General features: G+C 38.8%; 50 protein-coding genes and 1 pseudogene. 32 read left to right on the forward strand and 19 right to left on the reverse strand.

What is annotated here, in order from left to right:
• Nucleotides 1-53: 53 nt before the first annotated feature.
• A complete protein-coding gene (locus tag ACIQXP_RS19765) occupies nt 54-3,026 on the reverse strand; it encodes a SusC/RagA family TonB-linked outer membrane protein (RefSeq protein WP_387507100.1) in 2,973 nt (990 codons plus the stop codon).
• Between the two features lie 912 nt (nt 3,027-3,938).
• Between ACIQXP_RS19765 and ACIQXP_RS19770 the strand changes: the two genes are divergently transcribed.
• Nucleotides 3,939-4,448: a helix-turn-helix domain-containing protein gene (locus tag ACIQXP_RS19770; protein WP_387507278.1), complete on the forward strand. Its 510-nt coding sequence runs from the start codon at nt 3,939-3,941 to the stop codon at nt 4,446-4,448.
• A gap of 283 nt (nt 4,449-4,731) precedes the next feature.
• Here the strand turns inward: ACIQXP_RS19770 and ACIQXP_RS19775 are convergent, their stop codons facing one another.
• The 6 genes from ACIQXP_RS19775 to ACIQXP_RS19800 all read right to left on the reverse strand — a co-directional run bounded on the left by ACIQXP_RS19775 (nt 4,732) and on the right by ACIQXP_RS19800 (nt 13,001).
• Nucleotides 4,732-6,024, reverse strand: coding sequence for a hypothetical protein (locus tag ACIQXP_RS19775; protein WP_387507103.1), 1,293 nt, complete (start codon nt 6,022-6,024; stop codon nt 4,732-4,734).
• 21 nt (nt 6,025-6,045) lie between these two features.
• The gene (locus ACIQXP_RS19780) at nt 6,046-7,905 is read right to left on the reverse strand and encodes an HsdM family class I SAM-dependent methyltransferase (protein WP_387507106.1); all 1,860 of its coding nucleotides are present in this window, start codon (nt 7,903-7,905) and stop codon (nt 6,046-6,048) included.
• A gap of 10 nt (nt 7,906-7,915) precedes the next feature.
• Entirely contained in the window at nt 7,916-8,491 is a 576-nt protein-coding gene (locus ACIQXP_RS19785; protein WP_387507109.1) for an HNH endonuclease family protein, read from the reverse strand.
• Entirely contained in the window at nt 8,481-9,158 is a 678-nt protein-coding gene (locus tag ACIQXP_RS19790) for a hypothetical protein (RefSeq protein WP_387507112.1), read from the reverse strand. Before ACIQXP_RS19790 ends, ACIQXP_RS19785 begins: the two co-directional genes overlap by 11 nt.
• A 1-nt stretch (nt 9,159) precedes the next feature.
• Nucleotides 9,160-11,769, reverse strand: coding sequence for a sensor histidine kinase (locus ACIQXP_RS19795; protein WP_387507114.1), 2,610 nt, complete (start codon nt 11,767-11,769; stop codon nt 9,160-9,162).
• 656 nt (nt 11,770-12,425) lie between these two features.
• Entirely contained in the window at nt 12,426-13,001 is a 576-nt protein-coding gene (locus ACIQXP_RS19800) for a porin family protein (RefSeq protein WP_387507117.1), read from the reverse strand.
• Nucleotides 13,002-13,221: 220 nt separating this feature from the next.
• On the opposite strand from ACIQXP_RS19800, the gene ACIQXP_RS19805 reads away from it, so the two are divergent.
• A complete protein-coding gene (locus ACIQXP_RS19805) occupies nt 13,222-14,382 on the forward strand; it encodes a lycopene cyclase family protein (RefSeq protein ID WP_387507119.1) in 1,161 nt (386 codons plus the stop codon).
• 198 nt (nt 14,383-14,580) lie between these two features.
• Here the strand turns inward: ACIQXP_RS19805 and ACIQXP_RS19810 are convergent, their stop codons facing one another.
• Entirely contained in the window at nt 14,581-14,910 is a 330-nt protein-coding gene (locus tag ACIQXP_RS19810) for a DMT family transporter (protein WP_387507122.1), read from the reverse strand.
• A gap of 128 nt (nt 14,911-15,038) precedes the next feature.
• Complete coding sequence (locus ACIQXP_RS19815) at nt 15,039-15,614, reverse strand: Crp/Fnr family transcriptional regulator (protein ID WP_391527799.1); 576 nt, start codon at nt 15,612-15,614, stop codon at nt 15,039-15,041.
• A gap of 234 nt (nt 15,615-15,848) precedes the next feature.
• Here ACIQXP_RS19815 and ACIQXP_RS19820 point away from each other — a divergent pair, with 234 nt between their 5' ends.
• The 9 genes from ACIQXP_RS19820 to ACIQXP_RS19860 all read left to right on the forward strand — a co-directional run bounded on the left by ACIQXP_RS19820 (nt 15,849) and on the right by ACIQXP_RS19860 (nt 27,684).
• A complete protein-coding gene (locus ACIQXP_RS19820) occupies nt 15,849-16,907 on the forward strand; it encodes an efflux RND transporter periplasmic adaptor subunit (protein ID WP_387507127.1) in 1,059 nt (352 codons plus the stop codon).
• A gap of 95 nt (nt 16,908-17,002) precedes the next feature.
• The gene (locus ACIQXP_RS19825) at nt 17,003-20,116 is read left to right on the forward strand and encodes an efflux RND transporter permease subunit (RefSeq protein ID WP_387507130.1); all 3,114 of its coding nucleotides are present in this window, start codon (nt 17,003-17,005) and stop codon (nt 20,114-20,116) included.
• Nucleotides 20,117-20,240: 124 nt separating this feature from the next.
• Nucleotides 20,241-21,458, forward strand: a complete 1,218-nt coding sequence (locus ACIQXP_RS19830) for a TolC family protein (protein WP_472977869.1) — start codon at nt 20,241-20,243, stop codon at nt 21,456-21,458.
• Between the two features lie 70 nt (nt 21,459-21,528).
• A complete protein-coding gene (locus ACIQXP_RS19835; RefSeq protein WP_387507135.1) occupies nt 21,529-22,200 on the forward strand; it encodes an outer membrane beta-barrel protein in 672 nt (223 codons plus the stop codon).
• A gap of 408 nt (nt 22,201-22,608) precedes the next feature.
• Nucleotides 22,609-23,649, forward strand: coding sequence for a sensor histidine kinase (locus tag ACIQXP_RS19840; RefSeq protein WP_387507137.1), 1,041 nt, complete (start codon nt 22,609-22,611; stop codon nt 23,647-23,649).
• Between the two features lie 18 nt (nt 23,650-23,667).
• The gene (locus ACIQXP_RS19845) at nt 23,668-24,450 is read left to right on the forward strand and encodes a LytR/AlgR family response regulator transcription factor (protein ID WP_387507140.1); all 783 of its coding nucleotides are present in this window, start codon (nt 23,668-23,670) and stop codon (nt 24,448-24,450) included.
• A gap of 39 nt (nt 24,451-24,489) precedes the next feature.
• Nucleotides 24,490-25,605, forward strand: coding sequence for a hypothetical protein (locus ACIQXP_RS19850; protein ID WP_387507142.1), 1,116 nt, complete (start codon nt 24,490-24,492; stop codon nt 25,603-25,605).
• 616 nt (nt 25,606-26,221) lie between these two features.
• Nucleotides 26,222-27,217: a hypothetical protein gene (locus tag ACIQXP_RS19855; RefSeq protein WP_387507145.1), complete on the forward strand. Its 996-nt coding sequence runs from the start codon at nt 26,222-26,224 to the stop codon at nt 27,215-27,217.
• Nucleotides 27,218-27,315: 98 nt separating this feature from the next.
• Nucleotides 27,316-27,684: a DUF2147 domain-containing protein gene (locus ACIQXP_RS19860; RefSeq protein ID WP_387507147.1), complete on the forward strand. Its 369-nt coding sequence runs from the start codon at nt 27,316-27,318 to the stop codon at nt 27,682-27,684.
• 587 nt (nt 27,685-28,271) lie between these two features.
• Here ACIQXP_RS19860 and ACIQXP_RS19865 read toward each other — a convergent pair.
• Entirely contained in the window at nt 28,272-28,763 is a 492-nt protein-coding gene (locus ACIQXP_RS19865) for a helix-turn-helix domain-containing protein (protein ID WP_387507149.1), read from the reverse strand.
• 23 nt (nt 28,764-28,786) lie between these two features.
• Here ACIQXP_RS19865 and ACIQXP_RS19870 point away from each other — a divergent pair, with 23 nt between their 5' ends.
• A complete protein-coding gene (locus ACIQXP_RS19870) occupies nt 28,787-29,377 on the forward strand; it encodes a helix-turn-helix domain-containing protein (RefSeq protein WP_387507151.1) in 591 nt (196 codons plus the stop codon).
• Between the two features lie 87 nt (nt 29,378-29,464).
• Here ACIQXP_RS19870 and ACIQXP_RS19875 read toward each other — a convergent pair whose 3' ends face one another.
• Complete coding sequence (locus ACIQXP_RS19875; RefSeq protein ID WP_391527798.1) at nt 29,465-29,875, reverse strand: helix-turn-helix domain-containing protein; 411 nt, start codon at nt 29,873-29,875, stop codon at nt 29,465-29,467.
• A 151-nt stretch (nt 29,876-30,026) separates the two neighbouring features.
• Between ACIQXP_RS19875 and ACIQXP_RS19880 the strand changes: the two genes are divergently transcribed.
• The 5 genes from ACIQXP_RS19880 to ACIQXP_RS19900 all read left to right on the forward strand — a co-directional run bounded on the left by ACIQXP_RS19880 (nt 30,027) and on the right by ACIQXP_RS19900 (nt 36,065).
• Nucleotides 30,027-30,716, forward strand: a complete 690-nt coding sequence (locus ACIQXP_RS19880) for a response regulator transcription factor (RefSeq protein WP_387507155.1) — start codon at nt 30,027-30,029, stop codon at nt 30,714-30,716.
• Entirely contained in the window at nt 30,700-32,067 is a 1,368-nt protein-coding gene (locus ACIQXP_RS19885) for an ATP-binding protein (protein ID WP_387507157.1), read from the forward strand. The genes ACIQXP_RS19880 and ACIQXP_RS19885 overlap by 17 nt, the downstream gene beginning before the upstream one ends.
• Nucleotides 32,068-32,275: 208 nt before the next feature.
• The gene (locus ACIQXP_RS19890) at nt 32,276-32,458 is read left to right on the forward strand and encodes a hypothetical protein (protein ID WP_387507160.1); all 183 of its coding nucleotides are present in this window, start codon (nt 32,276-32,278) and stop codon (nt 32,456-32,458) included.
• A gap of 128 nt (nt 32,459-32,586) precedes the next feature.
• Nucleotides 32,587-35,289, forward strand: a complete 2,703-nt coding sequence (gene mgtA, locus ACIQXP_RS19895; RefSeq protein ID WP_387507163.1) for a magnesium-translocating P-type ATPase — start codon at nt 32,587-32,589, stop codon at nt 35,287-35,289.
• Nucleotides 35,290-35,357: 68 nt separating this feature from the next.
• A complete protein-coding gene (locus ACIQXP_RS19900) occupies nt 35,358-36,065 on the forward strand; it encodes a hypothetical protein (protein WP_387507166.1) in 708 nt (235 codons plus the stop codon).
• Here ACIQXP_RS19900 and ACIQXP_RS19905 read toward each other — a convergent pair.
• Nucleotides 36,062-36,958 (reverse strand): magnesium transporter CorA family protein, encoded by an 897-nt coding sequence (locus tag ACIQXP_RS19905; RefSeq protein ID WP_387507168.1) that lies wholly within the window; start codon nt 36,956-36,958, stop codon nt 36,062-36,064. The two genes, ACIQXP_RS19900 and ACIQXP_RS19905, sit on opposite strands and share 4 nt — an antisense overlap.
• A 515-nt stretch (nt 36,959-37,473) precedes the next feature.
• Nucleotides 37,474-38,001, reverse strand: coding sequence for a helix-turn-helix domain-containing protein (locus ACIQXP_RS19910; protein ID WP_387507171.1), 528 nt, complete (start codon nt 37,999-38,001; stop codon nt 37,474-37,476).
• A gap of 147 nt (nt 38,002-38,148) precedes the next feature.
• Between ACIQXP_RS19910 and ACIQXP_RS19915 the strand changes: the two genes are divergently transcribed.
• Complete coding sequence (locus ACIQXP_RS19915) at nt 38,149-39,825, forward strand: ATP-dependent nuclease (RefSeq protein ID WP_387507174.1); 1,677 nt, start codon at nt 38,149-38,151, stop codon at nt 39,823-39,825.
• On the forward strand, nt 39,818-41,254 hold the full coding sequence (locus ACIQXP_RS19920; protein WP_387507176.1) for an AAA family ATPase: 1,437 nt from the start codon (nt 39,818-39,820) through the stop codon (nt 41,252-41,254). Before ACIQXP_RS19915 ends, ACIQXP_RS19920 begins: the two co-directional genes overlap by 8 nt.
• Before the next feature lie 61 nt (nt 41,255-41,315).
• Here the strand turns inward: ACIQXP_RS19920 and ACIQXP_RS19925 are convergent, their stop codons facing one another.
• Nucleotides 41,316-41,699, reverse strand: coding sequence for a helix-turn-helix domain-containing protein (locus ACIQXP_RS19925; protein WP_387507281.1), 384 nt, complete (start codon nt 41,697-41,699; stop codon nt 41,316-41,318).
• Between ACIQXP_RS19925 and ACIQXP_RS19930 the strand changes: the two are divergent.
• The 7 genes and pseudogenes from ACIQXP_RS19930 to ACIQXP_RS19960 form a co-directional block, all read left to right on the forward strand.
• Nucleotides 41,699-42,232: pseudogene (locus ACIQXP_RS19930) on the forward strand (magnesium chelatase subunit ChlI family protein); the annotation flags it as partial. The gene ACIQXP_RS19925 and the pseudogene ACIQXP_RS19930 overlap by 1 nt on opposite strands.
• A gap of 129 nt (nt 42,233-42,361) precedes the next feature.
• On the forward strand, nt 42,362-43,081 hold the full coding sequence (locus ACIQXP_RS19935; protein ID WP_293745026.1) for a hypothetical protein: 720 nt from the start codon (nt 42,362-42,364) through the stop codon (nt 43,079-43,081).
• Nucleotides 43,082-43,371: 290 nt separating this feature from the next.
• Entirely contained in the window at nt 43,372-43,737 is a 366-nt protein-coding gene (locus ACIQXP_RS19940) for an XAC2610-related protein (protein ID WP_387507284.1), read from the forward strand.
• Between the two features lie 10 nt (nt 43,738-43,747).
• On the forward strand, nt 43,748-44,404 hold the full coding sequence (locus ACIQXP_RS19945) for a SanA/YdcF family protein (RefSeq protein WP_387507178.1): 657 nt from the start codon (nt 43,748-43,750) through the stop codon (nt 44,402-44,404).
• A 287-nt stretch (nt 44,405-44,691) separates the two neighbouring features.
• Entirely contained in the window at nt 44,692-45,066 is a 375-nt protein-coding gene (locus ACIQXP_RS19950) for a hypothetical protein (RefSeq protein WP_293745023.1), read from the forward strand.
• A gap of 110 nt (nt 45,067-45,176) precedes the next feature.
• Nucleotides 45,177-45,746 carry a Crp/Fnr family transcriptional regulator gene (locus ACIQXP_RS19955; protein ID WP_387507181.1) on the forward strand — a complete coding sequence of 190 codons (570 nt, stop codon included), beginning with the start codon at nt 45,177-45,179 and terminating at the stop codon, nt 45,744-45,746.
• An 85-nt stretch (nt 45,747-45,831) separates the two neighbouring features.
• Complete coding sequence (locus ACIQXP_RS19960) at nt 45,832-46,512, forward strand: type 1 glutamine amidotransferase domain-containing protein (protein ID WP_387507183.1); 681 nt, start codon at nt 45,832-45,834, stop codon at nt 46,510-46,512.
• A gap of 53 nt (nt 46,513-46,565) precedes the next feature.
• Here ACIQXP_RS19960 and ACIQXP_RS19965 read toward each other — a convergent pair whose 3' ends face one another.
• Complete coding sequence (locus tag ACIQXP_RS19965) at nt 46,566-46,820, reverse strand: hypothetical protein (protein WP_293745020.1); 255 nt, start codon at nt 46,818-46,820, stop codon at nt 46,566-46,568.
• A gap of 94 nt (nt 46,821-46,914) precedes the next feature.
• On the opposite strand from ACIQXP_RS19965, the gene ACIQXP_RS19970 reads away from it, so the two are divergent.
• A complete protein-coding gene (locus ACIQXP_RS19970; RefSeq protein ID WP_293745019.1) occupies nt 46,915-47,265 on the forward strand; it encodes a hypothetical protein in 351 nt (116 codons plus the stop codon).
• A 192-nt stretch (nt 47,266-47,457) separates the two neighbouring features.
• Nucleotides 47,458-48,840 carry an MBL fold metallo-hydrolase RNA specificity domain-containing protein gene (locus tag ACIQXP_RS19975; protein ID WP_387507186.1) on the forward strand — a complete coding sequence of 461 codons (1,383 nt, stop codon included), beginning with the start codon at nt 47,458-47,460 and terminating at the stop codon, nt 48,838-48,840.
• Nucleotides 48,841-49,076: 236 nt separating this feature from the next.
• Here the strand turns inward: ACIQXP_RS19975 and ACIQXP_RS19980 are convergent, their stop codons facing one another.
• Together ACIQXP_RS19980 and proB are read right to left on the reverse strand one after the other, a co-directional pair.
• A complete protein-coding gene (locus ACIQXP_RS19980; RefSeq protein WP_387507189.1) occupies nt 49,077-50,324 on the reverse strand; it encodes a glutamate-5-semialdehyde dehydrogenase in 1,248 nt (415 codons plus the stop codon).
• 112 nt (nt 50,325-50,436) lie between these two features.
• On the reverse strand, nt 50,437-51,516 hold the full coding sequence (gene proB / locus ACIQXP_RS19985) for a glutamate 5-kinase (protein WP_387507191.1): 1,080 nt from the start codon (nt 51,514-51,516) through the stop codon (nt 50,437-50,439).
• Nucleotides 51,517-51,743: 227 nt separating this feature from the next.
• Between proB and ACIQXP_RS19990 the strand changes: the two genes are divergently transcribed.
• From ACIQXP_RS19990 to def, 4 genes are all read left to right on the forward strand, one after another.
• Nucleotides 51,744-53,894 (forward strand): S9 family peptidase, encoded by a 2,151-nt coding sequence (locus ACIQXP_RS19990; protein WP_387507193.1) that lies wholly within the window; start codon nt 51,744-51,746, stop codon nt 53,892-53,894.
• A gap of 128 nt (nt 53,895-54,022) precedes the next feature.
• Nucleotides 54,023-54,475, forward strand: a complete 453-nt coding sequence (locus ACIQXP_RS19995; protein ID WP_293745014.1) for a hypothetical protein — start codon at nt 54,023-54,025, stop codon at nt 54,473-54,475.
• A gap of 26 nt (nt 54,476-54,501) precedes the next feature.
• Nucleotides 54,502-55,734: a M16 family metallopeptidase gene (locus ACIQXP_RS20000; RefSeq protein WP_293745013.1), complete on the forward strand. Its 1,233-nt coding sequence runs from the start codon at nt 54,502-54,504 to the stop codon at nt 55,732-55,734.
• 144 nt (nt 55,735-55,878) lie between these two features.
• Nucleotides 55,879-56,439: a peptide deformylase gene (gene def / locus ACIQXP_RS20005; protein WP_090981307.1), complete on the forward strand. Its 561-nt coding sequence runs from the start codon at nt 55,879-55,881 to the stop codon at nt 56,437-56,439.
• A gap of 266 nt (nt 56,440-56,705) precedes the next feature.
• On the opposite strand, the gene ACIQXP_RS20010 is transcribed toward def, so the two are convergent.
• A complete protein-coding gene (locus ACIQXP_RS20010) occupies nt 56,706-57,341 on the reverse strand; it encodes a peptidase associated/transthyretin-like domain-containing protein (RefSeq protein ID WP_293745012.1) in 636 nt (211 codons plus the stop codon).
• A 53-nt stretch (nt 57,342-57,394) separates the two neighbouring features.
• Nucleotides 57,395-57,640, reverse strand: a complete 246-nt coding sequence (locus tag ACIQXP_RS20015; RefSeq protein WP_145858200.1) for a NifU family protein — start codon at nt 57,638-57,640, stop codon at nt 57,395-57,397.
• Nucleotides 57,641-57,671 lie beyond the last annotated feature (31 nt).

The following is a 57,671-nucleotide window of genomic DNA, read 5'->3' on the forward strand; positions in this document are numbered from 1 at the left end:
GGTCTCTTTGCTTTGGCGGACCTTATCAAATTAACTCGGCAAAGGGGGGCTTTTTAAAGTGGCGAAGAGGGGTCAATTTGAAGCGGTTTATCCACGTTGGGATAAACTACGGCTGGAACGTTAGTTATCAATTCATCTGTGGGTTTTTGCCAACGCCTGTCGTAATCTGGCTGCATATAAACTCCCGAAAAAAGTGAAGGGTTGTTCAATGATGGACGTCTAAAGTAATAACCTAATTTATAGCTAATGTTAAAAGACAGTTCAATGTTCTTATAAGACAAGGTGTTGCGCAAGCTTCCGAATATGGTTGGTACAGCGGAACCGAAAAAATGTAACTGACTGCGATCGCCCGAATTTCTGATAGTGGTGTAATCGGTACTAATATTCCCATTTACATAGCCTTGAGGGTTACCGGAAGCGTCCAATCCCGCCCAGGTATAGGCAAAAACAGCATTGATCGGATAATCCAGCACGGGAGATAAGCTGTTTGTAGTGCCCTTTACAATATTTGAGTTGGCCCCCTGAGCCACCTTATAGTCTGTGATCTTATCCTTTACATAATTAAAGATAAAGGCACTGTTCCACTTAAACATCCGATCTATATTTTTGCTGTTTAACTGAACATCAATCCCACTTGCATGGGTGTCGGCCGTATTTCCCGTAAAAAGTGATACGCCTGTTTGTGGGGCTATAGGACTTGAGGCAATCAGATCCGTACCATTCTTTAAATAATATTCTATGCTCCCTGAAATCCAGCTTTTGTCTGTGGAAAAGTACAGGCCAAAATTTGCGTTCTTTACCCTTTCCCACCTTAAATTGTCGTTTGGCGGATTTATGATGCCGTACGACTGAACACCATAAGGGTTATAGAACGAGGGAGAGGCTGTAAGGTAAGCCGATATTGAATTGTTAACATTGCCATTATAGCCAAAGGTAGCCTTGAACTGAAGGCTGGAAAGCCAGTTTATCTCAAAAAATCTCTCCTTATGTATATTCCACGCCAGACCCACGGACCATAGCGGAACCCCTTTTTGATTGGCTTTTACCCCGAACAAGTTTGATTCGTCCTTTCTATAACTACCTGAAGCGATATATCGGCCATCATAGATGTAGGATGCATTTCCAAACCATGAGATATATCTGTTGACCGTGCTTCCCTGGTTGTTGTTGGCTGAAATCCTTTCGCCCAAAGAAGTATTATAATAGTAGTTATATAGATTAATATAATCAACTATTGCGTTTGTTCCTGTTTCAGGACTATATCCATATACCGTGTAAGAATTTTGCTTGTTCCCGTCGTCACGAACCTCATAACCCGCTATAGCAGATACCTCATGTTTTTTACCCAGGAGCTTATTAAAATCAAATTGTGCTCTCCCATAATTTGATTGGCGCGAGACGAAAACAGGGTTGTAAATGCCTCCATAAGGAACTGGCCTATTTACAACACCGGTAATGTTATTAACGCCTGAAAAAGTATTGACTATGTTCCTTGTATAAAAGGAATCTTTATCGTGGCTGTTCTCAACTCTGGTATTGGCATTGTAATACTGATAGTTTAAAGAGAAAGAAAGCGGTGCAATGATCTTATAATTCAATCCGAGATTGAGACGATAATCTGTAAGTTGAGTAATCTGGGTAGACCCTTGGTTTCTCAATTCATCCAAAGGGCGGTATTTCCAATCAAGTAATCTGCCATTGCCAGCTGTGTCTACATAAGAGGCTCTTAACCCGCCAAACCTTACCGTGGCGAGGGAATTTCCATTTTCATCGGCCACCTGCTCATAGGGTACATACGGGTTGTAGTTGCTAGTAAACGTATTGTTTGATTTTGATCTGGAAAAGGTAATGTCAGTATTCAATCTTAAACGGTTATTTAAGAAACTGTAGTTGTTATTACCTTTAAGAGTGATCCTGTCATCAGATTGAGAGACCATATTGGGTACGCTCTTGTCATACCCTCCGGAGAAAAAGTAAGACTGGTTTTTTCCTCCACCCGATATATCTGCCGAATAGTGCTGTATCATGCTGTTGCGAAAAAAGTACCTGCCCCATTGATCCCTGCTGTCAATACTTCGTATGGCATCGATCTCGGCATTTCCCTTTGCAGCATAAGTTGGGTCGAGTTTTACCTTTTGCAGAATGGCAACTACAGGTGAGATGGCGGCAAAACCATTGTTAATTGTAGCATCGTAAGCCCCCTTATCGAAAAGGAATTTTTCTACATCAATATACTGACTGGAACTTAGCTGCGGCTGATAATATAGATCTGGTTTTTCCCCGATAGTTAGATTGGCATTGATCCCAATCTTTGGTGAAGTGTTTAAGCTACCTTTTTTTGTCGTGATTACGATTACACCATTTCCAGCTCTGACTCCCCATATAGACGCGGCAGCTGCATCTTTTAACACTGTAACATTTTCTATTACATCCGGATTTAAGGTGTTAAGGTCGCCTTCAAAAGGAAAGTTATCTACCACTATTAATGGTGTAGTATTAGAAAAGATGGTGCTTCTTCCCCGGACACTGATCCCAGTTGAATTTCCTGTACTGTTGTCAAATAGGAGTCCGTTTGTAATTCCCTTTAGTCTGCTCAAAATATTTGAGGATACTGCGCGATTTAAGGTTTTATTGTCAATTGTTGTAAAGGAACCTGTAGCTCTTTCCTTTGGAATATTTTGGTAGCCCGTACTAACAACTTTTACCTCTTCCAATCCATTATCTTCTGTAAGCATACTAACAGTGAGAAATTCGCCACTTTGTATATTTTGAATTTCACTTTTTTTATATCCAATACAGGTAATTATCAAGGTGGTTCCTAATTGGACTCTATTTAAATTAAAAAGTCCCTCGCTATCTGCTATCGTAACGATTTTAGAGGCTTTAACTTTTATGGTAGCGTTTGAAATTGGTAAGGCTTTTTCATTGGTGATTCTACCTTTAATTGTAATCGTTTTAACCTGTGCCTCTACCTTAAAAAAAAGGCAAAGCATGGCCATCACGATGTATATCGTTGATTTTTTCATTGTTGGTTAGTTTAATTGATTATTTAATGTATGGGATGACTTGTGCCCAAATCAGCTAAACTGGTGGCTTAATTATGTTTTCGTAGAGGGCGTTGTAGAATCGGTGCTGCTTAAAATTGAGGTAGTTGATAAAATTCTGTATAGAAGGAATAAATAGCCCCATTTCATGGAAAAAAAGCGGAAATATGTAAATGTGTTCTATATGGTCCTGGTTTAAGTTAGTATTCATATTTTTCCGTACATATTAATTTGAACATCTATTATGTAACGGGCTATAAGACCTTAAATGGGTAGGGCTTACACCCATTATCCGCCCCTGCCAGGAATGAAATAAGGAGTAAGCACCACACCCATTTTAGGTACGGGTCTACACTATTCCCTTAATTCTCGCATTCTTGGCAGGGGCGGTTAAGGAAATATAAAACCAATAGAGATGGATATTAGGGCGGATGAACACCGACTAATAGATGAATTAAATAGCATTTTATATTTTTTTCTTTCATCACTCGTTAGTATAACGAGCCTCGAAGTTGAGCAGGTGGTATGTAAAATAGGCAGGACTTTACATACCACCGCATCTTAGTTGACAGCCAAGAACGTGGATTTACAGTAAAGCCCATACCTATTTCAAGCACAAAGATATGTACTTAAAGTGATATGGGCATTAATCTTACTGCCTCGCTTCTTGGCTGTCAAACATTGTGCGACGAGACTCTTAGTTAAATGCCTTTTCCAAAAGGCAATTCAATATTATTTTTTAATTCATTAATTGCTATTAAAGGGTTGTGAAACAACATAAAACAAATATATGTAAAATAATTAATATGTCAAATTAGACCTATGAAATAAAAATAATACATTTTTTTTTACTGGATGAGTAAAGCGCAGTATATTGACAAAATAAATTTGAAAATGCTAAGAAGTAGGATACAACAGCTAATCATATCTAAAAATATTCCTATGGAAGCTTTATCTGATCGAACTAACTTTACACCAAAACAGATCTATAGAATTATCTATGGCAACGGGAACACATCCATTAGTAACATCTTTGCCATAGCTGAAGCTATGGAACTTCATATTATGGAATTATTTGTGATTGATTTTAAAATTCCGTCTTATGATATAGATATTGACTTCTATAGAAAAAAACCAAAAGTAAAGGCAGATAAAACAAAAGATAAACCAATTACGGCAGCAGCTGCAATTCGCATTCTTTCTAGCGATGGGTATTTTAAGAAAACAGATCGAATTAATGAGGAGAAAACTTTGAATAGAATAGTCAAAGATTGCAAATCTCGGTTTCGAGATGATTTTAAAACCAGTGAATTTTCAAGTGCTTTACTTTATTCGTTCAAGAAAGGATTATTAAAAAGATATAAGCAAAAAAATACAGACTCTTTTGTTTACTGTATATTATGATGAATGTGGCCACTCTATTTCGGGGCAAACTGTACCGTCCTGAATTTACTTGTCAAAGGGAGATAATTTAATTTGTCGAAGTGTATGGGTAGTTAATCCAGCTAAATTATTAAAAAACGAATGAATAATGATATTGTTCTTTCATTGACTAAGCTCAGTTTTTTATTGCCATTCGAAATCTCCTATTTGCTTGGCAATGAGCCATCGGTTGTTTTCAAATATGTAATAATTTTGATAGCAGGCCATGGCAAAGGCCATAGCATTATAATATAAAGTTCAAGTGCTACAATTGCCCGGCGGAAATTGGATTCCACAAGTCGTGCTCGCTTACTAATGAGTTCACCGATAATTGATAAAGTATGTTCGGATTTACACTAACGGTTGATTTTTGTAATTTAAAGTCTAGCCATTCTGGTATCATTACCTTTTTTCCGTAATCGTCCAAGTTTTCCTCGCCTTCTATAAAACCACAATAGTTAATCTCAGGCGAATTATAAATTGCTTCCGGAATACCACCACCTGAATTAATTAAATTCCGAGCATATTCAAACATTTCCTTCCCATTATGGATGTTGGAGGAAATGTGTATCAACCACAATGCATTGAAGATTTGTTGTTCCCAATCGTAATGATCTGATTTCTTTACAATTTCAAAAAGCTGGTCAGCAATATATACTTTGGCTTGCTCAACTTTTGAAAATAACACGAAGAGCAATCCAAAAAAAGCCCCAGACATCCCAAGAATGAAGAGATCATAATCCCTGGAAAGCCCAAAACTGGGGCCGATTTGTTTGATGTAAGTAGATTCTTCCTGCCAGATTTTGAATTTGGTGAAGTATTCAAACCTGTTGTTATCTTGGGCAACCGCCGCTAAAATGCCGAGATGTATCGGAACAAACCAGGTATTGCCTAAATAGGTATCGTATGCTTCCGCTTCATAAAGGGTAGTTTCTTTCGTTGCATTAATTGCAAGACGTCTCAAAAAATGTTCTTTTAATTCCGGATATACCAGGGAAAGCTGAGCATATGATGGAGTAATGATACCTGTTCCTTTTTCAAAGCCTAAATCTTCAATATGGCAAATAATGGTGCTTAAATCGATTTCATCCCATCTCTCCTTGATCCCAGCAATAAAAGGTATGACTTGAAGTCTATTAGTTAATCTACGGTGTTGAGACAAGATATCTTTAACGAGCGTTGTTTCTTCATCTAAGCTAAATCTGTAAATGCGGTAATTATAGGTTCCAAATATTCGTTCTAATTGTTGAATTTTGCCAGATTCCTGCCCGCCTGACAGCAATAAATGAAATAAAAACAATGGTTTCTCAAACGTCTGATTGTTTTCGCCAAATACTTTTAATGGGTTGGCGGGTATTGCATTGGTAGTTTTACTTTCAATTTCGAAGATAAATAGAGGATACTGCTGTCCTTGTTCATATAACCAGGCTACATCTACTGCGGAATTGTTTTCAGCATCAACGGGATATTCTTTTTCACAATGATATTCCAATATTTGACCGAGTGCGAATAATCGATCAATGATCTCAATCCCAAATTTAAGTTTATGCTCTGCCACTTTTTTCTAATAAATCTTTTCTTAGATCAGTTCCAAATGATCTATTTCGTATAATTCTTCTATAAATGCATTGGCATTGTCAAGGTTCAGTAAGGTAGCTCTTTGGACTTCATTTAATTGATAAACGCCAAAGTTCTTTAAATAGTTGCGACTCATAGATATATAACCCGACGCGTAATCTTTCGTCGTATTGCTGATATACTTGAAAAAAAGATCAGACTCCATAATCTTCTTGATGACAAGCAGATCTTCCAGATTATCAGAAACTATAGCCATACCATTATAAAATAATAAATCCATTTCATCGCATAGTACAAACGTTGGCCGGTCGCATATGTGTGGAAAGAAGAGTTTGTAAGCGTGGATATCCATCGACTGCCGCCTCCCATAAGCATACCAGGCTTCATAGTCCCGGTTACCTTTGTCTCTTCCTGATAATATTTGCCGCTTAGTATCCAAATAGGCAAGAGCCTGGGGGAAATTCGCCTGCATGGTATTTTCAGGTATAATAGCGGTGTGGCCATCATATGGAAAAATGATCTTTTCGCGTATACGATCTATATCATTTACAACCTTTAATTTATTTGCATTTATAATATCACGGCATATGCCAATTTCAATTTGATACTGTCTTCCGTTATCTTCTAGATAATAAAAATGCTCGTCTTCAAAAACTGGCTTAAATTTGTAGACATCGTTTTTTAATGTAGCGATACCATTTTTAGTGTTATAAACGTCTTTAAATTGAACGCCAACTTGCTCTACACCATTAATGAAATTCACAATCCGCATCTCGTTTACCAAATTCCATCCATCGTGATGATTTAAATCTTCATAATCAAAGTGCAGTAGATTTTTCAGGTTTACATCCCGCAGTTCACTACTCGCTAAACGCAAATAGTCAATTCCGCCGTTACTTTGTGTTAAAAAACAGATGCAGGTATATGTATTCCTATCTTGGAAGACTTGCTCACCCCCAAAATTTAAAAGGGTAATTTTAATATTATTTAAGGCAAAGTATTCCCTTAGGGCCCGTCCGTTGATACTTTTAATAAAGGTATTAACTGTAATATAACCTAAAATACCCGTTTCATTTAAGTTCTCGAGGCCGATTTGAAAAAAAGGAATATATAAATCAGGATGACCAGTTTTTGCCACATCCCAATTTTTCATCAGTTCTAAAGTGTTGGCATCCATATTTCTGGAACAAACATAAGGTGGGTTTCCGACGATGATATCGAAACCCCCGTTTGCTGCCACCCTCTCACAATTTTTTCTCCAATCGAATATCAAAGAGTCGCCTGTGAACAAGTTAAAATCAAATTCGATTTCATCTTCACCATTAATGATGGCATAGAGTGTCAGTAAGATTTTTGTTCGGTCAATGCTATAGCTCGCGATGTCTACACCGAATATATGTTGACTATAGAGAAGGCTAAAAGATTTATCAGTTAAAAGTTTTAGCTTCTGCGTTAGCGTTAGTAAAAAGCCACCACAACCACAGGAAATATCAGCAGTTTTTATCAGATCAATATCACCAACGTACGAAACAAGGCTTTCATCCACAATATAATCCCGGATATTTTGAGGAGTGTATACAGCGCCATTAATTATTTTTTCAGAAGGTGAAACAACAAACTCAAAAAGCTGGATCAACTGTTCGAAATCAAATTCAATAACTTCAGACTTGATTAATAAAGTAAAAGCGATAAGTCGCTCAAAATCTTCTGCATTTTTATCCGACAAAATATAAGATTTGATCAAATTATTATGCTGGACATTAATTTCATTGATTTTCAAAAATGATGATACTATCAATTTATCAACTTCTTCAGAGTCAACTATACTGCTATTAGCCAAGTACTTAAAGACATTTTTCATCCCACTACCGTTATTGGTTTTTCCTTAAGTAGTCGATATAGCTAGTCATTTCCATACTTAAATCACTATGCAAAACCTGCAATTCAGTTTTAATAGATAGATTTTTTGGGGTTTTGATGGCTGACTCAAGCTTTTTCATCCTTTCCAATATGCTGTCCAGCATCCATATAATTTGGTAGCGCCTCATAAAAAGCTTAAGCTTTTTATACATATAGTTTGCTGAAGTAGAAGTGGCAACAGGTTCAATATTACCACCGAGATCCCGATTGAAATGAGTGTTGAAATCTACATTACAAGGATCGATATAATCGGTTTCGTCATTAGATTTGAGAATGTTTACGTAAGAACAGCAGTATACCAGGTTTTGATAATCGATCTTTAGGTTTGGATTGGCAGGATAGTTTTTCCAAGGCACAAAATGGTCTATGTGAAAGTTATTAACGCCACCAAACCAAAAATCTGAACAATCGGTATACCCGCACCGATTGAAAAAATCGGTCGCTAAATATGGCTTGTAACTTCCATACTGTTGATAAACCTTTGTAAAAGTCCTTTTCGGATGATTCTCTCTAAATTTATTTGCCATCCCCTGTATCAATTTTTTTTAGTAAATCATCTACTTTCGAGAGTATCTGATCTAGTCTGTTGGTATTAGAAAGGGTTTTATATTCTTTGGGTATCGCGTGTTTCCTATCAATAGTGGATTCTAAAAATGTATCAAGCTCAATGATTTCGTTTTCATCAGCTAAGGTAGCTTTTCCACTTTTACGAAGATCCAGTAAGGCTAACAATTTATCTTCGGCTTCTTTGATACGACCTGTATAATGGTTGATTTGACTTTTAATACGCTCTAAAAATGTCGCTCTAGCCTTAGTTTTAGCCTCAACATCACCGTGTAATATATTTTTTATATAAACAATATTAACGTCGCTACTTTGATTAATGGCTTGATCATCAAATGAAGTTAAAATAAAGCAAGGAAAACCCTCCCTGATAGCCGTAAATTCATTTACTAGTCGCGACCCGTTATACGGAACATTGTGTTTAATATCCACTTTGCTCTCATTCAACATAAAATCAGTAATAATCGCATCAGGATTTATTTTGACAATTACCTGGATCATTTCTTCCAAATCATTCAACGGAAACTCGGTAATAATCTCAAATTCGGCTTTTAAAGCAGAGTCGTCAACGTAGTCTCTGAAATCATCAAAAACGTCCTTCTCCTCATCTATCATTAATACTTTATACATATTATCTCTTGTATTTAATTGGAAACGATATTCTTAAGCCAAAGCCATTTTCTGGAAATAAGAGTTTAGTCGTCCCGTCATTTTCGTCAACAATTGACTTAACAAGCCACATACCTAAGCCGGTACCGATTTCTTCACCTGTGTGCTCGTTTCGCTTAGTTGTAAACATGGCTTCAAAAATTATCTCAGGCTTTTCAATATCAGCCGATAAACCTGGACCATTATCGTAATAATCGATTACAATTTCTTTAGGGGTGGTGATGGCTTTAACGGTAATCAATCTGCCTCTATCGAACGTAGATATGTTAAAAGCATCTATTGAATTGATAAACAGATTGTTAAATATGCTGTCAAAATCAATTTCAAAAACCCTTAAATCAATTTCCTGAATATCAGAAATATCTAAATTGATCCCCCTGTATTCAAAAACTGTACTCCAGTCATTTTTGATATCACTGAAATATGTTTTTAAAAAAAGCTGCTTTCTTTTACGCTTATCTTTTCGGGCTGCGCCAAGTGAAAAATTCAGCCAATTTTGCATTTTAGCATCCTGCTTTTTAAACTTTTCAAGTTGCGCAAATGGGTTTCGCCTATCTTCGATACCGGCATATTCATCTTCAGCTATTCGCTCAAGTAATAGCTTCTTTAATTTATCTACCCTTGAACTAAGCACATCATTTAATTTACTCAAATCATGGCTAAAGGAAGCTAATACTATACCACTACTAGCCAAGCCACGTAATATTTTTTGTTCTTCTTTAAGTTTCTCAATTTCCTCCTCCTGTCTCTCTATTTCGCCTGCTAAAATTTCCTTTTCTTGATCCGATTGGGTTTCTTCCTCTGTTGGCGGTGGACTCTGATCTCCATTTGCATCTTTATTTGCAGCGCGGATTTTCTTATCCCTGCTGGAGGCTAATATTTTCTTTGCTAGTTTTTCGGCCGCTTTTTTGTCTCGCTCAGGACCAAACTTGACATCATCGTAAGCAGCCATCTCTCTCGCTATAGTTGCCCGATCATTTTCAAATAAATTAATAATCGCAGTTAACACTCTTTTCAATATTTGAAAAGTCTTATTTTCTTGTAATCCTTCACGACTTGACTTATCTTCAAAATTTACGTTTGTTAACCTTGAAATTTTGACAGCCCCCGCTACGTTTTCAGGCTCAACCCGCCAGCCCCCGTCTTCCTTTGCTATACCAGCAGGATTTGTAGCTTTTCGATTTCCCAAACTGAGCCAATCAAAAGCAACATCTTTCGTTTCACCATAAGGACGTACACGAAAATTATCCCTAAAAAGTTTTACGCCACCAAATTTATCTAACCATTCCCTTCGGAGATTTGATTGGAATCCCCGATAAAAAAAACGCTTAGTATCAGGAGTACTAGTCGCCCTTTTCAAAAAATAAAATGAAAAATCGAAAAGGCCAATATCTGCAAATACATTATCCTCATCTTGCGCTGCGAAACCTGGTATTAATTTAGAAAACGTTGTTGTCGTTTCCCAAAAACCATTTACAAAGTCCTGTTTAGTAAATGGCCGATGTTTCATCGCCTCTCGATTGAAAAATTCAGGGTCTATTGTGTCCACGTCGTATTCCCGCCGATATATTTTTATACTAACATTCTGCTTATCGTCTGCGACTGCATGGATCTTGTAATCAAAATCATCACAAATTGACCCCAATACCTCGCCATATTTTTCTGGAAGGAGTGAACTAAATACATAAATTTCAAACCCTCCACTTTCTTTTGGTGGTACTAAAACTTCCAGATCAGAATAAACCTGATCAACAAAATAATCCTCCCAGTTATCTCTCAAGTCTGTGATTTTCAATATGGTACCGTATCGAAAATCGCTTTCTGAATTTATTTTGGACAAATCAATCTCGGAGGCTTTATCAATAAGTATCTCCTTTAAAGACTGCGGAGTAATACCATACAGCTCTGCATTTACACTATCTATTGTTTTAAAATCACCTTCAAAATCTTCCCAATTTACCAGCCAATGATATCCTGTAAAATTCGTCAGTTCACCGTCCTCATCAGTGTCTGGTACATGGTTCTCAGGGTTAAAAACAGTGATCATCTCACATTTGCTACCTAATTTATCTAATGCAAACCTACCTATACCTTTAGCGCCAGCTTTAACACGTCCAGATTTTGTAAAAATGTTGGTGGCTTTATTATCTGTACCGATAGTCATCCAGTGATCTCTAATTATCTTTTGGGTCATACCCTCACCTGAATCGATCAGATATAATGTCGATAGCTTCGATATATGTTTCCGAAATTCAGCTTTTACGCCGTCACCTATGTCATTTCGGACTTTATATCCTTCGTCAATTTTTTGATAGACTCTTAGAAGTAGTTCCGTAGGGACTTCCAACAATTCAAGTTCTATAAAATGTTCCTCTGAGATTTCAGATTGAAAGCTGGAATGTTTATTGTCAAAAAATACAATACTAACCTTACTGTCCGCATCGTACCCATTTTTAACCAATTCAATAATAGCACCCTTCGATGTAGCAATATTTTCCCTACCTATCAGCCTTGCAGTCCTGGCAGATACTTTAAATGGTACTTTATTAGTGATTGGTTTATCTTCTTCCATTAACAATATGCCTGATACCGACAAATTCTAGCTATAATGCACAAATATATCGATAATAGGCTAGTAAATATAAGGCATAAACTTTAAACGTCAATATCCTAAAGAAGGTTGCGATTAAGCAAGTCAGCAATTCAAATGTTATTGCAAATACTAGTGCCTATTTAAAATGTCATAACTAAATTAATTTGACATTGATCCGGGCTTTGTTTTTTAACCACACTCTTCTGTAAATAAAAAGGCGATTTTTTTTATCTGTTAAAAACTTAGGTATTTCGGCAGACGTGGCCTCAACTCTTATAATTTTTTCCAATCGTTTTTGGCTTAGCCGATTAATTTACCTATTGCTTTTAATTTCTGAAGTCAAGATACTTCAACAACAAGGCGGCCTACTGATCGCCTTGTTGCTTCTGTTGTATGAATTTTTTATCCGAAAGCTTCACAAGCACCACATCCATTTACGGTAAGTCTCTCGTTGATGACAACAAAGCTGTTTGGGTAAATGAAGAACTATGAGATACATACGGGCTTTACAATTTAGGGAATGCCCCTGCAACCAAATATTACAATGTATAGCCATAGAAATATCGGTTAAAAAAAAGGCCGGAAGTTCACCTTCCAGCCATATCTTTAGCGAAATATCCTTGGATTTTACAGTCTTATTTTAGAGGGATTGCGTAACCAAGAGTGATATTTAGGCCCCTATTCCTTACCGTTCCCGCTCCCTTTGAGATATCGGTTAAGCCCAAAGCATATCTGGCATCGAGAATAAACTTTCCATAAGCCATAGGGATTGCTGCACCAACCCCGAACTGCAAACCTATATCAACTGTTTTAGGCTTACTGCCATACAATGCGCTAAATCTATTGCTGCCATTCAACTGGAAACCGAGAGATGGTCCAGCAGCAACATAAAGGATGTCAAACCTGTACTTTGCAAGTAATGGCATTTCAATATAATTGAAATTGTAGCTTGTGGTCACATTGTCGTTCTTGAACCTGATGCCTTTGCTAACAAAATTAAGTTCTGGTTGAAAAGAGAACTGGCTTCTCTGGGAGCGGATGTCAAACGCAACACCTCCGGAAAAACCTGTTTTACTCTTCTCGCCCGATAAGCTGCTAACTGACTGTGTTCCGATATTGATCCCTACTTTAGGAATTATGTCAACGTTTTGTGCTTTTAAGCTTGTTAGACTTGCGACTAAAATCGCCACTGATAAAATTGTTTTTTTCATGGTTATATTTATTAACAGTGCAATGATAGAAAGCAAAACAATGACATTTTCATAAAAACTTACCCAACAGCCAGAATTCACTGCCGAAATATAATATGGGAATACTGAGGTAATAAACACCAACTGGTTCTGCAAAAATTTCAGAAGTTTTTTTATATTGTTTGCTCTGATAAGGAAGAGAAGCTGTTTTTACTAACTTTGAGAAGAAATATTTGTTAAGATGAAAAAATGTGATATTGTCATTGCAGGATCGGGAATAGCTGGTCTGAGCTTACTCTACAGCGCAATGAAGTCTGGAATCTGGGCAGATAGGGATATTGTTGTAGTAGATCAGGAGAAAAAAGCCGAGAACGATAAAACAATATCATTCTGGAAACAGGACGTTATTTCATTCGATCATATTATCCATGCCCAGTGGACCCAGATTTCTTTTTTTAGTAATGCTGGGGAAAAGATATATCTTGAAGCGGGCCCCTATTCATATTGCAGCATCAGAAGTATTGATTTTTACCGCGAATGCCTGAGCTATCTTTCCCACTTTTCTAATATTACTTTTGTTACCGATGCCATTGAAAGCATCACTCAGATCGGAAATGTCTGCCATACTGCGACGGCGAATGCCCTATATCGCTCGGACCTTGTCTTCAATTCTTGTTTTGGCGGCCATCAGACAGTAAAAGGTGAACAATATTTTCTGCAGCATTTCAAGGGTGTAAGAATAAAGACAGATCAGCTTTCAATTCCTCAGCAAGAAGCCTATCTGATGGATTTCCGAACCTCACAGGAGAACGGAACAAGTTTTTTTTATACGCTCCCGTTGCCTAGCAGTGAACTTTTTGTTGAGTATACTGTTTTTTCCAAAAAGCTTCTAAAAGAGTCTGAATATGACGAGAAGATAAAAGAATATTTAGCAGAAGTCTTAGAAATTGGTGAATATCAGGTTCTGGAAACAGAGTTTGGGGTTATCCCGATGACTGACCATGATTTTGCACGAAGATCAGGCAATATAATCAATATAGGCACAGCGGGCGGCGACACTCGAGGCTCTACGGGTTATACTTTTACAAACCTCCAAAAAACTATAGAACATATTATTTTTTCTTACCAGGAATACGGACATCCATTTTTTAAGCATGAAAACCTCGGTTTAAAAGAACGATTATATGATTCGACACTTTTAAATGTCTTAGACAATGGTAGATATCCAGGACATCAGCTTTTCACAGATCTCTTCAAGGGGACCGAGGCCCATCACATTTTTAGGTTTCTAGATGCCGAATCAAAATTATGGCAGGATATAAAGATCATGAGAAGTCTAAGGACATGGCCATTGCTATATGCTTTCGTAAAGGCCTTGCCAAGAATGGTCCTCTGCCGCTAACTGTTTTCAATGGTGCTCTGCCGGAATATCAATTAACCAGTAGGTGCGGGTGGAAATAAAAGAGGGCGTGCAACACTAAAAAAAAGCGTGAAGCTAACCGATGACCTTAAATGTTTATTTAGACAGATGTCTGTATGCTAATTGCCGACAATATTTACTATGAAAGCAGGAATAGAGCTGCACCTACTTCCATATCTTTTAATGCACATTTGCTTTGGAGAAGAAGTTGAGCACCACAACACCGCTTACGATCAGCATAATACCGATTACCGAGGCCACATCAAACTTAGATTTAAAAACAACCACTGAGATCACCGCCGTAAGTACAATCCCCAAACCTCCCCAGATGGCATATGCCACTCCAAGCGGCATGTGCTTTAATGTCACGGACAGGAAATAGAAACAGGAGATATACGCAACTACAGTAATTGCAGATGGAACCAGTTTAGTAAACTGATTGGATGCATTCAGAAAGCTTGAACCGATCACCTCTGTAATGATCGCAAGAGTAAGGTATAGGTATTTCATTTGACTAATTTTTAGTGGTTAACGAATAAACTGCACGAGGGTTTTTATCGGTTCAAAGCTTTTGCAAACTTTGAAGGCGCGAGCAAAGCTATTGAAGAAAAAGCGCATAAAAAATTACCTTATGGTAATTAAAACCGCCAGCCTTTTGCACGGATCCGGCTAAGGCTTTGCGGGGTTACATTCAGATAGCCTGCAATATCCTTAAGTGGTACCCTTCTGATCAGTTCAGGATAATCGACCAGAAATTTTTTATACTGTGTGGTTTTTTCTTCATAAAAATAATCTGTAAAAAAAAAATTGTACTCCCTGATCTTGCCCTCCAGCATTTTTCTTGCCCAGCATGAAAGTTCCAACGAACTTGAAAATAACTCTTCCATAACAGTTCTAGGTGCCCTGTAAACAATGGTGTCCTCCAGTGCCTCGCAATATAACTCTGGGATTTCTGCAGGAATCAGTCCTGGAAAAGGTCCTAAAAGATCTCCTTCAAAGGAAAAAAAAATAGTATGGTTTTTTTTCCCTCTAACCATATATGTTCTGACCAGTCCTCTGTCTACAAAGATGGTGTAGCGCTCATTATGCTCTTTTCCGCCTATGATATCTTTTTTTTTATAGGACGCAGTTTCCATGATGTTCAGAAGCAGGTTTGATGAGGCTTCCGAAAGCCCATAGCGAGCTTTTAATCTGCTGAAGAAGTCTATTTGCATGTATCTAATATCTGAAAATTAAAGAAGAAAACAGCAATTAAACTATTTGGCGTCCACTTGCTTATTAAAGTATACATTTCAAAAGTTAAATGTAGATGCTAAGGTTTGACTACATATTTAAAAAGTAAGCCAGTAGGCTAATATTGTTGTTCAGCGGCAAATAATGGCAGTTGAGTTACTTAAAAAAAAATACAACTGTTTTCCGGATCATTTTTGTGCCAAATTAATTGCAAAATGGAACAGAAAACAATAGTAAAACATTCCGCAAAATATGTACTGACGGCCGTAGCCGCAATGTTATTTTTTACATCCTGTGGCAGTAATGAAACTGGAAACAAGGAAGCGGATATCAAGGTGCCAGTAAAAACAGAACGCGTCTCATCAACTTCATTAGAGAACAATGTATCTTTTAGTGGCAATATTGAAGGATCAACAACTGTCAAGCTGGGTTTTATGGTTCCAGGAAAGATCAACCAGATTTCGGCCAGTGTCGGTCAGGTCGTATCAAAGGGACAGCTGATAGCTTCACTTGATCCCACCAACTATGCCCTTGGCAAAAAGCTTGCTGATGTGCAGCTAGCCGAAGTTACAGATGAGTTCACGCGTCTGAATCTTTTGCACAGCCGAGGAAGTCTTAGCGAAAGCGATTTTTCAAAAATCAGTTCTGCCCTTCAGAAAGCACAGGTTCAGCAGAAACTGGAGATCAAAAACCTGAAGGATACCAGACTTACATCTCCAATTGGCGGGGTATTGCTGAGCAAGCAGGCCGAATTAGGTGAAATCATTGCAACTGGTACACAGCTATTCGTTGTCTCTGATATAAAAAAGGTAAAAGTGCTGGCCTTTGTGCCTGAAGGCGAACTTAAAGGATTGCGAATAGGGCAGAAAGCAAAAGTAAACATAAATGCACTCGGAAAGTCATTTGAGGGTAAAATCACCGAAGTAGGCGCTGTTGCTGATGCTGCATCCAGGGCATTCACGGTGAAAATAGAATTAGAGAACATAGGGATGAGCATACGCCCCGGTATGGTTGCTGAGGCAGAAATCGCTGCCGGAGGCCTAAAAGCAGGAATTCTACTGCCTGCAGAAAGCATTATAAACGATCTTGGAAACCAGAGTTTTGTGTATGTAATAGATAATACTAATCACAAAGCCTTTAAGCGTAGGGTCAGTCTTGGGAAGATGTATGCAAACAGAATAGAGATTATTTCAGGGATTTCTACAGGAGAGGAAGTTGTCATTTCAGGACAGACGAAACTTTCAGATGGTTCACCAGTCAAAATTGAAAAATAAATAATACCTGATGTAGGAAAAGGGTAGCGTGGGAATTCCGTGCTAGGCGGAATTTAATCTGGTCGCCCCGTTTACCGAAATAATATACCAAAAATATGAACTTTATAGAAGCAGCACTCAAATATAAGCATGTCACGCTTGCCGTTTTACTGATGCTATTCGCCGTGGGCGTCAACTCGTTGCTGAATATGCCACGCCGTGAAGATCCAAAGATTACCATCAGAACCGGTCTGGTTATTGCCTCATTTCCAGGCGCATCCTCTACACAGGTAGAGGAACAGGTAACAAGGAAGCTTGAACAGTACCTCTTTCAGTATGAAGAGGTAGATAAGAAGAAAACGTTCTCGACTTCAAAGGATGGTATTTCAGTAATCAATGTAGAACTGATCGAGACCATTAAACAACCTGATATCTTCTGGAACAAACTGAGGCATCAAATGTTGGTTGCCAAGCAGGTTGATCTCCCTGCTGGTGTGCAGGGCCCGATTGTTGACTCGGATTTTGGCGATACCGAAGCGATGGTGATTTCCTTGGAAAGCAAGGAAGCAAGCTATGATGAGCTGAAGGCGTATACCCAAAAGGTTGAGGAACAGATAAGGACCCTTAAACAGGCCTCGAAGGTTAAGCGAATAGGAGAACAGCGAGAAGAAATCACTGTATCCTCAAACTCTGGCAAGCTATCACAGTATGGAATCAGTTTGATGCAAGTGACTCAGGCACTTCAGGCCCAAAATAGTATAGATGCTACAGGCGAGCTAAAAACCGCCAGCAGCAAGACACCACTTTATACAAATGGTTATTTTCAGACCGTAAAAGATCTTGCAGGCCAGTTCGTAGGCACTTCCCAAAACGGCTCTCCAATAAAACTTGGGGATGTCGCCAGCCTCAAACGAGGTTATGCAGAGCCTGAAAGCATCATTACAGTAAACGGAAACAAGGCCATGCTTTTGTCCATACAGATGCATGAAGGAAACAATATTGTTGATTTTGGGAAAGATATCGAAAAGAAGATAAGTCAAGCAAAAAAACTCATCCCCTCTGAAATAAAGATTACCACATTGGTATCGCAGCCAACATTAGTCGATGAAAGCATATCGCATTTTATCAAAGAATTTTTTCTTGCTATCCTTGCAGTAATCGTAGTTGTTATCCTATTGCTTCCCTTGCGCATTGCATCGGTAGCTGCAATGGCTATCCCGATGACCGTTGCGCTGACATTTGCTATTTTAAATGCGCTTGGAATAGAACTCCATCAGGTATCCCTTGCCGGACTTATTCTGGTACTTGGTATGGTAGTAGACGATGCCATCGTAATTGCCGATAATTATGTGGAACTGCTTGACGAAGGAGTTGACCGTTGGACAGCCGCATGGAGAAGCGCACATGATCTTCTGATCCCTGTACTTGCAGCCACAGTTACCATCATCGCATCATTCATGCCTTTAATCCTTCTTAAAGGATCTACCGGAGAGTTTATATTTACCTTACCGATTACTGTTGCTGTTGCTCTTGTGGCATCCTATGCTGTTGCCCTGTTCCTGACACCGCTTCTCTGCTATACGTTTATCAAAAAGGGGCTTCACCAGCATGCCAAGGAAGGCGAAGAGGTCAAAAAAGAAAAAAAATCTGTCCTTACATATATGCAGGAGGGTTATAATATTGCTCTGGACTGGTGCGTGAGGCACCCTTTGCTAACTATTTTGACCAGTGTTGTTTTTATATTGCTTACCGGACTTGTCTACAAGCTCGGGGTTCGGGAGCTTTTTTTTCCTGCCGCAGAGCGAAATCAGTTCGTAGTTGAGCTGTGGATGCCCACCGGCACTAGGCTGGAGAAAACAAATGCTGCTATTTTAAGGGCAGAGCAGCTTATTAAGAGTGATAAACGCGTAATCTCTTATGCTACCTTTACCGGTACATCGGCGCCAAGGTTCTACTACAACTTTACCCCGGAAGTACCTACAAGCAATTATGCACTGATCCTGATCAATACTACTGATGCGCATACTACTCAGGAATTGGCTGGAGAACTTGCCGAAAAAGTAAAGGCGCTCAGTCCCGATGGAACATTTTTCGTTAAAGAAATGCAACAGGGTACAGACCTGAAGGCCCCCGTAGAAGTACGTATTATTGGAGAAGACGTTTTACAGTTAAAAGGCATTGCCACGCAGGTGGACCATATTATGAAAAATGCTAAAGGCAGCCGCCTGATCAGAAGTGACTTTGGCGAAGACTATTACGGCATACAGATCACACCCAAAGAAGAGGGAAGGCGGTTAGGATTTACCACGACCAGTATTGCTCAATCGGTCTATACCGGCTTTACTGGCGCACCCATATCCACTATCTATGAAGGAAATACCCCGATTAATATCCTATTTAGGCTGAATCCAGACTCCAGAAGGAGTACTGGAGACCTTGAAAACATTTATATTTCCTCAAGCCTTAACGATGCATCGGTGCCACTCAGGCAGATAGCAGACCTTAGCCCGCAATGGCAGAGTGGGAAGATCATGCATCGCAACGGTGTAAAAACACTAACAGTGCAGAGTGAGACCAAGCCACACGTCCTTCCTGCCGAACTTCTGGCAGAGATTAGACCTGCAGTCGATAAGATTAAACTGCCAAGTGGTTATAGTATAGAGTATGCCGGAGAGGAAGGAGGTAAAACGGATGTAGAGAATGATCTCTACACTGCCCTTGCGATCAGTATGGTACTTATATTTTTTATCCTCCTCTTCCAGTTCAAGAATCTTAAGGAAGTATTCATCATCATGGCCACCATACCATTGAGCATGTTCGGTGCTATACTTGGTCTGGCATTAACAGGGAATAATTTCAGTTTTACTGCCTTTATCGGACTGATATCGCTTTCCGGAATTGTGGTCAGAAATGCCATTATCCTGGTCGATTATACTAATATCCTGCTTAAGCATGGTATGGATATTAAGACTGCGGCTATAGAATCTGCTAAGCGGCGGCTGCGCCCGATTTTCCTCACCGCGATGGCGGCGGCAGTCGGAGTGCTTCCAATGATCATTTCCAAATCACCGATGTGGGCTCCTCTTGCCAGCGTACTAGCTTTTGGAGTTGTCTGGAGTATGATCATGGCACTGCTCACCGTACCGGTTATGTATATCGGGATGATCAAGGCAAATGATAAAAAAAATATTTTAAAGGACAAAAAAACTAATATAGCACATGAAGCATAATATCAAAACAGGCCTGTTGCTATTGGTGGTCTTAATATTTGGTTCTTCCGAATTATCGGCCCAGCAAAAATACTCACTCGTGCAGCTTGTTGAAGCTGCACGTAATAATAACCGCTTGCTTACTATGAAGGAATACGAGGTTCGCGAAAAAATAAGTAAGCTGAAAGAGGATGGGATAAAGCGATATCCTGCGCCTAAACTTGAGGGAAATTATCAATATAACTTTAACCTGCCCGACATCACCGTACCTGCAGGATCTCTAGGTACTGTAAACACAGGATCGGGAGGTGACCAGCTTCTGCCTGCACAGGCTAGCAGGTTTGCCGTTGGACAGAAAGGAACTTATAATGTGGGCGTTGACCTATATCAGCCTATCTCACAGCAGTTCAGGATAAAAACCGGACTCGATGTTGACAGGCTGGAGATAAAGATTGTCGAAAAAGAAAAGGAAAAAATATTGATTCAGCTACAACTCAGCATAGAGCAGCTTTATTATGGTGTCCTAATCCTGCAAAAGCAGCAAGAGGCAGGGGGGGCAAAGCTCGAACTTGCAAAGACCAGACTTTATGATGCTCAAGGGGCAGTCGCGGCCGGGAAGGAGATAGCCGTAAGTCTTTCAGGCCTTAGAGCATCCATAGCGGAACAGGAGCAGGATCTGCTAAAACTCAGTATACAGGAGCAGGACTATCTGGGAGAGCTTTCAAGGATTACCAATCTGGATGTTCTCTTGCTACATTTCCAGCAGTCTGAGCAGGATGATGATACATTGTCTAAAGACATTGATGCATATAAGGTTATAGCACTTGGCAATCCTGATATAGAGATGGCAAAGCTGAATATAGAAAAAGCTTCGCTGGGCGTAAAGGCAGCTAAGCAGAGCAATATTCCGGATTTCGGGCTGATAGGCGGCTACTATTTGCAGCAGGGAAATCCAATTCTGCCTACCAACAGCCCTTATCTGGGCATTAGCCTGAGGTGGAATATACAGGATATTTTTTCCAATAGACAGGTGCAAAACCAAAGGTTTTTCCAGTTAAAGCAGGCAGAAGAAAATATGGCTTACACCAAGCAGCAGGTTAATAGTGACTTGGAAAAGGGTTGGAGGAAGATCAAACAGACGGATGCAATGATTGGTACAGCAGAAAAACTGGTGGGATTCCGAAGAGCTGCATTAAAGGAACAAATGGATAGGCAGTCTGCAGGGCTTGATATAAAAACTGCTATGTTGGAAACAAGATCCCAGCTTGCTGAGGCAGAGGCAGGCCTTTATGCCGCAAAACTCTCCAGTGTTATAGCACGCTCTGAACTCAGGAGCCTGACTGGGCAGTTAAAAAACAGATAAAAGTGAAAGTCTTGATATAATGTCCTCTCGGCGTATAGGGGCAATAAGTACAAACATAAATGTAATGATCATGACAACCAACAGAAAGCACCAACAACAGGAAATAGGAAAACAAAGAATCCTGAACAATTTTTTTACCGTTCTTTTATTGATTGGGGCATCTGCAAGTGCAAAAGCCCAGGTCAGGAACGAACTTTCAGATCGTAAATGGTTGATAGAGTTTGGAGGTGCCGTTGGTCTCTTTACCCCTTTCCAGCAGGCCAAAGAGGATAAAATACTGATCGGTACCAGTTCCCTTACAGCGATACAGTTCAATTATAAAAAACAGTTTTTTGGAAGGCTTCAGGTTGGAGAGACCAGAATAGGATTCAAAAACAAAACCAGCTACGGAACGGTCAACTCAGATATTAATGTAGCTGCAAGTAACTTAAACGTAGGGGCTTTTGTTGGATATCATTATGGTCTGGGAAACTGGCAGCCTTTCGTAATCCTTGGTGCGGGCCCATCACTCATTGGTGTTCCTGTTACTTCGTTTGAACCCGAAACCAATACCGTGCAATATAAAACCGATACCCGTACCTATCTGCATGCTACCGGCGGCATCGGGGTAAATTATAGTTTATCCCGGTCGATCATGCTGCTTCTGGAATGCCAGGCAACCTCGCTTCCAGGACTTCCGAAAGAGCCAAGTACACATCTTGAGGGAATAAGTGCACTTATAAATGTCAAAATATCGCTATAATAAATCCTTTTTATAATGAAACTAATTTGCAGATATGTTTTGTTACTGGTAATGCCAAGCCTATTTTCTCTTAGCCTGTCCGCACAGGATTCGGTAGGCAGATCTCCAGCAAGGCTATGTTCGATTGATAGAACACCGAAGATATGCGCACTGCAACCGGCTATAGTCAAGACAAAAAAAAAGCATAGGACAGCCATGGGGCGATTTCTGGTATGGTTCAACCGAAATGTCCTGGAAGGAGAGATTTTGTATTATATAGGGGAAATTGACCATCAAGGCCACCAGGACATGCGGTTTGGGCGCTTGTCCTTGGCCGATGGTAGCAAATTGCCCTGATAACATCTTCAACACTGCAAAAGAGACGTTCATTGTTTATCTTTTTTAATAAAACTATACATATTTTAGTACATGCATAACAAGAATTATAAGTATTTCCGGATTTATGGATATCCCGGTTTTGGATTGCTCCTTTACCTCATTCTGGTATTGCTAAATCCTTTCGAAAGAACCTATAACAGTTGGAAACTCTATTTTCTGCTAGATTTTGTTTTTGAATTCACCATAACCATAGCTTATGCAGCCCTATTGTTTGAAGTCGGCATCCAGCTGACTAAACTGCTCAATAAATGGTATCCTTGGGAGACCCGTACAAAAAGGAGGTTTGGAATCCAGCTTTCCCTGCAGGTCACCATCATATATTTTGTGGTCAACGTTTTTTTTAAATTTAAGTTCCCGGCACGTTTTGGGTATGATGAACTTTTTCTAAGGCAGACCATTATTGTGGGGGCAATTTTCTCTTTGCTTATCACAGCTGTTTTTGCCGCTGAGTATTTTTTTTACAGGTGGAAGGATGCCGGGTTAAGGTCACTGGAACTGGAGCAGCTCACCACACAAGCACAGCTAGAGGCGCTAAAGCTGCAGCTTGACCCGCATTTTTTATTCAATAACCTAAGTATAGTAACAGCCCTTATAGAGGATCAGCCCGCTACGGCAGTCTCCTATGTGCTCAAGCTATCCTCAATATACCGATATATGCTTACAAACAGGACGCAGGATACCATTACCCTGGCCGAAGAATTGGGGTTTATTGAGTCCTATCTTTATTTATATAAGATCCGTTTCGGTGAAGGGATTATCGTAAAAATAGGTGATAGCAAAAAAGCTCGGGCTTTGAGGTTGCCACCTTTGACCCTGCAACTGCTGATTGAAAATGCAATAAAACACAATACATTTACGGAAGGATCACCCCTATTTATCCATATTTATTTCCCCAACGGACAGTCTATGGTAGTCGAAAATAATAAAATTCCAAAGACATTCGAACTGGTAGGCACAAAGGTTGGCCTCAAAAATATAAAGGAGAGATACCGCCTGCTCAATCAAGAGGCTCCACACGTCACCGATGAGGAAAATTTATTCAAGGTAGAGGTACCACTTTTTGCTAATTAGAAAATTACCAGATTTATTATGACAAGTATATTAATCATCGAAGACGAGCTTCCGAATATTCAAAGGCTTACAAAGATGCTCACGGCCCTGAATACCAATATCACGATCCTTGGGAGTATACAGACCGTCCAGGAGAGTATAGGTTGGCTGAAAAGTTTTAACCAGCCTGACATTATATTGATGGATATCCGGCTGACCGATGGCCTTAGCTTCGAAATTTTTGAACATGTAAAGATCACTGCTGCTGTGATTTTCATTACCGCCTATGACGAGTATGCACTGAGGGCTTTCGAAGTTAACGGCATCGATTACCTGTTAAAGCCCCTGGAAGCCGATAAGCTGGAAAAGAGTATCGGCAGGGCAATCGCAAATAAGGGACTCAGGAATGACGAGAGTATTTTGAACCTTGTCAAGAGCATGCAGGCCAAACAGATAATTTTCCGCTCCCGGTTCCTGGTTGCTTTTAGGGATAGCTTTCTTTTAATCATGACTTCGGAAATAGCCTATTTTACCTCTGAAAATAAGATAACCTTTCTAATCAGACATGACTCGCAACGATTTAAAGTAGATCAGACCCTCGAGATCCTTGATGGTGAGCTGGATCCTGAATCTTTTTTCAGAGTAAGCCGCCAGTACATCGTTTCCATAAGATCCATCCATAAGATCCACCAGTCCTTTAACGGTCAGTTAAAGATAGAGCTGCTACCGGCCCTTGATGAGGGGATCATGCTGAGCAGAGAGAAATCCAGTCAGCTGAAAAAATGGCTGGACCAGTCAAACCTAAAAAACCAACAAGGGTAGTGATACCCATTCCGTTACATAATATCCCTACAGCGAAATATGATACAAATAGTGCCAGTCGATCCGAATGATGGACTTGGGCTCTTTATTGACTTCCCCCACGATCTTTATAAAGATGACCCTAATTATGTGCCCGAGATTTATTCTTCACAACTTGAGCTGCTCACCAATTATCCTGTCTATGGAAATTCTGCTGTGCAGTATTTTCTTGCTTATGTGGGAGATACTGTTGTAGGACGTATAGCCACATTCATAAAACTTTACCATTCTGATAAAATAGGCCCCATAGATGGCTATTTCGGCTTTTTTGACTGCATTGACAATAAGGTAGTTGCAGGATATCTCTTCGATGCAGCCAGTCGGTGGCTGAGGGATCGGAATGCGGTAAGCATCATCGGACCATTGAATTTCTCCTGCATAGGACCTTTAGGAATGCTCGTAGACGGTTTTCAACTCCCGCCCAGTTTCATGACGCCCTATAACTCACATTATTATCCCAATCTCATGGATAGGCTGGGTTTTAAGAAAAAAACAGAGGTGCAGGCCTACAAGTTCACAAATCAACAATATGGAGCACGGCGGTCAAAAGATCTAGACAGGTTTCAGGTGCAACTAAAGCGAAAGGGGATAACCTTTCGGAAGGTCGACATGAAAAATTTCAAACGTGATGTGCTAATGGCAAGAGAAGTATATATTGGATCCCAGAGCAACAGTATTCGTGTAATGTCTATGAAGGGTAATGAATTTGATCACATTGCCGAGAGGCTTAAAAAGATCCTGGATCCGGATCTATGCATATTGGCCGAAGAGGAAGGTAAAGTGATTGGATTTGCCTTCGCCATACCAGACTTAAACCAGATTCTTATAAAAATAAGGCGCGGTAGGCTATTTCCTTTGGGCTTACTGAAGATCAAGCTTGGTAAAAAGAAGATTTCATCAGTGAGGATCATTTTTCCGGTTGTGCTCGACAGCTGTGACAGGATGTCCATAGAGGCCTGTCTGTTCGGATCAGTACAGGCCGGATGCCTGGACAAAAAACTTTCCTTTGAATCTTCATGGACTCTTAAAGATAACCCTCTGGCAAATAATGCACTTATTCCAATCACAGGCGAGCCACATAAAAAATTCCGACTATATTTAAAGGATATAGAATAGTTGGGGTAAAGGGAATACCATTGATATTTTATCCTGAAGTGACACTTATCGTTTGAATTTGTTACCTGGCTGCATTATGTTTCCTGACCTGGAATCTCTTATTCAAAAAGAAGCACATACGCTGTCTTGCCAGCATCAGTTACAGATTTATTTCGTTTACCATTCTAAATTCAGGTTAAGATAAAGTGCAATCTTTCGCATTGAGAATGCTTTTCTGGCATTAAGGCTTTTCTTGTCCTTGACCTTTCTTTGGCGGGGTAAAATCCTAAGCACTCAGCGGACTGCTAATTTATAGCATCTGGGGCTGCGATCAGATTTTGCATATTTTGCCACTGATAGTACAACGTCAAAAAAAACGTCCCCATGCCTATAACCTGCTAAATTTCTTAACATCATTAAGTTTCAGTTCGGTCTTAACATAAATGTTTTCGGTCACCAATTATGGCAGTTCGGTCATTTAAAATAAAATACCAAGCCATCCCGAGCCATATTTGCATAGCAATAGTCGAAAAGCATGGTTTTACAAACATTGCTGATGTTATCAGGGTGTTGCGTTTTTTACACTTTAGCGGCAACGAAATTGTTTCCGCAGATTATCAAAACGAAATATAGAAATATGGAACTTGCATTGTTTTTTTTTATGTTAACAAGCGCATTCTCGGGATCGAGGCCTGAAACAATAGTTTATGGTAAATTCAGCGCAGCTCAGACCGAGATAAAGCTTGAGGATATCACATCATCCTATCTGCTCAAGGAGGAGGACAAGATTTTGACAACTACTACCGGCGTTACGGGAGATTTTGCGATAAGGCCAAAACCCGCTCTCCCCGGTTATTACCGATTAGGCTGTAATATACTCTTTCTCAAACATGGGGACGATCTAAAAGTAAGTATAGATAGATCCGATCCAAAGCTTTCGACATTTGAGGGAGTGGGATCATCAGTTAATATCTTTCTTAAGGATACCCCAATTCCTCAAGAAGGCTCATATCTTGATGACGGAAAAAATCTTCCCGCAGCTCCGCAGGATGCTATTGATGAAATTATCAATTCCGGTAAAATCAGGAACATTGCCCTCAACGACTTGAAAGGCACAACTCACAGGTTTAGGAAATTAGAACGAGCCCGTATCAAGGCTGATGTGGTCAACAGCATATTGTCGGTTCCACGCTATTTGGCCAAATTGAAAATGGCTCCGGATTCTTCCCGGAAATATCTCCTGCGCTTTAAAGCGCTTTCTAGTCCCTTACTTGAATCCCATTGCGCATCGCTTGAAAATCCTGATTACCTTCAATTGGATGTATATAAGATCCTCGCAAAATATCTGATAGCACGATCCAAGGAAAAAGGACTGGACAAAGCATCCTTACACAAGGTTGAGGATTGGATCAAAGCAGATTCACTTATCCAGAAAATGAAGGGCATGAAGAACAGAGAGACAATTGAAGACTTTTCTACAGAACTAGATTCAATAAAATTTTCAAAATACAGGAGGGCTGCTAAAAAGATTAAAACAGAATTGCTAGAAAAATTAGGTGAGGGGAAAGTTAAAGGGCTGCCTGCGCCAACTGAAAAGCAAAGACATGATGTCCCTTTTTCTTCATCACAATAATAATTCTTGGAAAAGAAGCTGAAATGCGGGCCACCTAAGTCCAAAATAAAAACGCAACTAACATTAAGCCATAATCCAATCTTTTTAAATTTATAAATATGTACAAACAGTTTTTGATCACCACAGTAATACTTGCATTTCTCAGCGTCAATACAAAGGCGCAGGGCATCACCGGTAAGTGGATAGCCCCGGGAAACGTAGTTATCCAATTCTATGAGGATGGACAGACTTTTAACGCCAAACAAATCAGTGCCGAAACAGAAAAGGACAAGATTGGTAACAATAAACTAGTAGCAAAAGGTTTGAGGGTAACGAGTACAAATGTGTATGAGGGAACGGTAATAGACCCTAAGGATGATAAGAACTATAAGGGTACCTTTATAATAAATAAGCAGGGAAACCAGTTGGAATTAAAGGTGAAATGGGGCTTTATGAGCTTTAAAGAGATATGGAAAAGGGATAAGTGATAAAACCATAATTTAATAAGCCAGTGTCCGGGAGTGACCGAAGATCAATAGGAGTGGAAAATAGTACTGGGTATCTGTTCCATGTTAGCCCGAATAATGCTACAGAGACTTCTTTGATTTCAATCTTATTTCCGGCGCTCGGCTTTTTTGATAACCTATAATCTGATTTTTTTCCTCCATGTCCACAGGTATTTTTATTGGATTACTGTTCAAGAAAATGATTTTAAAAGTGTTTAATCAAAAGCAGGAAATAGTAATTTATATCTGTTCAAGCACCGTTGATTCGCTTTTAAAATAAAATATGATATATTGGCCCATCTGAAGGTAGCGTGAGCATAGGTCTGGAATAAGGTTCGTCTATTGCAGATAGCATTACATCCAGCCAAAACCGAAAATGACCACTGCTGAATCCTGCTGCCTATGTGGAGATGAGGATTTTACAGTTTAGCTACTAAGAAAAATATTAAATATACTCTTATTTTGCACCTTGTCTTGAATGTTCTAAGCTGCTATGCACAGGAAAATTTAGATTTTGGCAGGCAAGGATAAGACAACTCCCTTAACGTATTTTTTTTGTTAAAATAAGTTTACCCTTCACAACTTGCTGCCAAATATTCTGATTTGTATCGAGTTAGACTCATGCCTTTATGTTTTTTAAAAAATTTATTGATGTGGCTTTCATCAATAAATCCAAATTCTGATACAAGCTCTTGGACTCTTACATCACTATATTTTAGGCGGTGTTCTATAAGTCTAAGCCGATAAGCTGAGATATATTCTTGCAAAGCTTCACCGCAATTACGCTTAAAATAATTGCTGAAATAAGATTCTGAACAACCAAATCTTAAAGATAGTGCCGAAATTTTAAGTTCGGAAGGTCTCTGTATGTGATGTTGTATATAGGAGATAATTTCTAGGATTTTTTTATCGGGCGAATGAAGAATACCTTGTGGTTTTATTAATGAAATATTTCTGGCAGCTATAACAATTATCGCGTTTGTGAGGTGTTTTTCAAGATCTTTATAAAACAAAGTTTTGTTACCGATACAAGTCATTAAGCCCTTGACTAAAGACTCCACAATAACAGCTTATACATCCGGATTTGTTATGGAACACACATTTAGCAAAGAAGATACGGCAATATGAATATTTTGATTACAAGGCCAATGAGGCCTTGCATGTTTCAGATGCCGAAGAACATTTACTCATTGATATTATGCAAAACATAGCACGTGAGTATGAGGCCAGAACCGATATTTTTAGCCAGGATGTAATCATTGCACAGTTAGAATTGCTATTTACCTATGCTGAGCGGTTTTATCAACGTCAGTTTATAACTCGAAAGGTGAGCAATCATCAAATTATAAGCCGAATGGAGGAACTACTAAATGATTATTTCAAAGGTGATGAATTACAAATCAAAGGCATGCCCTCAGTGAGTTACTTTGCAGATGCGTTGCATTTATCACCAAATTATCTCAGCCGTCTGCTTAAGACACTTACAGGACAGAGCACCAAAGATCTTATCATTAGTAAAGTTGTCGATATAGCCAAAGAGAAGTTATCGACCACGGATCTGACCATCAATGAAATTGCTTATGCTTTAGGGTTTGATCACCCGCAATCATTCAGTAAAATGTTTAAAAGCAAAGCAAATCTATCACCTGTAAGTTTCAGACGATCTTTCAATTGAAAGATAAATATATAGCAGAATATATGAAACGGGAAAATATAACATTCAATGTATCATTATCATTTAACGGTGGAATAATGATAGTGATTACAACATCGAATCTAGCTTTTCCATTATTGCCTTATTTGGTTTATTTTCTTCTAATTCCCAGCTACAAACTGTAGCTCCATCAATTCCTAGAATTTTTCCAAATTGTTTTTGGCTAAGCCCATTAATGTGTCTGTACGTTTTTAACCTTCCTGAAAGAGTATCCAAATCAAATGCAATTGGCATGTAACCAAAGAAGTTTATAATATGCTGAAAAAATTGAATTTGAGGAATACTTTGGTTTTTTTCCCAATTTCTAATGCAGTCTTCAGTAACTCCACAAATCCTTGCCACGTCTTTCTGAAGTAGATTTAGTTCTTTTCTTTTCTTTCTAATATAATCACCTATCGATGTTGGATTTTCAGAATAGGAAATAGGCACTGGTTTTCCGGTTTGGCTTTCAAAACGCAAACAAGGCAACGCATGTATGCCCTATACTGCATTGCGTTAGCATTAAGAATAGTGGAAATTGCAAATACAGATAATGTAAAGCTTTGGACTTTTAATAATACGGGAAACGGGATCATGTAAAAAAATATAACTTTGTTAAAAAGGACGGATTATGCATGTACTCGTTATCGAAGATGAACAAAGATTAGCTGGACTGATATATAAAGGATTGGAAGAGCAGGGATTCGCTGTAACACTGGCCTATGATGGGGAGTTTGGGAGAAAATTGGCATTTTCAAACGAATTTGATCTGATCATTACTGATATTATTCTTCCTAAAGTTAGTGGAATCGAGCTTTGCAAGGAAATTAAGACCAAATATCCAAATGTTCCAATTATTATGCTAACCGCATTAGGTACAACGGATGACAAAGTAGAAGGTTTTGATGCAGGCGCAGACGATTACATGGTTAAACCTTTTGACCTTAGAGAATTGTATGTTCGCATTCGGGCATTGATGAAAAGAAATTTACTCGAGCTGAAATACAAAGAACCCATCACTGTATATGCTGATCTCGAGTTGAACCGTGATACTAAAACTGTAACACGTTCCGGTAAAGAAATCAAACTGACACCTAAAGAGCTGAAGCTGTTGGAATATATGATTCAGAATAAGGAAAAGTTGCTGACCAGAACAGAAATTGCAGAAAAGGTATGGGACACCCATTTCGATACCGGAACCAATTTTATTGATGTTTACATCAATTACCTGAGAAAGAAAATCGACAAGGACTTTACGAGCAAACTCATACATACAAAACCGGGCCTAGGCTTTATATTCAAATATGAAAATCCGCAATAAGCTAACTTTACTTTTCACAGGTATTGTTGCTGCAATATTCCTGGTTTTTGCTCTTGTGATCTATATATCTTTTGATAAGAACAGGGAAGAAGATTATTATAAACAATTGAACAATATTGCCATTACCAAGGCCAAACTGCTCTTGGATGCCAAGATTTCTCCCTCGGTACTGCAACTTATCTACAGGAATTCACAAAATGTACTCTACGAAGAAGAAGTAGCTGTTTACGATACTTTATTCCATTTAAAATACCATGATGCGGTCGATATAGATAAGGTAAAAGAGACTCGCCAGATGATAGATGAAATCGTTAAAAAACAATACATTGAATTCTATCAAGGCAAAATGCAGGTCGTGGGGATCTTATACAGACACAAGACCGGAAATTATGTCCTTACTGCCGCAGCGAACGATCAGTTAGGCTACGCCAAGCTACTGAACCTGAGATACACATTGATCACCGCATTTCTGTTCACGATTATACTCATTTACCTAAGCGGCCTGTTCCTGGCAAATAAAGCCCTTAAACCAGTTTCCGACCTAATTGATGAAGTGGATGAAATTACTGCTACCAATCTTGACCTAAGAATCAGGGAAGGCAATGGCAAGGATGAAATAGCGGAACTGGCCATTACTTTTAACGCCATGCTCAATAGGCTCGAAAAATCATTCGATGCACAGAAGGAAGTCGTTTCCAATATATCGCATGAACTGAGGACACCAATTACAGCCATGTTAGCTGAATTGCAGCTCACCTTAGAGAAAGACCGTAGCACTCAGGCTTACAAGGAGTCAATTGCCCACGCAGTAACTGATGCACAAAAGCTTGTTCATTTATCCAACAACCTGTTAGATTTGGCCAAGGCCAATTATGACCTTACCGAAATCGCATTCAGGGAGCTGCGTATTGATGAGCTCATCCTCGATGCCCGGGGTGATGTGCTGCACGTACAGCCCACCTATAAGATCAATATCGTCTTCGAAACCGAAATAGAGGATGACGATTTTATATCTGTTATTGGAAACGAATACCTATTAAAATTGGCATTTATCAATCTGATGGAAAATGGCTGTAAATTCTCAAAAACGCAGGAAATTACAGTTGCCATCAATTATTTCAGGGATAAAACCATTCTGCGTTTTCAGGATCAGGGCATCGGCATCGATGAAAAAGATCTCCCACATATTTTTACAGCTTTTTATCGTGGAGCCAATCAAGGTTTTGCCACTGGGAACGGCATCGGCCTTTCACTGACTAAAAAGATCTTAGAATTGCATCGTGGAACAATAAGCATACAATCAAAAACTGGTGAGGGAAGCACCTTTACAATTGAAATCCCCCACGTTTAATTGAATACCATTCTAATCAAATTCTAATGAATTTCTAAGCCTCCTCTAACGGGAGGCTTTTTTTGTATACCCTACTTTTGTGGCATAATAAAAACAATCGAAATGGACACAGATCCCGATACAAAGAATCAATTTTTAAGCAACCCCAGCTAGACCCAGGCAAGCTTCTTTTAAGCGGTCCTGAAATGGCAGGACCTATCTTATCTCTATGCCTAAAAGAAAAAGAGTGCAATACCAGCTATTGCCATACAAAAAATCACATCCAAAGAAAATCCCTTTGTTAATCCCTGAAAAATATCCGGTGGCTAAAAACGAGGTACACGCTTCGGCCTTAAAGGGCGTATCCTGTTTCTCTACGCTAACAAAAAAGTTCATTGCACAATTACGATAGTAAGAATGCCACAAATCAAGGGATTAGGAAGCTATAATGAGCTTAAGGTTCATAAGGAGTAATAAATATGCTCATGCAAGCCTTCATCAACACTAAAAATAAATCCACTAATCAATAATAAAATTCTGATGAAAATATTGACTAATATCAACAGAGCCATCCGGGAAAAAACAACAGCAGAAGGAAACCTGGATAAACTTTCCGCAAACCGTTTGCTAAGGGTTGCAGAAGAGGGGGATCAATTCATCTATGCAATGCTCGAAAGCAGCGAAGGTGGTCTGTCTACAGTCGAGGTAACCGAGAGGAAGAAAAAATTCGGCTTCAATGAAATTGCCCACGAAAAGGCGGTGGCCTGGTACATCCAACTTTTTCAGGCTTTTTTAAATCCATTCATTGGGGTGCTGATCGTACTTGCTGCTGTTTCATTCATCATTGATGTATTGATTGCTGCTCCCGATGAACGTAGCTACAAGACGGTGATCGTAGTTGGGGTGATGGTCATGCTCAGTTCGCTGTTGCGTTTTTGGCAGGAATACAGTAGTAATAGAGCTGCCGAATCACTAAAGAGTATGGTAAAGACTACCGCGACCGTACTTCGCAAGGACAAGGAAAAAGCAGAAATCAACATTATAGACCTTGTGCCCGGAGATATTGTCTTTTTAAGTGCAGGAGATATGATCCCTGCCGATTGCAGACTGATGCAGAGCAAAGATCTTTTTGTCAGCCAATCGATGCTTACCGGAGAATCACTTCCACTTGAAAAACGAGCAGCACAACTGAACAAGGTTGAAAACACCTCTCCACTTGAACTCGATAACATCTGCTTTATGGGTACAAACGTAGTCAGCGGCACGGGGATGGCCATTGTGGTCAATACTGGAAATGCTACCTATTTTGGTACGATTGGTAAGGCCATAACAGGCAAACGCACCGAAACAAGTTTTGATAAGGGCATCAATAAGGTAAGCTGGCTACTGATCAGGTTTATGATGGTAATGGTGCCGCTTGTATTTTTGGTAAACGGACTGACAAAGGGTGATTGGTTTGAGGCATTGCTGTTCGGGATTTCGGTAGCCGTGGGTCTTACTCCCGAAATGCTGCCAATGATCGTAACGGCAAACCTGGCCAAGGGAGCTAAGAACATGAGCAAGCGGAAAGTGATCGTTAAACGTTTGAATGCCATCCAGAACATTGGCGCCATGGATATTCTTTGCACTGATAAAACAGGTACATTGACCATGGACAAGATCGTACTGGAACGGCACCTGAACGTTTTTGGTGATGCCGATGATGAGGTGATGAAATGGGCATACCTGAACAGCTTTCACCAGACTGGACTGAAGAACCTGCTGGACGTTGCCGTATTAGAACATGCAGAAATCCACAGTTGCATCAATGCAGATGAACATTTTATCAAGATCGATGAAATCCCTTTTGATTTCCAAAGGAGAAGGATGAGTGTAATCCTGGAAGAAAAAAATGGCAAGCATCTGCTGATCTGCAAGGGGGCAGTTGAAGAAATGCTCGACCACTGTTCCCACGCTTTTGACCCAGGACAGGATAAACAACTTCACATTGAAAATGATAAAATTGTACCCATGGATGGTGCCATGCGCAAGATTGTGCTGAACACATCCAGAAAACTCAACGAGGAGGGACTTCGCGTACTTTTGGTCGCCATCAAGGAAGATGACAGGAGACCGCTCACCTATTCAGTTACGGATGAGACCAATATGGTACTTACAGGATTTATAGGATTTCTTGATCCAGCCAAACCCTCTGCCAAACCTGCAATAGAAGGATTACAGAAACTTGGTGTAAACATTAAGGTGCTCACAGGAGATAATGAAGTTGTAACCAAGAAAATCTGTCGTGATGTTGGTATTCCAGTAAACCATATCCTGCTCGGTGGGGAAATTGAATTATTGAGCGATGAACTGCTTACTGCAAGATTGGACGAAACCAGTATTATGGCAAAGCTGAGCCCAATGCATAAATCACGTATTGTTAAGCTTTTGCAGACCAAAGGACATACGGTTGGCTTTATGGGCGACGGTATCAACGATGCCGCTGCACTACGTGATGCAGATGTTGGCATCTCTGTTGATACCGCTGTAGATATAGCTAAAGAGAGTGCAGACATCATCCTATTGGAAAAAGACCTGATGGTTTTGCGCAAAGGAGTGATCTATGGAAGGAGAACCTTTGGCAACATCATTAAATATATCAAAATGACGGCCAGCAGCAACTTTGGAAACATGTTCAGTATGTTGGGCGCAAGTGCCTTCCTGCCGTTTTTGCCCATGTTACCTATCCATTTATTGGTACAGAACCTTTTGTACGATATTTCCCAGACCTCCATTCCTTGGGATAGCATGGATGAAGATTTTATTGAAAAACCACAGAAATGGGATGCTAGTGGCATCAGCAGGTTTATGCTATTCATAGGTCCTATCAGTTCCATATTTGACTATGCAACCTTTGCGGTGATGTGGTTTGTATTCAAGGCCAATATGCCCCAGCATCAGAGTCTGTTCCAGACCGGTTGGTTCATAGAGGGCCTACTCTCACAGACCTTGATCGTGCACATGATCAGGACAAAAAAAATACCGTTTATCCAGAGCTGGGCAGCTGCACCCGTTGTTGCGCTTACCTCATTGATCATGCTCATCGGCATTGGCATACCTTTTTCTCCAATCGCCAGTGCATTAAACCTTCAGCCATTGCCATTGAGCTATTTTCCATGGCTGATCGGTATTTTGGCAGGTTACTGTGTGCTTACACAGTTAGTTAAAACATGGTTCATTAAAAGATTTAACCAGTGGCTCTAGCAATAGTATGCTAATTTTGCATTTATTTGTAGACAATTACACTGACGTTAAATACCAAATAGAAAATAATGATGAGGAAAGGATTTCATTACATGTCGGCCATTTTAGTAGCCGGCATATGTTTTTTCAGCTGTAAAAGCGTGCAGACTGTAACTGAGATTCCTTCGGATATCTACACTGTTTCCTCAAAGGAATATACAATACTGGACAGCGGTGCAAAACAGCTCCCATCAGAAAAGCGCATCAAGATCGAAGTCGAGGAATCGGATGGTATCCTAAACCTTAAACCTGTTTCCGAAAAGTTTAGGCCCCTGGAAATAAACATGTCCTCCATAGAAAACCTAAAGTTTTATAGATATACTTTTGATGTGGATATATTGACCATACCATTTAAGATCCGTCCATCGGTAAAGGGGTTTCCGCAACAGCTGAACCCAAATTTTAGTGCTGCCGTTTATCTGGGCCGAAGAAGGGACAGCTATCGTATCAGTTCCAAAGGCTCCAAGAAGTTCAAGGTTAGCGGTGTTGGTTACGGCTACGGTGGTTTCATAGGTATTGGTTCGGTAACTATGAACCCTTTTGTAACCGAACAACAGATTGATTACGAATATGATGGTTTTGTAATCAACGGCGGATTTGCGGGAATTTATGATGCCAAGAAATTTAACCTAGGATTTGCTGTTGGTGCAGATTATCTTCTCGACAAAAACAACAAGAACTGGATCTATCAGGGAAAGCCCTGGTTTGGCCTACTATTCGGCATCAACCTGAACTAGAGCCATCTTTTTCTCCTGAACCAGATGTAGATCAACAGGGTTACTACCGCCATTAGCACCATCACACCCGGATAGCCCAATTTCCATCCAAGTTCTGGCATAAAGTCAAAGTTCATTCCATAAATACCAACGATGAAGGTTAGGGGCATAAAAAACACAGAAAATATTGTCAATATCCGCATGGTATCATTGGTACGTTGCGATGAAGCCGAAAAGTAGATATTCAGCAACTGATGAATGTTTTCTGAAAGTGCATCGAACATATTTTGAAACTTTACATATTGGTCCCTGGTATCCCTTGTATTTACGTTTCCCTCTTCTGCCGAATCAATCGAGTCAATGATCTCAAAAGAAAGAATAAGCATCCGTCTTAACAGGTCTATTTTTCGCTTGATGTAATAAAGTCCTTTTAGCAAAGGAACTTTTTTTGGCCTTAAAAATACGATCTCCTCAAAATAGTCAACAGATTTGGAGAGCTTGCCAAGTGGCTTTTCATAGGTATTCAGACAGGCAAAGATCAAAAGGTTCAATAACTCTCTGCTATCCTTGCATCCTTTTTCCTTCATCTGCTCCATCAGTCCGTCAAAAAGAACCTGTTTACGCCTATGAATGGTAATGATAAATTTATCTGAAACGAATATTGCAATCTTATTGGTCAGCTCCTGGATACTATCAGCTTCTGGTAGGTCATTTTCTATATGTATCCTGAATATGATAAAAGCATAGTCTTGCATTCGTTCGTATTTTGGCAGGTGATCGGGCTGCATGCAGTCATTGACCAAAGCTGGATGCAGCTTATACTTTTCTGCAAGCTTCATGAGTTCGGCACTATTAGGATTGACAAGATCTATCCATTCAAACCCATTTTCTTTAAGTGTGGCATTTTCAGTCATGATTGGCTTTTAAAAATGTTAAATAATATTGAGTTAAATAAATACAAACAGTGAGGAAAACAATCTCAGCTACTATGTGTCAAATTTAATGACTATTATGCGAACACTAACTTCTTTTGTACAATCAAGACCAAGAAGAGCAAAAGGGCTTCCTTATTGCTGAAGTATCATTTTTTTGCTCCCTGACGCATGCCGAGCATTATCCGACAGTCTATACTGGGTCACAGGTGAAGCACCACGATTCGTATACTTCAAGCCCTTTGACATATGATGCGTCTTCGTATAAAGGCTGTGAGTTATACATAAACTTATGTTTGTACTCAGAATAAAAAGTGCCTGAAATTTGATCAGCGTAAATTATGCATGAAGAATACGATATATCATTCCTCCACAAATACCTGCAAGCATTACATAATAATTATAGCAAAGAAACACGCTAACTTCATCAGTTTTTTTCGCGAAGCAGACAGACACAATTCCTAATATTGTATATGAAAAAAATATCCTTTCAATGATTAAAAACTTGCCGGTTTAAGCTCGCCCATTCCTTTAAAGATTGCTTCAAGTTTTTCAAAAACTTCCTTATTCGGTTTATTTTCTCCCAATTCCCAGCTACAAATTGTACTCCCATCAACTCCAAGAGTTTTTCCCAATTGCTTTTGGCTAAGACCATAGATGTGCCTATGTGCTTTCAGCTTTCCTGAAAGAGTAGTCAAATCAACCTCAAAAGGTAAGTATCCCAAAAATCTAATAATATGCGGAAAAAACTGAATTTGAGGAATACTCCTATTTTTTTCCCAATTTGCAATACAGTCTTCAGTAACTCCACAAATCCTTGCCACGTCTTTTTGAAATAGCTTTAGTTCCATTCTTTTCTTTCTTATATGATCACCTATCGATACTGGATTTTCAGGATAGAAAATAGGAATTGGCTTTCCGGTTTGCCTTTCAAAACGCAAACAAGGCAACGCAGGAATGCCGAAAGATTGCTTACTGAGCCTTAAGCAACCGGGGAATTGGGAACTTCCTGTGGCTTTCCCCATCTAGGTTGTTTTTCTATATATCAAGTGGTTATGTATTCTCTGAAGATGGGATACTTACTTATCAATATAATTAATTGGAAAGTTAAGGGGTTCATCAATTTTGTTTAATTTAGATAAAAATCCTTACTAATCCTCAGTTCTTTTATAATGGCAAAAATTCACAGTTTAAAAATTTCTAATTTTAGGGGCATTAAGCAATTTGAGCAAACTTTTGGAAAAGAGAATTTTATTTGTCTTATAGGTAGAGGAGATTCAGGGAAAACTTCAATTTTAGATGCGATATCGTTCGTTCTTTCACCAAACTGGAATCTTGCTTTTTTCGATACAGACTTTTTTAATTGTGAAGTAGAAAATCCGATTGTAATAGAGGCTTCAGTAATTGAACCTCCTGAATATCTTCTTCAAGACAATAAATATGGAATGTATTTAAGAGGCTTGGACCCGAAAACAAATGTCATTCATGATGATGTTCAAGAAGGCCATGATGATGTGCTAACAATACGCCTAACAGTCACAAAAGATCTTGAGCCTTTGTGGGAGGTGCTTTCAAATCGACAGGAGCCAATTGAAATAAAAAGTTCTGACAGAGCCAGTTTAAATGTTTTCTTAGTGTCAGATTACATTGACCGCCATTTCTCATGGAGCAAAGGAAACCCTTTATATGCACTCCTTCAGCAAAGCGAAACTCAAGTTGATAGTGCAAACGTAATAATTAATGAGATGCGTAAGGCCAAAGATCAAATTGACGGCTCAAATGGCTTCAATTATCTAGACGAGACAGTAAATAAAATAAAGGTTTCGGCGGCACAGTTAGGATCGGATATCTCAGGCACGACTACAACAATTGACGCAAAAGAATTAAACATTAAGGATGGAAAAGTGTCTCTCCATGATGGTAATATACCTTTTAGACTAAAAGGAAAAGGATCCAAAAGATTAATTTCAATTTCAATCCAAACTGAATTGGCAAAATCGGGCGGCATCCTTTTGATTGATGAAATAGAACAGGGATTGGAACCGGACAGAGCTCAGCACCTTGCAAATATTTTAAAGAACAACAATTCTGGGCAAATATTCATAACTACACACTCAAGAGATGTACTTGTTGAGCTTGAAGCTCATAATTTATTTCGGATGAAAAAAAGTGAAACTGCATTGTTTCCTTTTACCTCAGAGCTACAAGCCTGTTTAAGAAGTAATCCAGAAGCTTTTTTTGCCGAAAGGATTATTGTATGCGAAGGGTCAACAGAAGTCGGTTTCTGTCGGGGTATAAATAAATTCCGAATTGGTCTTGGAAAGGATAATATTACACTCAAAGGAATTCGCTTTGCAAATGGAATGGGATCAACACAGGTTGAATATGCCGAAGGTTTTAAAACTGCTGGCTATGATGTGTGTGTATTCTGTGACTCAGATGTTACAGCTATTAACGATAAAAAAGCTTCCCTTAGAGAAAAGGGGATATTAATAATTGACACAGATGTAAATAATTCTATTGAAGCACAAATGTTTTTTGACCTCACTTGGGCTGGAATTGAGGAGTTGATTAAATACAGAATGACCTTTAAGGATTTAGGGCATATTAAAGCACAGGTTTCAAAACATCACTCTACACCATTTAATGAAAATTCATTAACTATTGATACGCCAGAAATAAGGCAAGCACTAAGTAAAGCCTCAACCGAAAAGGACAAAGATTGGTTTAAAAGAACAGATCATGGAGAATATATAGGAGAGGTATGTTGTAGGCATATGGAATCCATTAAAGGAAACAAACTTCATTCTCAAATTGAGGCATTAAATAAATGGATAGATAATGCTTGATATTGATCGTTTTGTATCTCACGATAAAACTATGCTTATTGCCCCAGCTGGTTATGGGAAGACGCATTCCATTGCTGCCTCAATGAATGCCTTAAAGTCAAATGGCAAGCATTTAATACTTACACATACGCACGCGGGAATTGCATCAATAAAGGAGAAATTAAAAAAAGAGAATATACCATCAAAATGTTTTCATGTTGAAACTATCTCAGGCTTCGCTCAACGATATGTCCTTTCGTTTTACAACGGGGAGGATATACCTGAATTAGGAGACAAAGCTTATTTTGGCTTTATTCTTAAAAAGGCACTTTATTATTTTAGTCTTAAACCCATCCAAAAAATACTTTTAAGAAGCTATTCAAGCCTTTTTGTTGATGAATATCAGGATTGCAGCTCAAATCAGCACAATCTAATATTGCTAATCTCCTCATTATTTCCAACACGCTTTCTAGGAGATCCTCTTCAAGGAATCTTTCAGTTTGATCCATTGGACTTATTGGTAGACATGGGTAATAATACCCAAATGGAGGGTTTTTCCGCAAACAAGTATGAGCTTCAGCAACCTCAGCGGTGGCTAAGAGGAAATAATGAAAACCTTGGAGAAGCATTGAAGGCCATCCGCACTGAACTTCTTTTAGGAAACCCTATAAACCTAAGCTTATATGCAGCTATAGAAAGCCATTGCTTTAAGGAAGAAGATATAAACGACCCAACAAGTGAGTATTATAGAAAGGTGAATTTTTTTCTAAATGATAATAGCCTACTAATCATACATCCCAATACAACAAGTATAAATCCTAGGCTCTCCCTTATTAAAAAATTCAAGAACAGATTTACATTACTCGAATCGATTGATGACAAAGACTTTTACAAGTTGGCAGGTAAATTTGATAATATACTTGCCGGCCAAAGTGCTTTAGTAATTAAAGAAATTTGTATAGCGATTTTTAATAAAACCGAGCTTGATAAATGGTTCAATGATAAGGGACTTAAATCTAAAACAAAACCAGACGAAAAAGAGTTGATTAAGCCCTTGAAGTCGATAATTGATGATTATGAAACTAATCCATCTTTTAAGAAACTGAGGGAAGCAATGCTTGAAATACCAAAGCTACCAATGCTTAAGTGTTATCGGAAAGAAATTTTTAATTGTTTGTGCAAATCATTACTATATGCTGATATAGAAAAAACAACCGTCCTGAATGCTATGATTGAAACCAGGAATACAATCAGAAGATACGGGAAGAAGACAAATATAAAATGCATTGGTACTACACTTCTTACAAAAGGTTTAGAGTTTGACACAGTAATTATATTAAATGCTCACCAATTTGATTGTCCAAAACATCTGTACGTTGCGTTGACAAGAGCTTGTAAAAAGCTAGTGATATTTTCAAATAATAAAATATTAGCACCGAAAAGTATATAGGAATTAGTAAACCTAATTCGGAACGTCCCTAACCCAGGATATAGGAAAAGATTACATCCGTTTAGGTCAGTAAAACTTCAAGTTTTAGTAAATGTTCCTGATTAGGAATACTTGTTTCATTTTCCCAAGCAAGAATCGTCGAACCATCAACATTTAGAAGCTTCCCCAACTTCTTGTTGCTAAAACCGTTTCGCCATCTGTAAGCCTTTAATTGTCCGCCAAGGGTTGTCTCGTCAAATTCAATAGGACTGTAACCTAAAAACTTGATAATTTGTGGAAAATAGCTAATCTGGGGAGCAGAATGATTTTTCTCCCAAAGTGTAATACAATCTTCGGTTACATTTATGATCCTTGCTACATCTTTCTGTAATAGCTTCATATCCATTCTTTTTTTCCGAATATGATCCCCTATAGTTAAAGGTTCATTCGGATAATTAGCAGGCATCGGTTTTTTATGTTGCTTCTCAAAACGCAAACAAGGCAACGCATGTATGTCCTTGTGGCTTTTACAATCACCCGGAGAAAGATTGTGTGTGTGCACCCGGCGTAGTTCAAAAATACCTGAGTAAAATATCAGGACCACTCCTAGACCGCATTGACCTGCATGTGGAAGTAACGCCTGTTGATTTTACCGAACTTGCCTCCTCACACGAAACAGAAAAAAGCAATCACATCAGGACACGAGTAATTAAAGCAAGGGAAATCCAGGATCTACGTTTTGCGGATAGAGAAGACCTGCATTGCAACGCCCAGATGAGTCCTAAAATGGTACGTAAAGTATGTCAGATCAGCGAAGCCGGAACCCATTTATTAAAAACAGCAATGGAGAGGTTAGGGTTATCGGCCCGTGCCTACGACCGGATTTTAAAGGTTGCACGAACCATTGCCGATCTAGCCGACAGTGAAAATATAGAACTTGAACATTTGGCCGAATCGATTAATTACAGGAGTTTGGACAGAGATGGCTGGGCGGGATAACGCTTTACACAAAAAAGCATTTTAATTTGCTCGTTATCTTGATAAAGATTAAGTTTATCGATCAGCAAATGCCATATAAATGAAAAATTTACCTTCTTATTTTCTGGCCCATTGGTAATTTTATGCTATATGAGAAATATTACAGGCCTATTGCTATTATTAATTTCTGCTCAGTTATTTGCTCAAAGTAACAATCCTCAAATTCCTAAAACAGGCATTAATACCAATGCATTTGTTCCAAAAGGATGGAAAATAATTTATCGTGCCAAAGGTGATTTAAATAAAGATCATTTACCTGATGAAGCCATCATTATCCAGAATACGAATCCAGAAAATATCATCAAAAACGAGGGGATGGGCATTGATAAACTGAATTTGAACCCCCGTATGCTTTTGGTGCTTTTTAAAACATCCGGCAACTACAGCTTACAATCCAAAAACGCCATTTTTATCCCAACAGAAAATAATGAAGAGAATACCTGCCTCGCCGATCCTTTAGAAGAAACGGGTGCCATCAACATCAAAAACGGTACACTCACTTTAAGTTATCAATATTGGCTAAGCTGTGGCTCCTACTGGGTAAATAATGCTGATTATACATTCAGGTTCCAGAATCAAAAGATGGAACTCATCGGCTTTGATGCGGAGAGTTATAGCCGGTCTTCAGGCGAACAAACCACTACCAGCGTTAATTTCTCTACCAGGAAAAAAAGTGAAACCTCTGGCGGCAATATGTTTAGCGACAAAACTAACAAACCAAAAACAGTATGGAAGAAATTTAATTGGGGCAGATTGCTTATACTTGATGAAATGACGGAAGAACTTGCTCAAAAACTTGCAGAAATATAAATCTTTTTGAGATGTTTAACGTGAAGAAAGTATTTTTTGTATGTTTTATCTTTATTTCGGGTCATTCCTTTGCACAAAAAATATTCCATCAGACAGATGTAAAAGGCACATGGCAATATCTTTACCCTTTTAAAGATAAGCGTTATGTAATGGCTATACAATATCTGATTGTTGATGGAGAATCCTAAAAAGAGCCTTCCAATGCCATCATTTATTTTGGTAAAATTGATAAAAAAGCCGACAAAATTTTCTGGAAAGAAAATCTTGCTCTACGCCAGATCAGTAATAATATCACTTACGAAGACTATAACAACGACGGGATAAAAGATCTGTTAATTTTTGAAGATACAGGTGGAAGGGGAGGAAATTCCTTTTACAATCTTTACCTTGTTAATCCTAAAAACCATACCTTAACCAAGGTCGGAGATTTCAACAAAATTGTTAACCCTAACTACAACAAAAAATATAAAGTGATTGTGAGTTATGGTTTAACAGGTACTAATTATTATCAGTTGTATAAACTGAATAAAAAGCACATACCATATAAAATTGGCAAACCCTTTGACGATACTGAAGATTTAGATCTGGATAAAAAGATTGCCACAATTTTAAAGAATAATAATCCAAAACAGCAGATCAAAAAGATAGGCAATTAGTACATCTAAAATGAACATTAAAAACATAATAAAACTCCTGTTATATGCCATTATTTTGAGCGTTATCATAGTATTGGGGATTAATTTGTTAATCAAACATCAAACTGATCCATTAATTTACTTCAACGCGCAAAACGTACCAAAAACCAAGGTAGCCATTATTTTCGGCGCAGGAATAAACAACAACAAGCCCGGTAAATATTTAAAAGACAGGCTTGATGCTGGCATAAAACTCTATAACAATCAAAAAATTGATAAAATTCTGCTTTCAGGAGATAACGGTACTGATGCGCACGATGAACTTACTGTAATGAAACTTTACTGTTATGAACATGGTGTTGATACCAATAAAATTTATCTCGACTATGCAGGTTTTGATAGCTACTCTACGCTTTACAGATCAAAATTTATTTTCAAAATAGATACCGCCATTCTGGTATCGCAAAAATATCATTTGAATAGGTGTGTGAATATTGGCAACAAGCTAGGAATAAAATCTTATGGCTTTGCTGCAGATCAAGGAACATATCAAGGCTTCAAATACGCTTCATTCAGAGAATATTTGGCTATAGTAAAATCTGCTATTGATCTGATTATTGACAGAAAGCCCCGTTTTTTAGGTGAACCGGTTAATATTAATGGTCAATCAAACTATACTAAACAATAGTATAAAGTAAATTTATTTATCAGCGCCTAAATTGAAATTTCTTTTAAACCAAACAGTTCCGGTACTTAATCAAATCAGCATATTTTTTAAAAGGCATCATTAAATAGCCCGATTAAAAGATCAAACTCATTTATAAGAACCTAAAAAACAACAACTTATTAATAAATTTTAATTAGACCTACTTGCTGATCATCCATCTCATTTACCAATCACATTTTTCTTTGGCATAGTCATTGTCATAGCACTGTTACAATTATTACCTATTTAAAATTAAAAAAGTGAAAGAGATGAAAAAGACAGTTCAAATTTTCAGCATGCTTCTAATAGCATTAACCGTAATGGTATCATGTAAAAAAGACACCGATCCGGCAGATCGCGATTTCTTTGTAGGTACGTACAAAGGTTCAGTATCATACCGCAGTGGAGAGAGTACAATTACCAGCAGCGATGGAAAAGTAACCGTAAGTAAAGTTGGCGAAACCTATAATTTTTATTTTGGTAACAACATTCCAGATATTACGGGCGTAAAATTCGAAAAGAAAGGCGACAACAGCTATGTAAGTATTGGTTCAGGCTTAACAGGTATTAGTATCGATGCCAGTAACCTCACCATCAGGGTAGCTAAAGACAGCCAATTCTGGACTGCAGATTGTACCAGATAATAAAGAATTTAATTTGAGGCTCGATTCATAATCGGGCCTTAATTTTTTCTGCTTATTTCGATCTACACGCAAAAAACAACTTTCAGGCTTAATTTCGCTAAATTTATAGCATGAGTTTTGAATTAAAAACACACCTCGAAGAAATTATTTCCCTTACCGATCAGGAATTTGAACATATTGTTTCTCATTTCAAGCCTAAAACGCTAAAGAAACATCAGTACCTCATACAGGAAGACGAATTTGTGAATCACATTTATTTTGTTGTTAAAGGTTTATTAAAGGCCACATTTACAGATGCAAATGGTAAAGAATATATTATCCAGTTTGCAATGGAAAACTGGTGGCTTTCTGATTTCAGGGCTTTTTATGGAAATGTTAAATCGATTACCAATATCAGCTGCCTGGAAAATTCCGAATTACTCTCCATCACCAAAGAAAACCTGGATCTGTTATGCCGCGAAAGCCATAAAATGGAACATTTTTTCAGGGTAAAAAACAGTCTAGGATATGTAGCATTACAGCAAAGAATTTTATCCCTTTTAACCACAAGCCCAAAAGAGCGCTTTGAACAACTTGCTCACCAGTATCCGCAATTGATGCAGAGAGTTTCTAAAACAATAATAGCTGCATACTTAGGCATATCAAGAGAAACCTTAAGCAGACTTTCCTCAAAAACGTGATTTCGCGCACAATAAATCTGTGATTGAAATCCTTTGCTACCAAACCCAACAGCTTTAACTTTGTAATACACTTAACATAAAACATATGAATAAGAAAGTTTTATTCGTGCTTACAAGCCACGACGAATTAGGAAATACAGGTTTAAAAACAGGTTTTTGGTCAGAAGAATTCGCAGCGCCATATTATGCTTTAGCCGATAAAGGCATTGATATTGTATTGGCCTCTCCAAAAGGTGGTCAGCCACCAATCGACCCTAAAAGTGAGGATCCTTCTTTTCAAACCGAAACAACGAAAAGAATGGACAAAGACACCGTGCTCTTAGACAAATTGAAAAATACAACTCCATTGGCTGATATCAAGATGGATGATTATGATGCCGTTTTTTATCCTGGTGGCCACGGACCGCTTTGGGATTTGGCAGAAAGTAAAACTTCACAACAGCTCATTACCGAATTCTATTCTGCCGGCAAACCTGTTGCTTTTGTATGTCATGCGCCCGGAGTGCTTAAAGATGTAAAGGTAAATGGCGAATACATGGTAAAAGGAAAAAATGTAACCGGGTTTACCAATAGCGAAGAAGAAGCTGTACAATTAACAAACGTAGTGCCTTTTCTGGTAGAGGATATGTTAATAAAAAATGGTGGAAATTATAGTAAGATAGCCGACTGGAACCCTTATGCTGTAGTTGATGGCTTATTGATTACCGGCCAAAACCCTGCCTCATCAGAAAAAGTTGCAGAAGAATTACTAAAGCTTCTTGCCTAAATTTAAATCCTCAACAGAGATTGGTTTTTCCCGTCCCTGTTGAGGATTCCTTATTATAACCCGTCTTCTTCCTCGTCTTCAGGTTCAGGTATATAATTTTCAATGGCCTGCCCAATTGCATTAACCTCTTCGTCTTCCTCAAAAATTGGAAGTTCGGTTTTATAGTCCATTTTTAACCAGATAGATGAAGTGTCCTTTTGGATCTGTATGTATTCTTTTCCCTCTTTAAAAATGGTATAAGAATCATTTCCTTCCGGAAAAACGGAATAATTAATTGGCCCTATTTCTATATCAAAAGGTTCTTGCATAGCGGATATTTTCTTACAAAGATAAAAATCTTTTTGTTGAGGTAACTTAGCCATACGCCAGACTTTACTATCTTTACCCTAATAAATGTTAACTATGGATTTTTCAAAAGCAGATAACAAAGTTGCCCGAAAATTATTCGAAGTCGCTTTACAACGGGAACTAAAAAAGGAAATGCAGCTATTCTCCGAAATTTTAGACCAATGGAAAACACAACAGCCTGAAGACAACAGAGACGATTATTATAAAATTTTTACTGCTGTAAAAGATTTCGACAAGCACATCGCCAGAAGGTACGACGGACTTAGAAATTCATGGTTTTTAGGCACTATAACTGCGCTGCTTGTAGAAAAAATCATCACGGCAGATGATTTGGGAGATTTTTCAGAAGAGGCAAAAGGTGAAATATCAAAGAGCCTCAAATTCAGAGAAGTTAATCAATTATAAATAATTTCAAATCCAGGAAAGGCAGAGTGCTCTGATTTTACGTTGTAAAGAAATTATGATTAATTTAGTATGCACTATGGCTTTTTTCCGCAACCTCTGTGCTAATGAAATTAAAAAATTACGCATGATTGTTTAAAAATCTCATCATTTGTACTACTTTACGGCTAAAGATTTTACGCGATAGATAAGAAGATGAAGTTAACGTTTTGGGGAGCAGCGCAACAGGTAACCGGTAGTATGCACCTGCTCGAAATCGGGCATTATAAAATACTGATAGATTGCGGATTAGATTATGAGAAAGAAACATATCAGGAAGAAAACCAACAATTCCCCTTTGATCCGGCCATTATAAACCTGGTAATTCTAACCCATGCCCACATCGATCATTCTGGTAATTTACCAACATTGGTTAGAATGGGCTTTGAGGGCCAGGTGCTTTGTACACCACCAACTGCCGATCTCACTTCCATACTATTGTTCGATTCTGTCGAACTTTTTTTAAGAAAGGCCGGCAGGAAACCGCGTACAAAACGTGGCAATTTTAGCGGACCAAAACCGCTGTACCTGCACAAACATGTGATGGATACCATCGATCGTTTTGTAACCATTGCTTTTAACAAACCTTTCAAAATTAACGGCGATATCACTTTGACCTTTGTGCCGGTTGGTCATTTATTGGGTGCTGCCGCCGCTGTTTTAACCATAAATGATGAGGGAATAGAAAAGAAAATTGCTTTTACTGGTGATATCGGCAGAGAGAACTATCCGGTATTGGTTAATCCGGAGCCTTTGCCAAAGGTAGATTATGTTGTAAGTGAAGCGACTTATGGAGGTAGAATACATACCAAAGATCAAACACTGGAGGAACGCCTGGTTCAGGAAATTACGGAAGCCTGCATCAAAAGTCCTGGCAGGCTGATTATTCCGGCATTTAGTATTGGGCGTACACAATCGCTGGTATTTGCCCTGAACCAGATATTTACTAAAAAACTGTTGCCGCCCATACAAATCTTTGTAGATAGCCCAATGGCCATCCAGGCTACCGAGGTTTATCGTAAACACCACAACCTGGTGAACCAGGAGGCAAAAGATTTTTACCAAACCATGGGTGATGAGTTTGAGTTTGAACACCTGGCTTACGTTCAAACCATGAAGGAAAGTAAAGATGTTTCTAATTATTTCGATCCCTGCATCATTATTTCTTCAGCAGGCATGCTGGAGGGTGGAAGGATCCAGGATCATCTTTATTACAACATTCAGAACTATTATTGCACCATTCTATTTATTGGTTATTGCGCAAAAGGAACGCTTGGCTATAAGTTATTAAGCGGAGCGCCCATCGTACGTATTAAAGACCGCGAAATGATGGTTTATGCCACTATCCGCCAAACAGATCTACTCAGTGGACACGGCGATCATAACGACTTAATTAAAACGATTAAACAAACAGGCCAACCCAAAAAGGTGTTCCTGGTTCATGGCGAAGATAAAAGCCTGCAAAGTTTATCGCTGGCATTACAAGAAGATGGTTTTAATGTAGAAGTGCCTGAAAGGGGAGAGGTATTTGAGTTATAAACTACGTTGTCATTCTGAGCGCAGCGAAGAATCTCTAAGTTAGTTCCACTGCTTTAACATTTACCGAAGGCAACAAATCTAATGACTACTTTCCATCGTTGCAGATTCTTAGATGCGCACCTCGTGCTTCTCGGCTGCGTTGCACTCCGCTCGAAATGACGATGATACAGACGGTAGCTATTAGTCCTTGTAAATTGGTTATTCATCCTTTTCCATCATCCCTCTTCCATCAAACCTCACTTCCTCACTTGTCCATTACCCCGAACTACCCATTTATAACTGGTTAATTCTTCCAAACCCATTGGTCCCCTTGCATGAAGTTTCTGCGTGCTGATTCCAATTTCGGCGCCAAGACCAAATTGAGCCCCATCGGTAAAACCTGTAGAGGCATTGGCATACACTGCGGCGGCATCTACTTCATTTAAAAATTGAGCGATATTAGTCGCATTTTCGGAAATAATGGCTTCACTGTGCTTAGAGCTGTAATCGGCAATGTGGTTCAATGCTTCTGCTAAATCCTTTACCACTTTAACCGCTAGCTTTAACGACAAAAATTCCGTTCCAAAATGTTCAGGCATAGCCTTATTCAATAGGTTTGATGGATAAGTAAACTTTAATGCTTCATAGCTTTTTTCATCTGCAAATAATTTCACATTTCCATCTGCCAGTGGAGATAACAGTGAGGATACATCATTTAACCTGTTTTCGTTAACAAGCACACAGTCTAATGAGTTACAAACGCTTACCCTTCTCGTTTTAGCATTAAAAATAATCGCTTGACCTTTCTCCAAATCACCTGTTTCGTCAAAATAGGTATGCACTATTCCCGCTCCGGTTTCAATAACCGGGATTTTGCTGTTTTCCCGGACATAATTAATTAATGATTGACTTCCTCTTGGAATCAGAACATCAACAAAGCCTCTTGCATTTAATAGCGCTTCGGTTGCAGCCCTTTCTGCAGGCAACAAGGTTAACACATCACGATTGATTTTATGGTTATCCAATACCTCATGTATTACCTTTGCTATGGCCAGATTAGAAAACTCAGCGTCACTGCCGCCTTTTAATACGGCAACATTTCCGGTTTTAAAACAAAGCGAAAATACATCAGCAGTAACGTTGGGGCGAGCCTCATAAATTACACCCACCACGCCCAAAGGCACACTCACTTTTTGTATATGAAGCTGATTGTCCAATATTTTATCAGATAGTACTTTACCCAACGGACTGTTTAAACCTGCTACATTTTTAAGGTCAGTTGAGATATCAGCAATACGTGCTGCACTTAATTTTAGTCTGTCGTATTTGGGGTCTTCAACGGGCATTTTAGCTAAATCTTTCGCGTTTTCAGTAAGAATTTCGTCCGTATTGGCTATTAAAGCCTCTGCAAGATCCTTTAAAACGGCATCTGTTTTTTCTTTCCCCAGGCTAATTAAGGTACGACTTGCCTGTTTGGCCTTTTCGAAGTATTGTTTGTAATCCATTTTTTTCTTTTTTACCACAAAGAACACCGAGTTTTCACAGAAAAAAAGAGAAAATTTATCAACTCTGTGCCACTCTGTGATTTTTTCTCTGTAGGCTCCGTGGTTAACCTAACTAAATAGCCGAATAAAAATAATCGTAATGTACAAGCGCTTTTTGCTTTTTCAGTCCGATTCTCTCTCTTGCCTTGTCAGAACCATATTCTGCGATACCCAATCCGATCAGGTTATGCTGTTCATCGATAATCTTAATAATATCGCCTTTTAAAAAGTCTGTCTGTATTTCAATGATTCCTACGGGCAATAAACTGGTTGCTTTGCCTGATGTCAATACCGTTTTTGCTCCATCATTTAATTTCACCACACCAGTTGCGGCAGTTTCAGAATGGGCAATCCATTTTTTCTTACCTGACTTGCTTTTTTCCGGGACAAAGCGCGTGTGTACCAACTCATTGTTTAATAGCGAAGTCAGTACCTCATCTTTTGTTCCATTGGCAATATGAACCGTTATGCCCAATTTAGCCACTTTCTGTGCCATGGTCGATTTCGTAATCATCCCACCACGACCAAACTGCGATTTACCTGTTTGAATAAAAGAAGCCAGGTTAGCAACCGAACCGTTAATTTCCTCAATAACAGCTGAGCTTTCTAGTTTCGGATCGCCATTATAAATGCCATTTACATTTGATAAGATAATCAATGCGTCCGCATTTAACATTGAGGCAATTAGTCCGGCCAGTTCATCGTTGTCTGTAAACATCAGTTCGGTAACCGAAACTACATCATTTTCATTCACTACAGGTATCACTTCATTCTGTAACAAAATCTGCAGGCAGTTTTTCATGTTCAGGTAGTGTGCCCGGTCGCGGAAATCCTCTTTGGTAACTAAAACCTGGGCGCATTGTATAGCATGCGTTGCAAAGAAACTGGAATAGGTATTAATCAGTTTAACCTGGCCAATAGCTGCCAGTAGTTGTCGGGTAGTTACGGCATCTTGTTTTTCGGATACTTTAATTAAACTCCTGCCTGATGCTACTGCACCCGAAGATACCAAAATTACTTCAATACCCTGCTTTTTGATGTCGGCCAGTTGATTTACGAGGTGCTTAATCCTAGCTTCATCAGGCAAACCATTTTCCTGCGTAATTACATTCGAACCAACTTTAACAACTATCTTTTTGTATGCTAATTTCATTATAATTTCAACCGTTTGGATATGGCAATTTACCATCAATTTTTATAATTCAGATGATTATCTATAGGCTTGATCGATTTTTACGAAAATGATAATCGGGTTTTGCGTTTAGCGCTAAAGCATTTGGGGCTGATTAACCGAATAACCAGTTACCCATTAATAAACTAATGACTATTGAACTAATAAACTATTTCATTAAATTGCAATTGATCCTAAATGAAACCGCTATGAAACGTATCTTGACCAGCCTGATATTGCTTAGTGCAGTTACGGCCTGTAATCACCCTCAAAAAAAAGAAATGAAAGCAATAAAGTGGCCTGATGCCAAAGCTCCGGTAGCAGAAATTATTCCGCACAAAAGAGTTATACATGGCGATACCGTGGTAGATAACTACTATTGGATGATCGATTATTTTAAAAAAGGTCCGGACAGTACCAAAGTTGTGAATTACCTGAAAGCAGAAAACGCTTACCTGGATACCATGATGAAAAGTACCGAAAAGTTTCAGTCCGATCTGTTTAAGGAAATGAAAGGCCGGATTAAAGAAAAAGATGAATCGGTTCCGGTTTTCAGAAATGGCTACTATTACTATTCGCGTACAGAAGACGGACAGCAATATTTTAAGTATTGCCGCAAAAAGGGAAGTTTATCGGCTACAGAAGAAATTTTGCTGGATGTAGATCAACTGGCAAAAGGCCATTCATATTACAGCGCTACCGGGTTTAGTGTGAGTCCTGATAATAAACTTTTAGCTTTCGGAGTCGATCAGGTTTCACGCAGACAGTATACTATTAACATTAAAAATTTAGAAACCGGAGAACTTTTAAAAGATGCCATTACCAATACAGAAGGTGGAGTGGCCTGGGCCAATGATAATAAAACGTTCTTTTATACTTCTAAAAACCCGGTTACACTGTTGAGTGAAAAAATTAAAAAACATGTACTGGGTACAGATGCCAAAACGGATGCTGTGGTTTACGATGAGAAAGACAACACGAACTATATTGGGGTAGGTAAATCGAAAAATGGCAGATATATCTTCATTTCTTCCCAAGGAACATTAACTGCCGAATATAAAATGATTGATGCCGACCATCCGGAAAGCCCCTTTAAAGTTTTTGCAGCCCGATCAAAAGATGTGCTGTATGATGTGATGCCCGTCGATGATAAGTTTCTGATCTTAACCAACTGGAAGGCTAAAAATTTCCGTTTAATGGAATGCCCGCTGGATAAAACCGAAAAAGAAAACTGGAAAGAAGTAATTCCGCACCGCGCCGATGTTTTATTGGAAAGCGTTGAAGAATTTAAAGATTTTACTGTTTTATCTGAACGTAAAAATGGGTTAACTGAGTTACATGTACTTAAAAAAGACAAAAGCGATTATTACATCAAATTTGATGAACCTGTGTATGATGCCGGCGTTGGTGCAAATCCAGAGTACAACAGCACTACTTTGCGTTATAACTATACTTCATTAACCACTCCAAGCTCAGTTTACGATTATAACCTTATCGAAAAGGATCAGAAACTGATGAAGCAACAGGAGGTTTTAGGGGGCTATAATCCAAAAGATTATATTACTGAACGTGTTTTCGCAACCGCTAAAGACGGCACTAAAGTGCCCATTGCACTGGTATATAAAAAAGGCTTCGAAAAGAATGGTGAATCTCCATTGTTGCTTTATGGTTATGGTTCTTATGGTTCAAATTCGGATGTTTATTTCTCTTCGCCTCGTTTAAGTTTGCTAAATAGGGGCTTCGTATTTGCCATTGCCAATATCCGGGGCGGACAGGAGATGGGCCGCCAATGGTACGAAGATGGAAAGCTGATGAAAAAGAAAAACACTTTTACTGATTTTATTGCTGCAGGGGAGTATCTGATTGATCAAAAATATACCTCAAAAGGCCATTTGTACGGTCATGGTGGAAGTGCCGGCGGCTTATTAATGGGTGCTGTAGCCAACATGGCCCCAAATTTATGGAACGGCCTTATTGCTGATGTTCCTTTTGTAGATGTAGTTAATACCATGCTGGATGAAAGCATTCCACTAACAACAAACGAGTTTGATGAGTGGGGCAACCCGAAACAAAAAGCAGCTTACGATTACATGAAAAGCTATTCTCCTTATGAAAATATCGAGAAAAAAGCTTACACAAATATGTTGGTGACTACAGGCTTGCACGATAGCCAGGTACAGTATTTTGAGCCAGCAAAATGGGTGGCCAAATTAAGGGCCACTAAAACCGACAAGAATGTGTTGCTGCTTAAAACCAACATGGAGTTTGGCCACGGTGGGGCATCCGGCCGTTTTGATTATTTAAAAGATGTAGCATTACGCTGGGCATTTTTGTTCTCTTTGGAAGGGATAACGAAATAATTACCATAAATCCGTCATTGCGAGGAGGCTTTTTCAGCCGACGAAGCAATCTTTATCGCGAGGATCGTTAGCATGAAGATTGCTTCGTCCTTCCGAATCTTCTAAACTATAAATTATATAAAACCAAAATGAACAGCAAACTAAAAACACTCCAAACCGTCCATCTTGCACTATGTTCGGGCGTATTACTTTTTGCATTGGTAACGATATTTTTAAACCGCGAGCTTATGTTTTTTGATGCCAATCCTAAAACAACTGCACCCTTTAACCCGATATTTCCGGTTATGGGACTAATCACCCTCTCTGCAAGCATATTTTTTTATAGAAATTTAATCGCTAAAATTGATAAAACGGCTGCTGATGATATCAAAATCAACCTGTATCAAAGTGCATTTATCATTAGTTCAGCCTTACTGGAAGGCGGGGCGCTTTTCAATATTGTTGGTTTCTTTATGACACGTAATTTATTCTTTTTGATATTTGGGGCAGCTAATTTTATATTTTTGGTTTTGAAACGGCCAACTAAAGATAAATTGATTTCCACTTTACAATTGCAACATCCAAATTCCGGGTCTTTATAGGCAATTAGCCTTATCTTTGCCCCTTAATGGAATACAATGTTCACACTCTGCCAAACGGCATCCGCTTATTGCACGTGCCTGCGGCTTCAGCCATATCTCACGCATGTATCATCGTTAATACAGGATCGCGCGATGAGCCTGAAGGCAAAGCAGGTTTAGCACACTTTATAGAGCACTTGGTTTTTAAGCGTACCGAAAAACGGAACACCAACCAGATTCTAAATCATTTAGAAAGCGTTGGTGCAGATTTAAATGCCTATACCACTAAAGAATATACCTGCATACATGCCTCTTTTTTAAATCCTTATTTAGCTAGAACTTTAGATCTCTTTAACGATATACTCTTCCATTCTACTTTTCCTAAAGAGGAAATGGATAAAGAAAAAAGTGTAATTCTGGATGAAATTTCTTCTTATCTGGATCAACCGGAAGAAGCGATTAATGACGATTTTGAAGATATGCTTTTTGCAGGTCATGCTTTGGGTAATAATATTCTAGGCACAACAGAATCCGTTCAACATTTTACAAGAGAAGATGTAATGAACTTCAGAAAGGCCAATTACCGTACAAATGAAATTGTGGTGGCTGTTTTAGGCAATTATACTTTAAATCATGTCGTAAAAAAGGGAAGCAAATATTTTGCGGATGTAGAAGAAAATAATCCAAAAAAAGTGCGGGTTAAACCAACTATACTTCCTCCAAGCAATCACACTATTTACAAGCCCATTATGCAGTCTCACTGCATTTTAGGCACACAGGCATATTCTACACATCAATCACAAAAGGTGCCGCTGATGCTGTTGAATAATTATTTCGGCGGCAATGGAATGAGTTCGGTATTAAATCTGCAGATCAGGGAAAAATATGGCATTGCCTACACCATCGAATCCAATTTTTCGCCTTTGAGCGACACTGGCATTTTCTCTGTTTATTTCGGAACCGATAAAGAAAAACAGGCTAAAGCACTATCTTTAATTTTTAAGGAAATCAAAAAACTCAGAGATCGTCCGTTAAATGATTTACAGCTTCAGAAAGCCAAAAACAAATTTATCGGACAAATTGCTTTGGGAGAAGAAAACAGGATTGGTTTGATCATTTCGATGGCAAAAAGCCTGATCGATCATAATCAAATAGATTCGCTGGAAACCGTTTTTGATAAAATTAACGCGGTTACCACCAGGCAAATGATAGAAGTTACCAATGAGATTTTAAATATTGAGCAACTGAGTGTCTTTACGTTCTGCCCAATAGCGGAATAATTGTTAGTTTTGTAAATCAAATCTTTCGGTTTGTCTTCCTTAACTTGTTGAAGGAAGTAACGATGGGTTTTCGACAGGCTCAGACTGACACGACTTTATAATAATTAATGAGTTCAGATTCACTTCTGAAAAAAATACAATACAATGAAATTACCAATAGTAGCTTACGGCGATCCGGTTTTAAAAAAGGTTTGCGCCGATATCGATAAAGATTATCCGGAATTAGAAAAACTGATCAGCGATATGTTTGACACCATGTATTACGCCAATGGTGTTGGCTTGGCTGCGCCGCAGATTGGTTTGCCGATCCGCTTGTTTATTGTAGATACCGGTGAAGATGAAGACGGAAACCCTGGTTATAAAAAAGTATTTATCAATGCCGAAATTTTGGAAGAAACAGGCGAAGCCTGGAGCTTTAACGAAGGCTGTTTAAGTATTCCTGATATCCGCGAAAATATTATGCGCAAACCCAATGTCAAGATTACCTATTTCGACGAAAACTGGGTAGAGCATACCGATGATGTTGATGGCATGCCTGCACGTGTGATCCAGCACGAATACGATCATATTGAAGGGAAACTGTTTACTGATAAAGTAAGTGTTTTACGAAAAACTATGCTGAAAAGTAAACTGGACGCCATTTCGAAAGGAAATATCAAGACAGATTACAAAATGAAGTTTCCGAACAAGAGCAAGAAAAGATAGGTTTTGAGGGAAAATGGAAACGTTTTCCCTTTTTTTCCCTGCTTTCCCTTATCAATTTCTTTGCATTCGTCATCCTGAACTTGTTTCAGGATCTTTTTTGCCACGACAATTATTTAAGACGTTAGCCTTGAAAGATTGCTTCGTGCCTCGCAATGACGACCATTTCATTGCGTTTAATCCAATGGTTATCGGATCAAGTATGACGATTGCGCGGAGTATTACACCCAAGACTAAAGACTTCCGACTAAGGACTCTGGACTAAAAAACTAATTCGTCCTGCTCTTATCGCCATCAAAGATCTGCTGCATTAGTTTGCCCCAGGCGAAAGGATTAAGCAGTGGATTGGTTTGCACCATATTCTTATTGATCATCCTGTCAAAATTATAACGGTAATTCTGACTGCCAATTTCCTGTCCGTCGCGCGGTAGCGTTTGGATCAAACCATCAATTGAAGAACGCGAAAGATTCTTCTTGGCAATGGCCATATCATCATCCGCCAGTTTCATTGATAAAAACTCGCGGGTAAATTCTTCAGTGGTTGCCCAAGGGAAAACGCGCACCGAAGGTAAATCGATCACATTCGCTTTCAATTTAACCATAATGGTGTATTTGCTATCGGGCGTACTTTGTGGTATTATGGTAGAAAATTTTTTGTAACCAATGGCTGTAAATAGTATCGTATCGCCTGGGTTAACAATAAAAGTGAAATATCCCCTGTAATCGGCACCAACCCTTTTGCTCTTGGCAGAAAGATTGGTAATGGTAACATAAGGTATTACGTTTGAACTGTCGATATCGGTAATAATCCCGGAAAATTGGATCAGTTTATCCTGTACCGGCTTTTGTTGTGCAGAAGCGGCTAAAGAAAAAATAAGGCAAACCAGGATAACGCAATATCTCATTAATACAAAAGTAATTTTATTAATAAAACTTCCTTGTTAAATAGTGTTAAAGCTTATTCTTGTTCGGCCATGTTAACGGCAACCACAGACGTAATCTGAGGAACAGCTTTCATAATGGCCTGTTCAATACCTGATTTCATCGTCATAAAACTCATTGGGCAAGAACCGCAGTTACCCAGAAGCCTAAGCTTTACCGTACCTTCAGCTGTAATTTCTTCAACAGAAACATCCCCTCCATCAGCCTTTAAATACGGCCTGATAGTTTCCAATGCCTGTTCTACTTCTTCTGTTAAATTCATTATATATATTTTAATTTATAAAAATAGTAAT

This window comes from Pedobacter suwonensis (genome assembly GCF_044762335.1).
Taxonomy (GTDB): domain Bacteria; phylum Bacteroidota; class Bacteroidia; order Sphingobacteriales; family Sphingobacteriaceae; genus Pedobacter.

Coding starts and splice junctions, on each gene's coding strand:
- ACIQXP_RS19960 (WP_387507183.1), top strand. CDS start 45,832: ATGAATAAGAAAGTTTTATTCGTGCTTACAAGCCACGACGAATTAGGA.
- ACIQXP_RS19855 (WP_387507145.1), top strand. CDS start 26,222: ATGGAACTTGCATTGTTTTTTTTTATGTTAACAAGCGCATTCTCGGGA.
- ACIQXP_RS19825 (WP_387507130.1), top strand. CDS start 17,003: ATGAACTTTATAGAAGCAGCACTCAAATATAAGCATGTCACGCTTGCC.
- ACIQXP_RS19805 (WP_387507119.1), top strand. CDS start 13,222: ATGAAAAAATGTGATATTGTCATTGCAGGATCGGGAATAGCTGGTCTG.
- ACIQXP_RS19835 (WP_387507135.1), top strand. CDS start 21,529: ATGACAACCAACAGAAAGCACCAACAACAGGAAATAGGAAAACAAAGA.
- ACIQXP_RS19965 (WP_293745020.1), bottom strand. CDS start 46,820: ATGCAAGAACCTTTTGATATAGAAATAGGGCCAATTAATTATTCCGTT.
- ACIQXP_RS19820 (WP_387507127.1), top strand. CDS start 15,849: ATGGAACAGAAAACAATAGTAAAACATTCCGCAAAATATGTACTGACG.
- ACIQXP_RS20010 (WP_293745012.1), bottom strand. CDS start 57,341: ATGAGATATTGCGTTATCCTGGTTTGCCTTATTTTTTCTTTAGCCGCT.
- ACIQXP_RS20015 (WP_145858200.1), bottom strand. CDS start 57,640: ATGAATTTAACAGAAGAAGTAGAACAGGCATTGGAAACTATCAGGCCG.
- ACIQXP_RS19890 (WP_387507160.1), top strand. CDS start 32,276: ATGCCTAAAAGAAAAAGAGTGCAATACCAGCTATTGCCATACAAAAAA.
- ACIQXP_RS19860 (WP_387507147.1), top strand. CDS start 27,316: ATGTACAAACAGTTTTTGATCACCACAGTAATACTTGCATTTCTCAGC.
- ACIQXP_RS19920 (WP_387507176.1), top strand. CDS start 39,818: ATGCTTGATATTGATCGTTTTGTATCTCACGATAAAACTATGCTTATT.
- proB (WP_387507191.1), bottom strand. CDS start 51,516: ATGAAATTAGCATACAAAAAGATAGTTGTTAAAGTTGGTTCGAATGTA.
- ACIQXP_RS19815 (WP_391527799.1), bottom strand. CDS start 15,614: ATGCAAATAGACTTCTTCAGCAGATTAAAAGCTCGCTATGGGCTTTCG.
- ACIQXP_RS19990 (WP_387507193.1), top strand. CDS start 51,744: ATGAAACGTATCTTGACCAGCCTGATATTGCTTAGTGCAGTTACGGCC.
- ACIQXP_RS19925 (WP_387507281.1), bottom strand. CDS start 41,699: ATGCCTGCTAATTATCCGAATGAACCTTTAACTATAGGGGATCATATT.
- ACIQXP_RS19995 (WP_293745014.1), top strand. CDS start 54,023: ATGAACAGCAAACTAAAAACACTCCAAACCGTCCATCTTGCACTATGT.
- ACIQXP_RS19840 (WP_387507137.1), top strand. CDS start 22,609: ATGCATAACAAGAATTATAAGTATTTCCGGATTTATGGATATCCCGGT.
- ACIQXP_RS19935 (WP_293745026.1), top strand. CDS start 42,362: ATGAGAAATATTACAGGCCTATTGCTATTATTAATTTCTGCTCAGTTA.
- ACIQXP_RS19785 (WP_387507109.1), bottom strand. CDS start 8,491: ATGGCAAATAAATTTAGAGAGAATCATCCGAAAAGGACTTTTACAAAG.
- ACIQXP_RS19945 (WP_387507178.1), top strand. CDS start 43,748: ATGAACATTAAAAACATAATAAAACTCCTGTTATATGCCATTATTTTG.
- ACIQXP_RS19850 (WP_387507142.1), top strand. CDS start 24,490: ATGATACAAATAGTGCCAGTCGATCCGAATGATGGACTTGGGCTCTTT.
- ACIQXP_RS19790 (WP_387507112.1), bottom strand. CDS start 9,158: ATGTATAAAGTATTAATGATAGATGAGGAGAAGGACGTTTTTGATGAT.
- ACIQXP_RS19880 (WP_387507155.1), top strand. CDS start 30,027: ATGCATGTACTCGTTATCGAAGATGAACAAAGATTAGCTGGACTGATA.
- ACIQXP_RS19955 (WP_387507181.1), top strand. CDS start 45,177: ATGAGTTTTGAATTAAAAACACACCTCGAAGAAATTATTTCCCTTACC.
- ACIQXP_RS19910 (WP_387507171.1), bottom strand. CDS start 38,001: ATGGGGAAAGCCACAGGAAGTTCCCAATTCCCCGGTTGCTTAAGGCTC.
- ACIQXP_RS19780 (WP_387507106.1), bottom strand. CDS start 7,905: ATGAAAAATGTCTTTAAGTACTTGGCTAATAGCAGTATAGTTGACTCT.
- ACIQXP_RS19800 (WP_387507117.1), bottom strand. CDS start 13,001: ATGAAAAAAACAATTTTATCAGTGGCGATTTTAGTCGCAAGTCTAACA.
- ACIQXP_RS19765 (WP_387507100.1), bottom strand. CDS start 3,026: ATGAAAAAATCAACGATATACATCGTGATGGCCATGCTTTGCCTTTTT.
- def (WP_090981307.1), top strand. CDS start 55,879: ATGAAATTACCAATAGTAGCTTACGGCGATCCGGTTTTAAAAAAGGTT.
- ACIQXP_RS19975 (WP_387507186.1), top strand. CDS start 47,458: ATGAAGTTAACGTTTTGGGGAGCAGCGCAACAGGTAACCGGTAGTATG.
- ACIQXP_RS19795 (WP_387507114.1), bottom strand. CDS start 11,769: ATGGAAGAAGATAAACCAATCACTAATAAAGTACCATTTAAAGTATCT.
- mgtA (WP_387507163.1), top strand. CDS start 32,587: ATGAAAATATTGACTAATATCAACAGAGCCATCCGGGAAAAAACAACA.
- ACIQXP_RS19770 (WP_387507278.1), top strand. CDS start 3,939: ATGCTAAGAAGTAGGATACAACAGCTAATCATATCTAAAAATATTCCT.
- ACIQXP_RS19915 (WP_387507174.1), top strand. CDS start 38,149: ATGGCAAAAATTCACAGTTTAAAAATTTCTAATTTTAGGGGCATTAAG.
- ACIQXP_RS19845 (WP_387507140.1), top strand. CDS start 23,668: ATGACAAGTATATTAATCATCGAAGACGAGCTTCCGAATATTCAAAGG.
- ACIQXP_RS19900 (WP_387507166.1), top strand. CDS start 35,358: ATGATGAGGAAAGGATTTCATTACATGTCGGCCATTTTAGTAGCCGGC.
- ACIQXP_RS19905 (WP_387507168.1), bottom strand. CDS start 36,958: ATGACTGAAAATGCCACACTTAAAGAAAATGGGTTTGAATGGATAGAT.
- ACIQXP_RS19810 (WP_387507122.1), bottom strand. CDS start 14,910: ATGAAATACCTATACCTTACTCTTGCGATCATTACAGAGGTGATCGGT.
- ACIQXP_RS19885 (WP_387507157.1), top strand. CDS start 30,700: ATGAAAATCCGCAATAAGCTAACTTTACTTTTCACAGGTATTGTTGCT.
- ACIQXP_RS19950 (WP_293745023.1), top strand. CDS start 44,692: ATGAAAAAGACAGTTCAAATTTTCAGCATGCTTCTAATAGCATTAACC.
- ACIQXP_RS19980 (WP_387507189.1), bottom strand. CDS start 50,324: ATGGATTACAAACAATACTTCGAAAAGGCCAAACAGGCAAGTCGTACC.
- ACIQXP_RS20000 (WP_293745013.1), top strand. CDS start 54,502: ATGGAATACAATGTTCACACTCTGCCAAACGGCATCCGCTTATTGCAC.
- ACIQXP_RS19970 (WP_293745019.1), top strand. CDS start 46,915: ATGGATTTTTCAAAAGCAGATAACAAAGTTGCCCGAAAATTATTCGAA.
- ACIQXP_RS19830 (WP_472977869.1), top strand. CDS start 20,241: ATGAAGGAATACGAGGTTCGCGAAAAAATAAGTAAGCTGAAAGAGGAT.